Annotated in this window: 46 protein-coding genes and 2 pseudogenes (2 of these 48 cut by a window edge); 37 read left to right on the forward strand and 11 right to left on the reverse strand. The window is 40.3% G+C overall.

What is annotated here, in order from left to right:
• On the reverse strand, positions 1-587 hold the start of the coding sequence (locus AC1DOK_RS10480; protein WP_477554216.1) for a glycoside hydrolase family 65 protein. The gene continues 1,702 nt to the left of window position 1, outside the view; 587 of the gene's 2,289 nt are visible here — the first part of the coding sequence; its start codon is at positions 585-587; its stop codon lies beyond the left edge, outside the window.
• A gap of 109 nt (positions 588-696) precedes the next feature.
• Here AC1DOK_RS10480 and AC1DOK_RS10485 point away from each other — a divergent pair, with 109 nt between their 5' ends.
• Positions 697-1,440 carry a helix-turn-helix domain-containing protein gene (locus AC1DOK_RS10485; RefSeq protein ID WP_477554217.1) on the forward strand — a complete coding sequence of 248 codons (744 nt, stop codon included), beginning with the start codon at positions 697-699 and terminating at the stop codon, positions 1,438-1,440.
• A gap of 107 nt (positions 1,441-1,547) precedes the next feature.
• Here AC1DOK_RS10485 and AC1DOK_RS10490 read toward each other — a convergent pair whose 3' ends face one another.
• Together AC1DOK_RS10490 and AC1DOK_RS10495 are read right to left on the reverse strand one after the other, a co-directional pair.
• Positions 1,548-2,420 carry a carbohydrate ABC transporter permease gene (locus tag AC1DOK_RS10490; RefSeq protein ID WP_477554218.1) on the reverse strand — a complete coding sequence of 291 codons (873 nt, stop codon included), beginning with the start codon at positions 2,418-2,420 and terminating at the stop codon, positions 1,548-1,550.
• Positions 2,421-2,447: 27 nt separating this feature from the next.
• On the reverse strand, positions 2,448-3,398 hold the full coding sequence (locus tag AC1DOK_RS10495; protein ID WP_477554219.1) for an ABC transporter permease: 951 nt from the start codon (positions 3,396-3,398) through the stop codon (positions 2,448-2,450).
• A 143-nt stretch (positions 3,399-3,541) separates the two neighbouring features.
• On the opposite strand from AC1DOK_RS10495, the gene AC1DOK_RS10500 reads away from it, so the two are divergent.
• The 4 genes from AC1DOK_RS10500 (at position 3,542) to AC1DOK_RS10515 (ending at position 10,296) form a co-directional block, all read left to right on the forward strand.
• The gene (locus tag AC1DOK_RS10500; RefSeq protein ID WP_477554220.1) at positions 3,542-5,326 is read left to right on the forward strand and encodes a sensor histidine kinase; all 1,785 of its coding nucleotides are present in this window, start codon (positions 3,542-3,544) and stop codon (positions 5,324-5,326) included.
• 31 nt (positions 5,327-5,357) lie between these two features.
• Positions 5,358-6,965 carry a response regulator transcription factor gene (locus tag AC1DOK_RS10505; protein ID WP_477554221.1) on the forward strand — a complete coding sequence of 536 codons (1,608 nt, stop codon included), beginning with the start codon at positions 5,358-5,360 and terminating at the stop codon, positions 6,963-6,965.
• Positions 6,966-7,072: 107 nt separating this feature from the next.
• Positions 7,073-8,767 carry a type 2 periplasmic-binding domain-containing protein gene (locus AC1DOK_RS10510; protein WP_477554222.1) on the forward strand — a complete coding sequence of 565 codons (1,695 nt, stop codon included), beginning with the start codon at positions 7,073-7,075 and terminating at the stop codon, positions 8,765-8,767.
• A gap of 254 nt (positions 8,768-9,021) precedes the next feature.
• A complete protein-coding gene (locus tag AC1DOK_RS10515) occupies positions 9,022-10,296 on the forward strand; it encodes an MFS transporter (RefSeq protein ID WP_477554223.1) in 1,275 nt (424 codons plus the stop codon).
• 206 nt (positions 10,297-10,502) lie between these two features.
• Here the strand turns inward: AC1DOK_RS10515 and AC1DOK_RS10520 are convergent, their stop codons facing one another.
• Positions 10,503-11,285: a DUF262 domain-containing protein gene (locus AC1DOK_RS10520; protein ID WP_477554224.1), complete on the reverse strand. Its 783-nt coding sequence runs from the start codon at positions 11,283-11,285 to the stop codon at positions 10,503-10,505.
• Between the two features lie 287 nt (positions 11,286-11,572).
• On the opposite strand from AC1DOK_RS10520, the gene AC1DOK_RS10525 reads away from it, so the two are divergent.
• The gene (locus AC1DOK_RS10525) at positions 11,573-11,839 is read left to right on the forward strand and encodes a hypothetical protein (protein WP_477554225.1); all 267 of its coding nucleotides are present in this window, start codon (positions 11,573-11,575) and stop codon (positions 11,837-11,839) included.
• 73 nt (positions 11,840-11,912) lie between these two features.
• Here the strand turns inward: AC1DOK_RS10525 and AC1DOK_RS10530 are convergent, their stop codons facing one another.
• Positions 11,913-13,580, reverse strand: coding sequence for a histidine kinase N-terminal 7TM domain-containing diguanylate cyclase (locus tag AC1DOK_RS10530; RefSeq protein WP_477554226.1), 1,668 nt, complete (start codon positions 13,578-13,580; stop codon positions 11,913-11,915).
• Positions 13,581-13,821: 241 nt separating this feature from the next.
• Between AC1DOK_RS10530 and AC1DOK_RS10535 the strand changes: the two genes are divergently transcribed.
• The 11 genes and pseudogenes from AC1DOK_RS10535 to AC1DOK_RS10585 all read left to right on the forward strand — a co-directional run bounded on the left by AC1DOK_RS10535 (position 13,822) and on the right by AC1DOK_RS10585 (position 25,316).
• Positions 13,822-14,502: a response regulator transcription factor gene (locus AC1DOK_RS10535; RefSeq protein WP_477554227.1), complete on the forward strand. Its 681-nt coding sequence runs from the start codon at positions 13,822-13,824 to the stop codon at positions 14,500-14,502.
• Complete coding sequence (locus AC1DOK_RS10540; protein WP_477554228.1) at positions 14,503-15,495, forward strand: sensor histidine kinase; 993 nt, start codon at positions 14,503-14,505, stop codon at positions 15,493-15,495.
• A gap of 134 nt (positions 15,496-15,629) precedes the next feature.
• The gene (locus tag AC1DOK_RS10545; RefSeq protein WP_477554229.1) at positions 15,630-16,313 is read left to right on the forward strand and encodes an ABC transporter ATP-binding protein; all 684 of its coding nucleotides are present in this window, start codon (positions 15,630-15,632) and stop codon (positions 16,311-16,313) included.
• Positions 16,310-18,919 (forward strand): ABC transporter permease, encoded by a 2,610-nt coding sequence (locus tag AC1DOK_RS10550; RefSeq protein ID WP_477554230.1) that lies wholly within the window; start codon positions 16,310-16,312, stop codon positions 18,917-18,919. Before AC1DOK_RS10545 ends, AC1DOK_RS10550 begins: the two co-directional genes overlap by 4 nt.
• A gap of 248 nt (positions 18,920-19,167) precedes the next feature.
• On the forward strand, positions 19,168-20,457 hold the full coding sequence (locus AC1DOK_RS10555) for a DEAD/DEAH box helicase (RefSeq protein ID WP_477554231.1): 1,290 nt from the start codon (positions 19,168-19,170) through the stop codon (positions 20,455-20,457).
• A gap of 56 nt (positions 20,458-20,513) precedes the next feature.
• The gene (locus AC1DOK_RS10560; protein ID WP_477554350.1) at positions 20,514-21,173 is read left to right on the forward strand and encodes a M48 family metallopeptidase; all 660 of its coding nucleotides are present in this window, start codon (positions 20,514-20,516) and stop codon (positions 21,171-21,173) included.
• A gap of 261 nt (positions 21,174-21,434) precedes the next feature.
• A pseudogene (locus AC1DOK_RS10565) lies at positions 21,435-21,572 on the forward strand (YiaA/YiaB family inner membrane protein); the annotation flags it as partial.
• A gap of 84 nt (positions 21,573-21,656) precedes the next feature.
• On the forward strand, positions 21,657-21,848 hold the full coding sequence (locus AC1DOK_RS10570; RefSeq protein ID WP_477554351.1) for a YiaA/YiaB family inner membrane protein: 192 nt from the start codon (positions 21,657-21,659) through the stop codon (positions 21,846-21,848).
• A 344-nt stretch (positions 21,849-22,192) separates the two neighbouring features.
• A complete protein-coding gene (locus AC1DOK_RS10575; RefSeq protein ID WP_477554232.1) occupies positions 22,193-23,521 on the forward strand; it encodes an FAD-dependent oxidoreductase in 1,329 nt (442 codons plus the stop codon).
• Positions 23,522-23,680: 159 nt separating this feature from the next.
• Positions 23,681-24,283 (forward strand): DUF2087 domain-containing protein, encoded by a 603-nt coding sequence (locus AC1DOK_RS10580; RefSeq protein WP_477554233.1) that lies wholly within the window; start codon positions 23,681-23,683, stop codon positions 24,281-24,283.
• An 82-nt stretch (positions 24,284-24,365) separates the two neighbouring features.
• The gene (locus AC1DOK_RS10585; protein ID WP_477554234.1) at positions 24,366-25,316 is read left to right on the forward strand and encodes an acetylxylan esterase; all 951 of its coding nucleotides are present in this window, start codon (positions 24,366-24,368) and stop codon (positions 25,314-25,316) included.
• Between the two features lie 93 nt (positions 25,317-25,409).
• Here AC1DOK_RS10585 and gnd read toward each other — a convergent pair whose 3' ends face one another.
• The 5 genes and pseudogenes from gnd to tlp form a co-directional block, all read right to left on the reverse strand.
• Positions 25,410-26,813 (reverse strand): decarboxylating NADP(+)-dependent phosphogluconate dehydrogenase, encoded by a 1,404-nt coding sequence (gnd, locus tag AC1DOK_RS10590; RefSeq protein WP_477554235.1) that lies wholly within the window; start codon positions 26,811-26,813, stop codon positions 25,410-25,412.
• Positions 26,814-26,887: 74 nt separating this feature from the next.
• A pseudogene (locus AC1DOK_RS10595) lies at positions 26,888-28,235 on the reverse strand (GntP family permease).
• A gap of 29 nt (positions 28,236-28,264) precedes the next feature.
• Complete coding sequence (gntK, locus tag AC1DOK_RS10600; RefSeq protein WP_477554236.1) at positions 28,265-29,806, reverse strand: gluconokinase; 1,542 nt, start codon at positions 29,804-29,806, stop codon at positions 28,265-28,267.
• Entirely contained in the window at positions 29,803-30,531 is a 729-nt protein-coding gene (locus tag AC1DOK_RS10605) for a GntR family transcriptional regulator (RefSeq protein ID WP_477554237.1), read from the reverse strand. The genes gntK and AC1DOK_RS10605 overlap by 4 nt, the downstream gene beginning before the upstream one ends.
• A 226-nt stretch (positions 30,532-30,757) precedes the next feature.
• Positions 30,758-30,973: a small acid-soluble spore protein Tlp gene (gene tlp, locus AC1DOK_RS10610; protein WP_477554238.1), complete on the reverse strand. Its 216-nt coding sequence runs from the start codon at positions 30,971-30,973 to the stop codon at positions 30,758-30,760.
• Positions 30,974-31,040: 67 nt separating this feature from the next.
• On the opposite strand from tlp, the gene AC1DOK_RS10615 reads away from it, so the two are divergent.
• The 5 genes from AC1DOK_RS10615 to AC1DOK_RS10635 all read left to right on the forward strand — a co-directional run bounded on the left by AC1DOK_RS10615 (position 31,041) and on the right by AC1DOK_RS10635 (position 37,734).
• Positions 31,041-31,616: a hypothetical protein gene (locus tag AC1DOK_RS10615; RefSeq protein WP_477554239.1), complete on the forward strand. Its 576-nt coding sequence runs from the start codon at positions 31,041-31,043 to the stop codon at positions 31,614-31,616.
• A 10-nt stretch (positions 31,617-31,626) separates the two neighbouring features.
• Positions 31,627-32,559, forward strand: coding sequence for a serine hydrolase domain-containing protein (locus AC1DOK_RS10620; RefSeq protein WP_477554240.1), 933 nt, complete (start codon positions 31,627-31,629; stop codon positions 32,557-32,559).
• Between the two features lie 109 nt (positions 32,560-32,668).
• On the forward strand, positions 32,669-33,760 hold the full coding sequence (locus AC1DOK_RS10625; RefSeq protein ID WP_477554241.1) for a threonine aldolase family protein: 1,092 nt from the start codon (positions 32,669-32,671) through the stop codon (positions 33,758-33,760).
• A gap of 365 nt (positions 33,761-34,125) precedes the next feature.
• Complete coding sequence (gene htpG, locus AC1DOK_RS10630) at positions 34,126-36,006, forward strand: molecular chaperone HtpG (RefSeq protein ID WP_477554352.1); 1,881 nt, start codon at positions 34,126-34,128, stop codon at positions 36,004-36,006.
• A 231-nt stretch (positions 36,007-36,237) separates the two neighbouring features.
• Positions 36,238-37,734, forward strand: a complete 1,497-nt coding sequence (locus AC1DOK_RS10635; protein WP_477554242.1) for an arylsulfatase — start codon at positions 36,238-36,240, stop codon at positions 37,732-37,734.
• Between the two features lie 114 nt (positions 37,735-37,848).
• Here AC1DOK_RS10635 and AC1DOK_RS10640 read toward each other — a convergent pair whose 3' ends face one another.
• Positions 37,849-40,173: a helix-turn-helix domain-containing protein gene (locus AC1DOK_RS10640; protein WP_477554243.1), complete on the reverse strand. Its 2,325-nt coding sequence runs from the start codon at positions 40,171-40,173 to the stop codon at positions 37,849-37,851.
• A 294-nt stretch (positions 40,174-40,467) separates the two neighbouring features.
• Between AC1DOK_RS10640 and AC1DOK_RS10645 the strand changes: the two genes are divergently transcribed.
• The 15 genes from AC1DOK_RS10645 to AC1DOK_RS10715 form a co-directional block, all read left to right on the forward strand.
• Entirely contained in the window at positions 40,468-41,394 is a 927-nt protein-coding gene (locus AC1DOK_RS10645; RefSeq protein WP_477554244.1) for an ABC transporter permease, read from the forward strand.
• A gap of 24 nt (positions 41,395-41,418) precedes the next feature.
• Positions 41,419-42,309: a carbohydrate ABC transporter permease gene (locus AC1DOK_RS10650; protein WP_477554245.1), complete on the forward strand. Its 891-nt coding sequence runs from the start codon at positions 41,419-41,421 to the stop codon at positions 42,307-42,309.
• An 83-nt stretch (positions 42,310-42,392) separates the two neighbouring features.
• On the forward strand, positions 42,393-43,922 hold the full coding sequence (locus tag AC1DOK_RS10655) for an extracellular solute-binding protein (RefSeq protein ID WP_477554246.1): 1,530 nt from the start codon (positions 42,393-42,395) through the stop codon (positions 43,920-43,922).
• A 90-nt stretch (positions 43,923-44,012) separates the two neighbouring features.
• Positions 44,013-45,293 (forward strand): Gfo/Idh/MocA family protein, encoded by a 1,281-nt coding sequence (locus AC1DOK_RS10660; protein WP_477554247.1) that lies wholly within the window; start codon positions 44,013-44,015, stop codon positions 45,291-45,293.
• Positions 45,294-45,313: 20 nt separating this feature from the next.
• Positions 45,314-47,071, forward strand: a complete 1,758-nt coding sequence (locus AC1DOK_RS10665; protein ID WP_477554248.1) for a glycoside hydrolase family 35 protein — start codon at positions 45,314-45,316, stop codon at positions 47,069-47,071.
• Positions 47,072-47,280: 209 nt separating this feature from the next.
• A complete protein-coding gene (locus AC1DOK_RS10670; RefSeq protein ID WP_477554249.1) occupies positions 47,281-47,793 on the forward strand; it encodes a flavodoxin family protein in 513 nt (170 codons plus the stop codon).
• A complete protein-coding gene (locus AC1DOK_RS10675; RefSeq protein ID WP_477554250.1) occupies positions 47,793-48,341 on the forward strand; it encodes a hypothetical protein in 549 nt (182 codons plus the stop codon). The genes AC1DOK_RS10670 and AC1DOK_RS10675 overlap by 1 nt, the downstream gene beginning before the upstream one ends.
• 199 nt (positions 48,342-48,540) lie before the next feature.
• The gene (gene rbsK, locus AC1DOK_RS10680; protein WP_477554251.1) at positions 48,541-50,496 is read left to right on the forward strand and encodes a ribokinase; all 1,956 of its coding nucleotides are present in this window, start codon (positions 48,541-48,543) and stop codon (positions 50,494-50,496) included.
• Between the two features lie 15 nt (positions 50,497-50,511).
• Complete coding sequence (locus AC1DOK_RS10685; protein ID WP_477554252.1) at positions 50,512-51,879, forward strand: acyclic terpene utilization AtuA family protein; 1,368 nt, start codon at positions 50,512-50,514, stop codon at positions 51,877-51,879.
• Positions 51,880-51,881: 2 nt separating this feature from the next.
• Positions 51,882-52,193, forward strand: coding sequence for a DUF4387 domain-containing protein (locus tag AC1DOK_RS10690; protein ID WP_477554253.1), 312 nt, complete (start codon positions 51,882-51,884; stop codon positions 52,191-52,193).
• Positions 52,190-53,116, forward strand: coding sequence for an ABC transporter permease (locus AC1DOK_RS10695; protein WP_477554254.1), 927 nt, complete (start codon positions 52,190-52,192; stop codon positions 53,114-53,116). The genes AC1DOK_RS10690 and AC1DOK_RS10695 overlap by 4 nt, the downstream gene beginning before the upstream one ends.
• Positions 53,117-53,128: 12 nt before the next feature.
• Positions 53,129-54,013 (forward strand): carbohydrate ABC transporter permease, encoded by an 885-nt coding sequence (locus AC1DOK_RS10700; protein ID WP_477554255.1) that lies wholly within the window; start codon positions 53,129-53,131, stop codon positions 54,011-54,013.
• A gap of 33 nt (positions 54,014-54,046) precedes the next feature.
• A complete protein-coding gene (locus AC1DOK_RS10705) occupies positions 54,047-55,534 on the forward strand; it encodes an extracellular solute-binding protein (protein ID WP_477554256.1) in 1,488 nt (495 codons plus the stop codon).
• A gap of 60 nt (positions 55,535-55,594) precedes the next feature.
• Positions 55,595-56,755, forward strand: a complete 1,161-nt coding sequence (locus AC1DOK_RS10710) for an ADP-ribosylglycohydrolase family protein (RefSeq protein WP_477554257.1) — start codon at positions 55,595-55,597, stop codon at positions 56,753-56,755.
• A 14-nt stretch (positions 56,756-56,769) separates the two neighbouring features.
• Positions 56,770-57,671, forward strand: partial view of an ADP-ribosylglycohydrolase family protein gene (locus AC1DOK_RS10715; RefSeq protein WP_477554258.1) — the 5' portion only. It continues 1,204 nt past the right edge of the window; only the first 902 of its 2,106 coding nucleotides appear in the window; its start codon is at positions 56,770-56,772; its stop codon lies off the right edge, out of view.

Consider the following 57,671-nt stretch of genomic DNA (forward strand, 5'->3'; position numbering starts at 1 on the left):
CATTCCTTAACGGATAATAAAGTAGCGTGTCCCGAAGCAACCCGGGGATCGTTCACTGCTGTATAGTTGCTGACATTTCCATCCACCGTAGAGACAATCTTAATTGGACCTATCCAGTGAAGGGCTTCGATCCGAACGTCAATGACGAATAATTCTCGAACGTCGAAGGATACTAGTCGTCGGTACGTGACCTTGATTTCTCGGCCTAATGGCGAGCGCCAATGAATCATTCGTTCGGCATATCCTTTATCCATGTGTAGATGGCGATCATAGGCGATCACTTCACCTTCAAATAACTGGAAGAGCTCTTCTTCCTCCCCCAAATAAAGTCGAATACTTTGAGCATCTATACCATTAACAAGCTTTTGTTGTGTACTTGGAAATCCATATAATTTTTCCCCATAAGGAATTTGAATGACATCGTGAAAAGCATTTAAGTAGGTGCCGCGAATACTATTCATTCCATCTGCGTAGCCTTCTTCAAAATTACCTCTTACTCCTAAGTAACCGTTACCAAGTGCAAAAATGCTTTCAAAATTTAATAGCTCTTCTTCAGATAATGCATGATTCGTGAGCGTCCAATTCATCCTAAGATCCCCCTCTAAATGTGGTATGGTTGAATTTTAGCGGGATTGAGTTTAGAATTATATTAAATATTTTCGTTTTTTGTTAAAATTTTTAGGTGAGGTGAGCTGAATGAATACACTTGTTCCGAAGAGTACACAACAACAGTATCTATCGTCCCGGTTACAATATTTGGAGCAAAGCTTTCTGCATCCTTCATTTGACTATGAAACGGAATTAATGGAAGCCATTCGATTTGGGAATGATGCCAAAGCGATGGCCATGATGCAAAAGATTAATGAAATGGAAGGCGCGACGCTTGCAAAGCATCCTTTGCGCTCCAAGAAGAATGCCCTAATTGCTTCTTGTACGTTATTCACTCGAGCAATTATTAAAGGGAATGTAGATCCAGAAACCGCATTTCAATTAAGTGACGCCTGCATTCTAGAAATTGAAAAAATCGGGGAGGTAGAGCGGTTAGCCTCTTTTGAATTTGAAATGCTCTTGCAATTTATTGGCATGGTTAAGCGAAAAACCGAGGTTTTGCATTACAGTCATATTGTGAACCTGGCGATCTATTATATTGTGGAACATATCTCTTATGATCTTACACTCAAGCAGATTGCCGAGCATGTACAGGTCCATCCAAGCTATATGTCAGACCGGTTCAAGAAGGAAACGGGAGTTGGCATTACCGCATTTATCAATCGGAAGAGAATCGAAGAATCTCAGCATTTTCTTATCCATACCAATATGCCGATCTCGGAGATCGCTGTCCTATTCAAGTTCTGCAATCAGAGCTACTATACGCATCTATTCAAGCAAATAAATGGCAAAACGCCGAAGGAGTTCCGTAGAGACGGTGCTAAGGATTGATCTTGATCCGTCTTTAAATAAGGCATCCTCTCGGGTTGTGAGAGGATGCCTTTGGTCATTGAATGAGGATAAACGGAAATTATGTAATCATTACTGATGAATTCAAGCTATTCCTTGACGGCGCCAATGACGATTCCTTTCACGAAGAAACGCTGCAGGAACGGATAAATGATTAAGATTGGCAGAGCACCAATGAAAATTTGAGAAGCTCGGAATGTCCGTTGTGACATGTTCGCGAGAACAGCAGGATCAAAACTAGTTGTGTTATTTTGTACGATGATGGTTTGCATGAAGCTCGCAAGCGGAAGTTTTTCCGCCCCTTTCATATAAATAAGTCCGTCGAAATACGCATTCCAGTGTCCCACCATTGTAAACAAAGCGATCGTTGCGATGGCTGGCAAAGACATAGGTAGATAGATCGATATGAAGCTTCGAAGATGCCCTGCGCCATCGATAAATGTGGCTTCCTCTAGTTCCTTTGGAATGGAACGGAAGAAATTCAAGAGCAGAATAACGTTGTAAACAGTAACAAGGGTAGGCAGAATTAAAGCGAATAGACTATTCAAAAGGCCTAGTTTCAAAACGAGTAAGTAGCCTGGAATAAGGCCGACAGTGAACAGCATTGTAATGACAAAATACCATAAGTAGAAGTTTCTACCTCGAAAAACACGAGATTCTTTGGAAAGTGCATATGCGGCGAGCGTGTTTACAGTTAAGGCTAGCGCTGTTCCAAAAACCGTACGTTTAATGGATACCCAAAGCGACGTAAGAAAGTTAACATTACCGAAAGTCTCTGCATAAGCTTCAACCGTAAATCCAATAGGCCAGAATGTAACGAGCCCAGCATTAGCGGGAGCGGTCGAACTTAGGGAAACCATTAGCATATGGACTAGTGGCAGCAGGCAAGTGATGGAGATTGTTATGAGCAATATATAGTTGAATACACTAAAAATACGATAAGGCAGTGTTTTGTGATACATGAGCGGTCATCCTTTCAAGTAAACAGGCTAGAAAATGCGATATCCGGCGAATCGATATGCAAGTCGGTAGGAAATTACGATTAAGATCAAGCTGATCACTGATTTGAATAGGCTGACAGCTGTTGCGAAGCTGAATTGACCGCTTAGTAATCCTTGCCTATAGACGAACGTGTCGATGATATCGCCTTGCTCATAAATCATCGGGCTGTATAAGTTAAATACTTGATCGAAGTTGGCATTAAGCACATTGCCGAGTGCAAGCGTCGCGACTACGATAAGAATCGGTATGAGCGAAGGAATAGTAATATGGAATGTTTGCTTGAGCCGGCTTGCTCCGTCGACTTCAGCGGCTTCGTATAGTGCCGGGTTAATCCCCGCAAGTGCGGCGAGGAAGATGATCGTATTAAAGCCAAATTCCTTCCAGACATCACTGAAAATAATTGATATTCGGAACCAGGTGCCATCTCCCAAGAAGAAAATGGGTTTCATTCCAAATACGTTCGACAATAACTGGTTTATCATGCCGGTCTGAGAGAGTAGGTCGATCACTATGCCTCCAAGAGTGACCCAGGAAAGAAAGTGAGGCAGGTAGACAAGCGTCTGGATGGACCTTTTGACCCCCATATTCCGTACCTCGTTGAGTAACAAGGCGAAGGTAAAAGGGATGATTAAATTCAAGATAATCTTGGAAAGAGCAAATATGAGCGTATTCATAGTTATTTTCATAAAGTAATCGTTTTCGAACATGTATCGAAAATGCTTCAGGCCGACGAACGGAGAGCCTGTTATTCCGAGTGACGCCTTATAATCCTGGAATGCCATAATAATACCTGTCATTGGTAGATAGGAAAATACGAAAACCGACAATGCAGCTGGCAGTACCATAAGATGCAGCATCCACGGAACTCTGTAACCCCTGCGCTTTTTCGGTATACGGGTGGCCTTGAGTTTGACATCTGTTAGTGTAATTTGGTCCATGGTTATCTCCCGTTCTTTAAAAATTCATTTGTATATGAGGTGAAGCCCTGTTATATATAATATCAACAGGTTCGATCATCGAACTATAAGACATTGTTAGGATCGATAGGGTTTTGTTAGGGACATTGTCTGGAGGAGGGTTTATGAAGCTAGGCACAGGCATAAGCAAGGTAAGAAATAAGATAGCTTCAAAATATAGCTTGTTTGCCAAACTGAACGGATTGATCATCGTATTGTTCATTCCAATTATCGCATTTTTTACATACTCCAACGGAGTTTCATCTAATGTGATCGATAAGGAGCTTAAGGCTTCGAATATTAAGCAACTCTCATTTTTATCTAGTCAAATAGACTCGCGTATCAATCAGACGATGGATTTTGTGGTCACTTTCTCAAGAGATCCCAACGTTCGTAAATTGAATGGATTAAATATATGGGATGATCGCTACGACCGGATGCAGACGAGATACGTCATTCAAGAGAAGATGATGCTACAGTCCGGGGTAATGAACATTTGGCCTGTCACGTTCACGGTTTATTCGCAGCTGAACAAAGAGGCGATTTCCAATGCAAGCAGTATGGTGAAGTATGACGAGGGATATTTAAAAAGGAACGTCATGGGCAAATGGTCTTATGGAGAAGGACAAGCAATTACGCCGAATGAGCCGAGCGCGTTCCATTGGTTTTATTCCGATACAGTCGGGCAGATGGATGCTCTTAGAGGCAGTGATTTGGTTGTACAGGCAAGCTTTTATCAAGAAAATATTCAGAATATGCTGGACGCTTATAAAGCAGGTGGACAAGGTGATCCCATGTTCTATCATAAGGGAGATATGCCAATTCTGAACCGCAGCGCGAGTGAGCAGCTGTCGAATGAACTGATTCGGTTTTTGAATGGGAAAGATTTAGAAGATACGATGCAGGAAGTTATCAAACTTGGCAACAAGCGATATTTGGTCAGCTCTGTGAAAACACTTTCCTTGGGATGGTATTTGGTGGATATTGTACCGCTGGATCAAATTCTAGGACCGATATCATTCGGCCGGAACTTGTTCTATTTGGCGATGGCGCTGCTCTTCGGGGTCGGAATATCCGCATCTGTGCTGTTGTATCGGAATGTTCAACGTCCTATCCGTAGGCTGATTCGTGGTCTGCAAAGGGTACAGCAGGGTGATTTCTCAGTGCAGGTCGATTCTAATGTGAATAACGAGTTTTCGTTTTTGTTCTATCGGTTCAACGATATGTCACAGCAAATCCAAAGCCTGATCGAGAACGTGCTGAACGAGAAGCTAAGGGCCCAGGAAGCGACTTTAAAGCAATTACAGGCCCAGATCAATCCTCATTTTTTATACAACTGCATAGGTTATATGATCAATATGGCTCAAATGAAGGATGAAGAGGCTGTCGTTACGATGGGCCACAACCTCAGCACCTATTATCGGTACATGACCCGCATGGAGCGGCCGACGGCGTCGCTACACGAGGAAGTCCAGTTGATCATCAATTATTTGGATATTCAGAAGCTTCGCAATGGTAGAATTCATTATCATATCGCTATTCCAGAGGAGATGCTTAAGCTACACGTTCCGAGGCTCATGCTACAGCCAATCGTGGAGAATGCCGTTATTCACGGGGTGGGTAAGACCTATTCCTCAGGGGAAATTCGAATTACTGGTGAAATATCGGGCGGCTTCTGCAAGCTCTATGTCGACGATGACGGTCCCGGTATGTCAGAGAATCAATTGGAAATGCTGAATGGGAAAATGGGAGAGCGACTGCAGGAAGACATGGGCTATGGCTTATGGAATACGAACCAGCGGATCATTCATCAATTTGGGGACAAGTCACACATTGTTTTCAAAAACTCGGATATCGGAGGATTCCGAACGGAGATTGTTTGGGAACTGAGTCGGGTCGAAGTACAGTAGCATCATTCCATTCATGAAGGAGAACGACCACATGCAAATGATCATCGTCGATGACGAAGCCCACTGGGTAGATAATCTATCTACAACTAAACCATGGCACACACTTGGTATTGAACAAGTCCATAAGGCGTATTCCGCACAAGAAGCACTGCGAATAATTGAAACCTATCCGATTGATATCGTCATCTCTGACGTACTCATGCCAGAGATGACGGGGATTGAGTTGATCCAGCAAATTCGAGAGAGCGACAAGAAGATCAAATGCATCATACTCTCAGGATATTCCGATTTCGAATACACCAAGGAAGCGCTCCGGTACCAAGCGGTGGACTATCTGCTTAAACCGCCGACTGATAGCGAACTACTAGGAGCGGTGAAGCTGGCCGTTGATCAGCTGAAGGCGGAATGGGAAAACGTAAGCTCCTATGAGCGAACCGAATTTACGCTTAGGGAAAATCTGCCGCTTATGCGAGGACAATTGCTGCTGAACGCATTACGAGGAGAGCTGCTTTCCACCGCTGAATGGAGACGGAAGCTCGAAAATTACGACTTGCCTATTCAATTTGGGGAATGTGCGCTGCTACTCGTCCGCTTGGAGGAAGATTTCGGACAGTATCGTAACAACGGACAGCATCTAATGGAGTATGCCATTATTAATATTGCCGAGGAAATTTTCGGCGAATTCGCATTTGTATGGGGAGCTCGTGAGGAGCACGGTTATCTTGCATTTCTCCTTCAGTTTAAAGATGAAATTCATAGCGCTGGCAAAGAAACGAAGCTTGAGAAGTCCGCTATGCAGCTCCAATCGAAGGTCAAGCAGTTCCTACGAGGATCCCTGTCTATCGTCATGACGGAGTCGTTCGAATTTCCGGATAGGCTTGCAGACCGTTATCGTCACGCGCTGGCTTATTTTCGTCAAATCGTTGGAGACGAGCGAGAGTTCGTCATTCGAGCTGGAGACTTAGAGAGTCAGGTGTCCCATGGAGCTTTGGACGTGATTCACGCGCCGCCAATTCTGAAGAATCTGCTCGAGGCTGGACGCTGGGAGTCGGCAGAACAGAAGCTGTGTGAGGTATTCGCAGAGCTCGACCAGAAGGGGTCTGATTCCTGGGAACATTGTCTAGAAGCGGGGTATATCATCGCTTCTTCCTATACTCATTATGCACATCGCAATGGACATACACTTGCCAAATTGCTCGGACAAGATATGGAGTTGATGCAAAGCGGAGAGGCTTTCGCCTCAATCGGCAAACTCCGGAGCTGGGCGCTCGGAGCGCTAGGCAAGCTGAAGGAAGGAACATCAAGCGATGTTAAAGATATTCGCTCCGTGTACGTCAAGAAAATTCAAGGGTTTGTTGAAACGAACCTACACCTTGACGTATCGTTACGAGCGCTTGCGGATCATGTGAACCTGCATCCGACGCATCTCTCTAAGCTGTATAAGATCGAAACCGGTGAAGGAGTAAGTGATTTTGTGTCTCGTCTGCGGATGGAGACAGCCTGTCATAAGCTGAAGACGACCGATAAGAAGGTTTACGAAATCAGTGCGGAGATCGGTTATTTGGATCCGGCTTACTTCATCAAGGTATTTAAGAGGCAGTTCGGGACTACACCACAAGAATTTAGGGAGGAAAATTAACAACATGACAGAGTCCTATGGAAACTAAAAAAATCATATAGATGACCTCCGGGGGCGTTGGTAAAGTAAAAAGTATAACAAACTTACACCGTAGGGGGAAAATCGAAATGAGAAAATTAACAAAGTTATTGTTACCTCTTGTTGGAACAATACTTGTCGTTTCGGCTTGTAGCAGCAATTCCGACAACAAAGGAGCAGCTGCTGATACGAGCACGAAAAGTCCGGCTGCAACGGCTGCAGCAACGAAATCGGAAGCAGAACTTGTATTTGAAAAAGGTAAGTACGATCCACCGATTGGCATTAGCACGGTGATCATGCCCAAGGAATATACCAAGGGTGAAACAAAGGATAATAACGTTCACGACCGCTGGATGCTTGAGACGTTAGGTATGAAACATGAGAACACTTGGTATCCAGCTGGTGGCGATCAATATAAGCAGCAACTTCAGCTCGCACTTACTTCTGGCGAGAAGCTACCAGACTTCGTCATGGTGCCAACTGATCCAGTATTAACGAACCAACTGATTGATTCCAAGCAGTTCATTCCGATTGACGAACTATTCGAGAAGTACGCGAGCAAAGTTTGGAAGGACCATGCTGCAAAGAATCCTGAACTGTGGTATCCGTTCACTAAGGATGGAAAGAAGTGGAATCTCCCGATCATGGAGTATACGGATAACGATGATACACTTCTATGGCTCCGTGAAGATTGGATGGAGAAGCTAAAGCTTGAAGCGCCTAAAACTATTGCGGATCTTGAGAACATCATGGACAAATTCAAGAACCAAAATCCGGACGGGCTAGCTGCAAAAGATATTTATCCACTTGCAATTTCCTTGAAGAACAATACGAATACGTGGATGGGCGGCCTTGACTGGTTATTCGGCGCATATGGCACTGTTCAAGAGCAATGGAATAAAGACAGCAACGGTAACCTAGAATTCGGCTCTGTTAATCCGGGAGCTAAGAAGGCACTTGCTAAGCTGCAGGAATGGATGGAGAAAGGTTATATTCATCCCGACTCCGCTCTTTGGGACGAAGGAAAATCAGCAGAAATTTGGACCAAAGGAAAAGCGGGCGTATTGCCAGGCGCAAACTGGGTTCCAGACTGGCCAGCTCCAGACTTGCTGAAGAACGTGGCAGGCTCCAAGTACAAAGCGTATCCTGTTCCTGCGGGACCAGATGGCTTGATCGGTACGAAATGGCAGAACTCAGGTGTCAACAGCAGCTTCATGATCAACAAAGATGCTAAACATCCAGAAGCAATTATTCTCTATTATAACTACCTGCTTGATAACCTGGCTAACCCAGCCGCAGGCAGCAAGTACGAAAATGGCTTTGCTCAAGGCTATGACTGGGATATCGTAGATGGTAAACCAACAAGCGACAAAGAAAAAATCAAAGATTTCTTTGACAAGTTCCCGTACATCACTGGCCCTGCACGTATTCCAAACCTGTATATGTCATCACTTGTTAAGCTAGCGAACGGTGAAAAAGCACAGACACCTTACGAGAAGCAACAAGCTGAATTCCGTAAACCGGAAAACTGGTATGCTGCAAAAGTCGTTATGTCACAAATAGATATTCGTAAGCAAAACTACTTTACAGGCGCAGCAACGCCTACAATGATCGAGAAATGGAATCTGCTTCGTCAGTCCGAGCTTGAAACCTTTAACAAAATCATTTACGGTAAATTGCCTGTAGATGCGTTCGACGAATTCGTTACTAATTGGAAGTCAAATGGCGGAGATCAAGTGACGAAAGAAGTTAATGAGTGGTTCAAGTCTGTTACGCAAAAATAGGCTTGTACCATTTAGTACGTAACATAAATGAATCTCTATAGAAAAAGGGCTGCCACATAGTGGTAGCCCTTTATCGTTAATACATGAGATTAACTGGTAAACCTCTCTCCATTCAAAGACTGATTGAAGATCCATCTATAGGAGGAGGTGATAACTCACTTTTCCTGTCATACTAAATATTAACTTTACTCACACTGTCTACATATATTGGGGGATTCAGTCGGGCCAAGCTATTCAGTAATGGAGGAAACAGGTTGAAGAATCGCAACTTCTGGTACTTATTTAGTGCACAAGCTTTCAGTACTTTAGGTGATTTTTTTGGACTTATGGCCATCGAGTGGGTACTTTATGATCTGACTGGTTCGAAGTTAGCAATGGGAGCATTAGGGTTAGCATTTGGACTTTCAGAAATTATTGTTCGTTTTCTTGGAGCGCCATTGATTGATCGAGTAAACCGATTACGATTAATGGCATTACTTGATTTGATCAGATTCGGTTCGATGGGGCTTTTATTCCTGTTAGGACATTTTCATTTACTACAAATATGGCATATATATGTAACGGCTGTCATTGTCGGGAGCTGTTCAGCATTGTTTAGCCCTTCGAGTATGGCTGTACTTCCTTCTGTGGTTGGGGAAAAGAACTTAGTAAGAAGTTTATCTATCATGGACGGTTCGGGTACGGTATCTATGCTAACAGGACCTATCCTAGCTAGCCTAATGATTGTTTATGTAGGTCCATTCGTCAGCATTGGTGTTGATTCACTTTCTTTTTTAATATCAGCCATACTAATCTACCTATTATCAAATAAACAAGCAGGAAAAGAGCATGTTAAATCCAGTCCAGCCGTTTCTAATATTAGAAAGTACTTACGAGAGAGCTTGGATGGTCTTAATTTTTATAGATTCGCACCGGCCCTCTTGTACATTCAATTATTCGTTTCTATCAAAAACATGTGTACTGTTGGAGCTTGGTCAATGATTGTTCCCTACGGAATTGAACATCTTCACGTTGGCGCGCAAGGAATTGGAATGTTATCAACAGCCAGTTCGGTCGGTTTAGTCCTCGGATTCTTTATTGTTGGACTACTAGGTGATATCAAGAAAAGAAGGATTTTTATGCTAGGAAGCTTACTATTGCAAGGATGTTTTCTGATTGTTCTTGGATTTATTGGAGAACTATGGCTTGCTATGATTGTTATTGCTGGACTCGGAGTATGCGGACCGTTCTACAGCACAATTAGTTCCTCTCTATATGCACGTATGGTTCCAGATAGGCTTAGGGGACGCGTCATGTCAGCTCGATTGTTGGTTGGTGGGAGTTTACAACCTGTTGGTTCTTACGGAGCAGGAGGAATTGCACAAGTATTAGGAGTGCCGGTTATGTTTATGATTGCAGGGGCAATTACGCTTATCTCTTCAACTATTGGTTTTATGATTCCTGCTTTAAGGCAAATTGATAGTGAAGTTACTGAAGTTCAAGTTGTAGAACATGCTGCAGCCCCTTTATTTGGTGATACTGTCCTATAAAAGCACTTGGTCTAAAACTGCTAGTATAATTCAGAGATTGCTTCAAAAGGCTGGGTTAATCTAAGAAATGTATAAGGAGCTGTCCCCAAAGTAGAATTTTCTACTTAAGGGGCAAGCTCCTTTTTCACGCAAGAAGACCAAACACAATTTCAGTTTTGGTTATTCGAAAATCCTGTTCGCATATCACATTAGCAATGTGTACGAGTTTATTTAGTATACTCAATCTCATCTAACAGTTCTTTAACCTTATTCAAATACTCTGTTCTCATCACCTTGCCACCTGTATTTAACAGCAGGAAGTATTTCAATATCTTTGCTCTTGTAAGTCCCTTAACTCCTGCTAATGGAACGTGGTAGTTAACAAAATGATTCTGATCCCTTGAGGATAAATCACTAAATTTTCTACCATTCCATTCAAAGCGGTCCTCATAATATTCGGTAATTGCTGTAAGTCTTTGTTTACCATCTAGGATTTCAAATCCAAAGCCTGTTTTCGCCCATGTTTTGGTGTCATTTTGAATACATACGAACCTTCCGATATTTACATTACTGAAGATGGAATCGATTAGAGAAATTTTGTCATCCAATTCCCAGGTATATTCTTGCTGATAATCGCGATCGAATTTCATTCCAAAATCGTAAATTTTATTTAAAATATCAGTCAACCTTGTATAAGTGAAAAGTGGATTAAAATCTGTATTGCTAATGAAGCTTTCTTTTTGTTCTTCTATGTGCTTTCTTACTTGGAGCCAATTATAATAATTTTTCTGACGCTCGGTTGTAATTGGTTTGTCATAATGCTTAGTAACCTTTGTATAGTCAATTAAATAAATCTTCCCATCATGCAAAACTTCTTCAACGACCGCATCTTCAAAATTACCTACTCTTACCTTGTCACCTATCGCAAAAGTGTAAGCAGGTTCAGGAGTATGCTTCATTCTTTCTTCTAGTTCGCCTAATCTACGCGTTAGATTTATGCCATTGATCATCTAGTTGTACCTCCACTTGATTAGTCATTTTAATCAGTTATGAAATTGAGAAATCCTAGTGTTATTTTAACAGTATTATAACTGGAATGGACTGGTAAATAGAGGAGGGCTGCAGCAGCAAGACTTTTTGATGATCATATCGATAAGGGGATCTTGAATTTCGAACGAAAATTTTTTTAAAAAAATATTCAGTTTTGTAGTCGTGGTTACAGAAATGAAGAGCGAATTGTAGCAAGATGTATTAAGAATTTAGATTTAATTATTAGAGCGACAAGGAGGACGAACATATGAACGACCTTATGATTGCGGAAATCAAGAAGCTGCAAGCTGATGTACAGGAAATTAAAGAGCTTCTTTCTGGTCCTGTTCCACCATGGGCTAAGGATGCTATCGATAAAGCTGTTGAACTCAGAATTGTGACTGAACCGGGAGGAGGAAGCAGGGACTTTTATCGTTTTGTAACGATCATGAACCGATTGGGCCTATTAACAAGAGAAGAAGATAAGCAACAAATGAAAAAGATAGGAGATGGATATCTTGCCTCGATTGATTAAAAAAAGTCCGAACTTGAACAAGATGGCATCTATACGTTTGTTGTAAGGGATGCAGCAGGAAACGACGATTGGCTTAGTTTACGATACTCACAATTCGATTGCGGCCTTCTCTTTTTGCCTGATATAAGGCTTTGTCCACTGATTGAAACATTTCACTCAAAATATTTTGTGAATTTTTAGATTCTTCAATTGTGAAATTACTAATAGATAGCAATCCCATACTAATGGTAATCGATACAGAATTGTTGACATTAGGGAAGATCATCTTATTCGATTCGACTGCAGATATGACTCGTTCAGCCAAGATGTGTGCCTGAGATGGAATCGTATTTGGTAGGTAAATAATAAACTCTTCACCACCAAAGCGAGCCAAAATGTCAGTTTGCCGCAGAGTTTGTTTGATTATTTCCACAGTGCTGCATATCACTTCATCACCGACTATATGTCCATAAGTGTCATTGATGAGTTTAAAGAAGTCGATATCTAATAGAAGTAACGAAAACGGCATTTGATCCTTCATATTTCTTATCACTTCATTCTGTAACTGTTGTGCCAAGTAATTTCGATTATAACAACCTGTCAAGCTGTCGGTTATCGCTATTTGCTCGAGTTTTTGGTTTGTTTGATAAAGCTCCTGCTGAATCGCAATTAACGATTGGTTACGGTCTTGTAGGATTTCGTTCTGAAGTTTGGTCTCATCAATGAGACGACGCAGCTCGCTCATGTCCTGAAATGTAATAATTCGCCCAACCATTGTATCGCGAACCATGATAGGCGAAACTTGAATTTTGACATGGCATCGGTCAATTTTATTGTAGATTATTTCAATTTCTCCTCTCTCCAGAGGACATTCTTGGTAAGTTTTAATAAACAAATCAGCTGTGCAAACAAGCTCTTCTTGTGGGAAGATGGCTGATATATCGAAGCGGTCACCTATATGCAAGTCAATGTAGGGAGGCAGCGACTGATTCATTTCTACAATTATTTCATTATCATCAACCACCAGAATCCCAAGTGTTATCGTGTTAGTAATATCTTGATGAGCTATGGTAACAATATCAAATACTTTATTACGGTGAATGGCAATGACAAAAAAGATAGCAGAAAGTAGAATGCCGAGAGATGTCAATCCAGGAACTATCGCTTGGGTTTGGGGGAATGCAACATTGAGGAATATATCCGACAATATGAACGCAGTCATCACCAAGATCCCTTTGAGCACTTGCTTAACCTGTTTTTTGATTCGAGATGCGTTGTCTGAGACTAAAGCCAGATACATGATATAAAGTGAAACTAAGATATAGCCTATCAAAATAATAATAGTAAACCAAAAAAGAGATCCATAAGATCTTTGGATGTAACTGCCGTGTATAGGTTGGACGAACATAGCATTTGGATTGAATATTACGGCGAGCGCTACTAATAGAGCAGGAACAGAAATCGCTAAGGATATTTTTCTTCGAGGAAACGGAGACTGACCAGTAAGGAAAAGTGTGAAGAATAGCCATCCAATGGCTAGCAGAGACAAATCAACAAAAGCGAGTTTTATAAGATATAATTGAATCGCGGAGTTATCCGTTGCTTTTATAGCAAACTGGCAGAAAGGCCATAACATCATAGCAAAATGGAATGCTAAATAAGCCTTGTGCAGGTTAGTTATTGTAACAGAGGCAAATACATAAACAAATAAAGCAAACAAAAGGAAAAAAATGATTAAGTCAATCCATGCAATAACATCCAAAACAACACCCCATAAGTGAAAGTAGTCAGTCTCAATTGGGTTAAACTTCCTAAATCATAATACTAATATATATGTAAGGTGAAAATAACACAATCAAGTTTGATTAGACCTCTCTCCTGCCGGAGAGGTTTTTACTTGTTTTTGCAACATAACTGGAAATATGATGTAATAAGTTGGCGAGTTGCGTAAGTCAACTTCATAAGGCTTATCTAGAGTAAAACAAAGTAAGGATGATCATCAGATGAAAATTTTGCTTGTGGAAGATGATAGAACGATCGCATCTGGACTTGAATATTCGTTGCAGCAAGATCATTATTCTACGGTGCTTTGCTATGATGCTGCCTCTGCGAAAATGGTGTTAGAGGAAGGGTTAGAGCAATTCACTTTATGTTTATTCGATTTATCACTTCCAGATGGAAGTGGTTACGAATTGTGTAAGATTGTGAAAGAGCGTAGCGATATTCCTGTTATTTTTCTAACAGCGATTGATGATGAGGTTAATGTCGTGATGGGGCTTGATATGGGGGCAGATGATTATATTACAAAGCCATTTCGTATTCGGGAGCTTCTATCAAGGATCAAATCAGTTTTGCGAAGATATCATAAACAGACTCAAACACATACCGTCGAGATCGATAATATTCGAATTAATATGCTCGAAGGAAAGGTTTATAAAAAAGGCAATGAAATTACGCTAACTGCTTTAGAGTACCGCTTATTACTAATTTTTGCTAACCATGTCGGACAGGTGCTCTCAAGAAATCAGCTTTTGGAACAAATTTGGGATGTGGCGGGAGACTTCGTGAATGATAATACATTAACCGTTTATATCAAAAGGCTGCGAGAAAAATTGGAGGATCATCCGCAAAACCCAACCATAATAAAAACGGTGCGCGGACTAGGCTATAAGGTAGGTGATTAGATGCTGCGTAACCGAGAAATTAAAATTATATTATTTGTGATGTGCTCGATCAGTTTATCCGGAATTGTTGTAGCGTCCTTTTTTTCGTCCGTTGCCACGGTGCTCATTGTCATCATTTCTGCTTTGTTAATTGGTAGCAGTCTATTATTTACGAGGTGGAGATATCACGAAATAGAAAAGCTTTCTGGCTATTTACGCCAAATTAGTGGTGGCGATTATTCTCTTGATGTTCGCGATAATCAAGAAGGCGAGCTTAGTATTTTGAAGAATGATATTTATAAAGTGACGCTCATGCTATTAGAGCAGAGCTCCATTTTGCAGCAAGATAAAATTCAGCTTACAGATGCCATTTCGGATATATCACATCAACTCAAAACTCCGATTACCTCAATGATGGTGATGGCTGATTTATTAAGTGATGCTGAGCTGCCAGTAGAGAAAAGAACGGAATTCACACACAATATTCACGTTCAGCTGGAACGGATCAAGTGGCTTGTTTCTTCTTTATTAAAGCTTTCCAAAATCGATGCGGGAACGGTACTTTTCAAAAAAGAACATGTCGTGGTGGAAAAGCTTTGTCAAAAAGCGTTAGAGCCAGTGCTGATTCCAATGGACATTAAAGAACAAACGGTTTCGATAAACGGGGATCATACCGTATCTTTTCATGGTGATCTTAATTGGACAGCTGAAGCAGTGATCAATATTTTGAAAAACTGTGTGGAGCATACGCATGAAGGCGGTGTGATCGACATTACTTTTTCAGAAAATGCGCTGTTTACGGAAATTGTCATTTCAGATAACGGTAAAGGAATTCCAAAGGAAGATTTACCCTATATTTTCAAACGTTTTTATAAAGGCAAGAATGCAAGCGAAGATAGCATCGGTATTGGTCTTGCTATGGCTCACAGTATTATAACAAGCCAGAATGGACATATCGTTGTTAAGAGTGAGAAGGGAAAGGGCGCACAGTTTCGGATAAAGTTTTATAAGTAAGTCGAATCAATTTCTGAAATTGATTCGTGATTTCAGAATAAACGTTAAGTGACTATATTGTCATTTAACAGTCACTTGATAGTCATTTTAGGCAGATATACTAAACCCATTACGAGAATCGTGGAGGTTTAACAATGGAAATCTTAAAAATAGAACATCTGTCTAAAATGTATGGCAAAGGCGAAACAGCCGTAAAGGCACTTGATGACGTTTCTTTTTCAGTAAAAAAAGGTGAATTTGTCGCCATTATTGGCCCGTCTGGCTCTGGGAAATCGACGCTTCTACATATGCTTGGAGGTGTGGATAGACCAACAGACGGCAAAGTATTCGTTGATAACACAGACATTTATAGCCTGAATGAAACGCAGCTTGCGATCTTTAGGCGTAGGCAGATTGGCCTGATTTATCAGTTTTATAATCTGATTCCAGTCCTGACGGTTGAAGAGAATATCACGCTGCCCTTGCTGCTTGATGAACATAAGGTGGATCAGAGGCAGCTTGGCGATATAGTGAAAGCATTAAATCTGCAAAACCGTTTAAATCATTTGCCCAATCAGCTTTCCGGCGGACAACAGCAGAGGGTCTCAATAGGCAGAGCACTGATTAGCAATCCTGCTATTATGCTGGCAGACGAGCCAACAGGCAACCTCGATAGCAAGAATAGCGGTGAAATCATTGATTTATTGAAAATGTTTAATCGAACCTATAATCAGACGTTGATCATCATTACCCATGATGAACGGATTGCTCTGCAAGCTGATAGAGTCATTGCGATTGAAGACGGGAGGATCGCCAAGGATGAGGTGATCCGTCCATGAATATTGTCAATAAACTAACGATAAGGCATTTAAAGCAGAACAAAAGACGGACGCTTGTCACCATTATTGGTGTCATTATATCCGTTGCGATGGTGACGGCTGTTGCAACTCTTGGCGTCTCTTTCATGAATTTAATGCAAAGGCAGACGATCGCAGACAGCGGAGAATGGCATGTCCTGTACAAAGATGTGAACAAAGCGCAGCTTGAAGCGGTTAAAGACGATGAGGCAACTCAGAAGATGGTGATCTCAAGAGATCGTGGCTATGCCCCTTTAGAAGGGGGACGCAATCAAAGTAAGCCCTATTTATTTATCAGGGAATATAATACACAGGGCTTTGAGCAGTTTCCGATTGAACTAAGTCAGGGAAGACTTCCACAAGCAAGCAATGAAGTTGTTATTTCTGAGGAAATTGCATCGGGAGCTAAAGTGGAATACAAGATTGGTGATACGTTAACACTCGAGGTTGGAGAAAGATTCGCAGAAGACGGTGAGGATTCGGAGCGAGCGCTCACACAGAATGACCCCTTACGACTGGTGGATGATAAGAATACGGAAATCTTAAATAATAAAAGTGCGGCAAGCTATACAGTAGTAGGTGTCATCAAGCGTCCGACATGGGAACAGACCTGGGCTCCTGGTTATACCATCCTATCTTATGTTGATGAAAGTCTAATTGATGCTGTTGACAAGGTGAATGCTACGGTTGTCTTAAATAAGATCAACAGCACCTTATATACGCATGCTGAAGATTTAGCTAAGGCAAATGCAATCGATAAAGAATCTATTATATTTAACAATGATTTATTGCACTATTACGGCTTAACAAATAATGATGGCTTGCGCAGCACGCTTTATTCATTGTCTGCGATCATTATGGGGGTCATTATTATTGGGTCAGTTTCGTTAATCTACAATGCATTCGCTATTTCCGTCTCAGAACGTTCACGTCATTTAGGGATGCTTGCAAGTGTGGGAGCGACCAGAAGACAGAAGCGAAACTCGGTATTTTTTGAAGGAATGATCATAGGCTTGATCTCGATCCCCATTGGCATTATTTGCGGTCTTGTGGGAATTGGCATAACCTTTATGTTCATTAACTCCATGATTCAGGGAGCATTAGGATTAACAGAGAAATTTATAATGATCGTTACACCTTTATCAATAGTAGTTGCTTGTGCGGTTTCGATCCTGACCATTTTCATATCCACGTATCTGCCAGCCATGAAGGCTTCCAAGATCTCTGCTATTGATGCAATCAGGCAAACAACTGATGTTAAACTAACTGGCAAAGCTGTCAAAACGTCCAAGCTCATTCGGAGGCTTTTTGGAATTGAAGCGGAAATCGGCTTGAAAAACTTAAAGAGAAATAAACGTAGATACAAGGCAACCGTGTTTTCACTTATCATCAGCATTGTTCTGTTTTTAGCAGTATCCTTCTTCACCTCCAGTTTGACCAAATCGCTTGCACTCTCACAGGATGGTGTGAATTATGACATTCAAATCTATATGGGTAGTAGAGACACAGCAACCAATGATCAATTGATCCAAGCCATAGCAACCCTGAAGGATGTAACAGAAGCTAGTGTTATACATAAACTGGGTGTAACCTCTTGGATAGAAGAAGCATCAATTGCACAAGAGTTGCAAGAGCGGGTGAAGATGGATAATAGAATGCTTGAGAATGGAAAATATCCTTACCATATTCAGGTTAATGCACTTAACGAAGAGAGTTTGCGAGCCTATGCTAGAGCAATTGGTGCAGATTACGAACAGCTAGTTGACCCCGAACAATTAGCCGCGGTTGTAATTGATACGACAATTTACGAAGATATGATGGCAGGGAAATATGTTGAAACAAAAGCCATAAATACGAAGGTTGGCAATAGTATTGATTTAATTTATACAGGTGGAGAAACAGAAAAATGGATAGATTTAAATAAAGTGAAGATTGCTGCTTTGACAGATCAACTCCCTATGGGTATTCATTCTGAAGGAGTAGGTGGGTTAAACATCATTGTTTCGGAACAGGTCATGAATCAACTGATTGACGATAAAATAATGAGCGAAATTCAAACCTATATCTACCTCAAAAGTACGGATCCAATGAATACACAACGGCAAATTGAGGAGATAAAAGAAGGTCATATGTCTGTTTATAATGTGTACCAAAGCAGACAGCAGGAAGAACAGATGATTATGCTCATGTCCGTATTTACTTACGGTTTTATCGTATTAATTACGTTAATATCGATTGCGAATATATTTAATACGATTTCTACGAGCATTTCACTTCGTAAACGAGAATTTGCGATGCTCAAATCGGTTGGTATGACACCACAAGGCTTTAATAAAATGATGAATTACGAAAGTATCTTTTATGGCATAAAATCGCTGCTTTATGGGCTGCCAATCAGTGTAATCATCATGTATTTGATCTACAGAGCATCGATGAACAGCTTTAACTATAAATTCATACTTCCATGGACAAGTATGCTATATGCCATTGCTGCTGTATTCGTCATTGTTAGTTCAGCCATGCTATATTCCAGTTCAAAAGTAAAAAGAGAAAACATTATTGATGCATTAAAGCAGGAGAGTATATAGGTTAATATTTGTACAGAGGCTTCCTTTGAGGGAAGCCTTTTTTCTGCAGAACTGACGGAACCAATCGTGGATTTCCAGATCGATGAAGATGGCTATCCGAATACCAAGCTTGTATTTTTTTTTGCTTATTTGTGTTATCCTTATTTGTTACGACATAAAGGGATGGCTTATAGAGACACAACAAGACAATAAGAATAGCTTGTAGTTACGTGATTAAGAATATATGTAGTTCATATTAAGGAGACACAATGACATTTAATGAATTGAATATAATACCCGCGATTTTAAAAGCTTTAAGTAAAGAGAACTATACTTCGCCAACACCGATACAGGAGCAGGCAATCCCTGCTGTGTTAGCTGGCAAAGATTTATTAGGAGTCGCTCAAACTGGAACAGGCAAGACTGCTGCATTTGCTGTACCTATTATCCAATTATTAAGCGCTGAGCAAAGTAAAACGACTGTGCGACGTGTTCGCTCATTAATTTTAACACCAACAAGAGAACTTGCTTTGCAAATATTTGATAACATCGAGGCGTATGGACAATACACTGGTTTGCGTTCAACAGCCATCGTTGGTGGTGTTTCGCAAAGAGCGCAGGAGCGTTCGCTCAAGCAGGGTGTGGATATTGTAATCGCTACACCAGGTAGACTCATCGATCTTGTGAATCAGAAGAGTATTGATTTACAATATGTCAAAATACTCGTACTCGATGAAGCTGATCGCATGTTAGATATGGGCTTTATTCATGATGTGAAAAGAATCATCAGTAGACTGCCCAAGCAAAAACAAACGCTTTTCTTCTCGGCAACGATGCCGTCAGAAATCTCGAAACTGGTCAAATCACTACTGGTTAATCCAGTTAAGGTAGAAATTACGCCAGTATCTTCTACTGTAGATCGGATTACGCAATCGGTTTATTTGGTTGATAAGGGAAACAAGCAAAATCTATTGAATAAGCTTTTGCAGGATAAATCCATTGTTTCGGCACTTGTCTTTACTCGTACTAAGCATGGTGCTGATCGTGTTGTAAAGGAACTGACCAAAGAGAAAATTTCTGCTCAGGCCATTCATGGGAACAAATCTCAGAATGCACGCCAGAATGCACTCAGTAACTTCAAAAGTGGTGCAACTAGGGTGCTCGTAGCGACGGATATCGCAGCAAGAGGAATTGATATTGATGAACTATCACATGTGATCAACTTCAACCTTCCTAATATCCCAGAAACCTACGTTCATCGAATTGGTCGTACGGGTAGAGCTGGACTCAGTGGAAAGGCGATTTCCTTCTGCGAAGTAGAAGAAATTCCGTATCTCAAGGATATTGAGAAATTAATTCGCAAGACAATTCCAGAGGTAACAGATCACCCTTACCCAATGATGGGGGCAGCTCAGCCTATAAAGGTGGAGGTATCATCAAAGCCAGCAGCCAAAAAGCCTGCTAAACCCAGGACAAATCCAGCACGTAAGCCTAGATCTGAGTGGTTCACCAAAGGAAGAAAAACAGGCTCAGCAAACGGAAAACAATTTAACAAATAGTCATACCATTTGGAGGTATGATAGATAGAAATTATGGTATAGAAACGACGGGTGTTATGAAATTTGAATTTGACAATCATACAATAGAATTTAATGTTCAATATGGAAAGAGAAAGAAAATATCAATTCATATCGATTCGATAGGTTTCATAACGGTTAAAGTTCCTAATGGTACAAATGAAGAGAGCATTATAAGCGCTATGGAACATCAAGGTAAATGGATACTTGAGAAATTACAACATATTGCAGCTGCCCGTGAATCGATAACCCTTAAGATCAAAGAGTATCATGATACAGGGAAGTTCCTTCATCTTGGCAAAGAGTATTCTCTTCATGAATTAATAGAGACGAATGAGTTAGAGGAAGAGGAGCTCAAAAAAAATCTCAAGAAGTTCTATATCGCAAGCTGTAAGAAAGTTATAGGAGAACGAATCAAAATATATCAGACGCAGCTAGGGGTAAGACCCAAAAGCATTGAGATTGTAGAGTCTAGAACCAAATGGGGGAGCTGTAGCTCGGATAGGAATCTAACCTTTAACTATCGTCTAGCAATGGCTCCAATAGAAGTTATAGATTATGTGATCATCCATGAACTATGTCATCTTCTTCATATGAATCATGATAGATCATTTTGGAGACGTGTTGGAAGTGTTATGCCAGATTATAAAGTAAAGGAAGAATATTTAGCTCGTTATGGGCGTTCAATGACACTGTAAAAATGACGGTTACGTAATATACATTCAAAGGGTACATTGATTAAGACTGACTTCGAAAGGAGTCAGTTTTTTTGCGTATCACTAATATCTACTCTTAGTATCAGGTTCTAGTACAAAATAGTACTTTTAGTACTGTCATTTTAAGGGAAATGTTGTAAAATGATATTATAACCAATTATGGGAGGCTCATACATGGAAATTATACCAACTCGCAAGAAGCCAGACTTTTATCGTCGTCGTAATACCCCTACGTTTTCATTTATGGCTTGGGCGTCATTTGTCTTGGCTTGTGGGTTTGAGTTCGTAGGCATTTACACGCTGAAACAGCCCTTATCTGTACAGGGTTACTACGCAGTTACTGGAGTTCTTCTAATCATTACGTCGTTCCTCTTGCAGAAGGTAGCTAGGGATAATGACGAGGATAAGTTCTTAAAGGAACAATCTCCGAACCACAGATATAGAAATACTTCAGCGTTCTCCTTTATGGCTTGGGCTGGTTTTATTCTCGCGGTTTTGGCTCAATACATCGGATTGTATACGTTAGAAGAACCTTTTTATGTAAAGGGTTACTATGGCATCGCTGGCGCATTTCTCATTGTTTCCTGTATAGTGTTGCAAAAGACGATACGCGATAACGAAGAAGATGATGTGTACCTTAACCCGACAGAAGAATAAAGATTTTATGTTTCGTTAATAGAGCCGCCCTTCCTCCCTAAGAGGTAAGGGCGGTTTGTGTATGTAACAAAGAAATAGCTTATCGAATCGTTTAAGTCTGCTTTTAGTTAAATTATACCAATCTATTTAACGTGTTTGTGTTTTTTTTCACAATGATTTATAATCAGTATTATTAGCGATACAAAATTGTCAATGAAATATGTCACGGGCATTTCTTCCAGTAGGATTGGCGTTCCGTCTTCTGAAGACGAGGCATACGGTACTTTTTGTTCTTTTGATTGTGAATCATTTCACAAGATTGTTTGCTAGTTATACTAACTTGCACATACTAGGAGGGCTTATTCATGAAAGTAGTAGTAATCGGGTGTACACACGCAGGAACATCAGCCATTGTAAATACAGCCAAGCTTTACCCAGAAGCAGAGATCACGGTATATGAGCGTAATGATAACATTTCTTTCTTGTCCTGCGGAATCGCACTATATGTAGGTGGAGTAGTTAAAGACCCACAAGGCTTGTTCTATTCATCTCCGGAGCAGTTAAGGGAACTTGGCGTAACTATGAATATGCAGCACGAAGTCATTTCTGTGGATACAGCTAACCAAACATTGCGTGTTCGGAATCTTTTAAAGAACGAGGAAATGGAAGAAACCTATGATAAGTTAATCGTAACGACAGGGTCATGGCCAATTATGCCAGGCATTGAAGGCATTGAGTTGGACAATATTCTACTCTGCAAAAATTTCAATCACTCCAATACGATTATCGACAAAGCCAAAACAGCGCAAAATATCGTTGTCGTCGGCGCAGGATATATTGGTATTGAGCTCGTTGAGGCTTTTCAAATGAATGGCAAAAAGGTTACGCTGATCGATAGCTTTGACCGTGCTTTGAATAAATACCTGGACCCAGAATTTACTGAGGTTGCTGAGAAAGCTTTGACTGATCACTCTATACGCCTTGCTTTGGGGCAGACTGTAACTAAATTTGAAGGTGTTGACGGCAAAATATCGAAGGTCATTACTACCAAAGGAGAATACGAAGCTGATCTGGTTATTCTTTGCATCGGATTTAGGCCCAATACTGAACTGCTCAAAGATCAAGTAGATCGATTGGATAACGGCGCAATAATCGTCGATGAATATATGCGTACTAGTAAGGCGGGTGTGTATGCCGCTGGCGATAGTTGTGCAATTAAATACAACCCGACAGGCGAGCATGCTTACATCCCTCTTGCTACTAACGCAGTGCGAATGGGTGCTTTAGTGGCGCACAACTTAGTAAATCCAACTATTAAATATATGGGTACGCAAGGCACCTCAGGCATTAAAATATATGACTACAACATCGCATCGACTGGTTTGACAGAAACTGCGGCTATTTCCTTGGGTATGAATGTGAAAAACGTTACAATAGCAGATAGCTATCGTCCTGAATTTATGCCAACTGCTGAATTAGTTACTTTCAAAGTCGTTTATGATGAAGCAACTCGAATCATAGTCGGAGCACAAGTGATGTCCAAAGTCGATTTGACGCAATCTATCAATACTATCTCGGTTTGCATCCAGAATCGGATGACTATCGATGCGCTGGGATTCGTTGACTTCTTCTTCCAGCCCAATTACAACAAACCATGGAACTTCCTGAACGCCGCAGGACTTCAGGCGATTTAACAAAAAATAAATACTAAGACACGGAGTTCAAATTCCGTGTCTTTTTGCTGTTCCAACGCAAATCTTTGAGTTGACAGATTATTACGATTATAATATCATCTAATTTAGCGATTATTAAATTAGATGATTATCAAATCAGATAGGGGGGTTGATTGACTTATGCAATTGGAAAAGGTGGTCAGCTATCATAAGGCGCTTGCAGACCCTACAAGAATAAAGATTTTAATTCTGCTCGCTGACGGGGAACTTAATGGTCAAGTGTTGGCAGAAAAGCTGTATGTTACACCTGCAACAATAACGCATCATGCGACGAAACTGCGAGAAGCTAGTCTGATTAACGAGCGAAGAGATAAAAATACGATTTATTTTTCATTAAATCATTACTTCATCAAGAATAACGCCACCGCCACCGAAAATTTGATTTACAAAAAAAATAATTCCAAAGGAGATGCGGACACTGTGAATGATGACCATAAACGAATGAAAGACTCTGTCATTAGAAACTTCTTCACATCCGAAGGGGAATTGAAAAGTGTACCTGCTCAGCTAAAGAAGAAACTTATTGTGCTAGAGCATCTAGTGTTGAAGTTGAATAAAGGACAGAAGTATACCGAGAAGGAAATCAATCAATTTATTAAAAGTTTCCATGAAGATTTTGCAACGATCCGGAGGGAATTTATCATGCACCAATTTATGTTTAGGGAGAATGAAATTTACGAGCTGAATCCACAAGAAATGTGGGCAAAATGGAAGGATCTATAATGACGACTGTAATACGAAATGGTTTTATCATTTAAAATATTTAGAATAATAATTCATAGGTTATAAGGAGTCGACTAACGAAATGAGTCATGCGATATCTAGAAAGATTAAAGACCTTGAGAAAATATCTCCACCATTAACGTCTCAATCAGATCTCGATGAATATTGGGATATAACGTTGAAGCAATTTGCTTCCAAACCTCTGAATTCAAAGAGGACTCTTGTGGAAACGCCATTTACTTATATGGAAGTTTATAAGATAGAGTATGAAGGCTTCGATGCAACACCAATTCATGGCTGGTATTTACTTCCAAAGTTTTCGCGTGATGAGAAGCTACCTTGTATTGTGTATTATCATGGATATTCGGGAAGCAAAGGATATCCAGAGGAATACGCTCCCTATATTCTGATGGGAATGGCGGTATTCGCAATCGATATTCGGGGCCAAGCTGGGGAAACGGGCAATTTGATTCCGCAGGATTATGGGATGACCAAGGGCTGGATTACGCAAGGAATTTTACACCCCGATACCTGTTACTACAAAGCGATCACGATTGATGCTATTAAAGCATTAGACCTAGTTAGTGAACAACCAGAGGTTGATCATACTCGCATCTGCGTATCAGGCGTGAGCCAAGGGGGCGGATTGGCAATGATTGCAGCAGCCTTGTCGGACAAACCGGCGATCGCGGTGGCCCATATCCCGAATATGTGTCAAATGGATTATGGAATAATGAATTCAAGCAGTTCCTTAACGGAGGTGGCATCGTTCATCGAACGGTTTCCCGAACAACTGAACAAGGTGATTGAGACGCTTAGTTATTACGACAACATGAACTTGGCTCATCGAATACACATCCCCCTATTCGTGACAGTCGGTCTGAAGGATCTAATCACGATGCCGGAGACGATCTATGCTGCCTATAATCGTGTCAAATCGGAGAAAACGATCATTCCATATCCATTCTCTGGACATACCGTTACAGGAGATCATAATCGTAAAGCCATAGAGTTCATCAGTAAGCACTTCTAAGGGCTCATGTATTTTCAGCAAAAACTGGCTGGTGTCAGGCACCAGCCAGTTTTCTTATAGGTATCTGATACCAAGTGATTTTGTCACAATTGATTATTGCCAGTCTGTGTGAAAGAATCCTTCTGAATCATTTCGTTCATACGTATGGGCACCAAAATAATCGCGTTGTGCTTGCAAAAGGTTGGCATTTGAAATGCTTGTCCGATAACTATCGTAATAGGTAAGCGAGGTACTTAAACACGGAAACGAGATACCTGCATTGATACCCTCACATGCAACTTTTCGCAATCCGACTTGGTACTTTTTGATTTTTTCCGCAAAATAGGGTGCGATTAATAAATTTTTCAGATTCGGTTGTGCTAGATAGGTTTCACTTATTACGTTTAAAAATTCCGCACGAATGATACAGCCACCACGGAAAATTAGCGCAATATCTTTTAAAGGCAAATTCCAGTCATAAAGTTCTGAAGTCATTTTATATTGGGTAAATCCTTGCGCGTAAATGCACACTTTACTCATATATAATGCTTGTCTTATATACTCAATCCACAAATCTTTTTCTAAAATCCGATGATCATGCTCTGGGGCCGCTAGTATATTTTCTGCATAGACCCGTTCTTCTTTTAAGGTAGACAGGTAACGGGCAAACAATGACTCTGTAATGATTGATAATGGTATACCATTATCAATTGCTTGAATGCTTGTCCATTTCCCAGTGCCTTTTTGGCCTACTTTATCAAGAATTGCGTCTATAAGTGGCAAGCCCGTATTTTCATCTTTTTTTCTTAAAATCTTGGCTGTGATTTCGATCAAATAACTTTTTAGTTCTCCTTGATTCCATGTTTCAAAGATGTCAGCAATTTCACTAACAGGCAAGCATAACCTTTCCCTTAAAAAAGTAAAGGCTTCGGCAATCAGCTGCATATCTGCATACTCAATCCCGTTATGGACCATTTTTACAAAGTGACCTGCACCTTTAGGACCCATATAAACACAGCATGGATCATCTTCAACTTGGGCTGCTATTTTTGTGAGGATAGGCGCTACTTTGTCATATACATCTCTATCTCCCCCAGGCATGATTGATGGTCCATTTAAAGCCCCAACTTCACCACCAGAAATACCAATTCCTAAATAACCGATTCCTTTAGACTTCAAATCATCATACCTACGTGCAGTATCCTTGTAATGGGAGTTCCCACCGTCCATGATAATATCGCCTGACTCAAGAAAAGGAAGGAATGAACGAATCACAGAATCTATCGCTTCGCCAGCTGTGACCATAAGAAAAATCTTCCTTGGGGTTTTTAAGGACTGAACAAAATGTTGAATTTCGTAGTACGGGTAGATATGTTGTTCATTATTCTTTTGTATAAGTTGATCGGTTAAATCCCTTGTGTAATTATAAACAGCTACTTTTTCATCTTTACTAGCCATATTTAATGCTAGATTGCTGCCCATTACTCCTAAACCAATGACACCAATTGTATTACGCATTTATTTCCCTTCTCCTTTAATCATTTATAACCTATCATGGGTGATGAACAATCAGCTCGACTAGATCATTCACCTTATACGAATAAACTTAGTAATAGGATAAACCCTAATCCAGTCACAGAAATGATTGTCTCAAGTAATGTCCATGTTGAAAATGTTTCTTTCATAGTCAAACCAAAATATTCTTTAAACATCCAGAAACCAGCATCATTCACGTGTGAGGCAATTAAGCTCCCTGCTCCAGTTGCAAGTACGACTAAGCTTAAGTTAACGTCGGATTGACCTAACATCGGAATAACTAAACCAGCAGTTGTTAAAGATGCAACGGTAGCAGATCCTAAGGAAATCCGTAAAATTGCTGCGATGATCCATGCAAGTAAAATTGGTGATAATGAAGTTCCTTTGAATAACTCGGCTACAAAGTCACCTACCCCGCCATTAATTAATACTTGTTTGAAAGCACCGCCGCCTCCAATGATTAAGAGCATCATACCAATATGTGTAATCGCTGTTGTACAAGAATCCATGATAGTTTTTATCGGAATCTTTCTTGCTAGTCCCATTGTATAGACGGCAACCAATAAGGATATTAACATGGCAGTCGATGCATCACCAATAAAACGGATAATTTCGAGTACACGATTATCTTCAAATCCCATCGTTTTTTGAAGCAAAGTAACAACTGTAGCTATCGACATTAAAATAACCGGAAGCATTGCTGTAAACACACTGATACCAAAACTAGGTGTGTCTTCAAGTTTAAATACTTTTTGTTCACCTAAAGAGGCAATATTACCAGTTTTCGTAAATGATTCAGGTACGAGTTTTCTCGCAAGCTTTGTAAATAAAGGCCCAGCAATAATGACAGTTGGAATGGCGATAATAAAACCGTAAAGTAATACTTCGCCAATGTTTGCACCATATTCACCAGCAATTACTGTTGGTCCTGGATGTGGTGGCAAGAAACCGTGTGTCACGGATAAAGCAGCTGCCATCGGAATGCCGAGATGTAAAATAGAAACTTTTAATTGTTTGGAAATGGCAAATACAATTGGAATTAATAACACTAAACCTACTTCAAAGAATAAGGCGATACCTATAATAAATGAAGCAGCAACTACAGCCCACTGAATATTTTTTTCTCCAAATTTGTGGACTAGCGTCATCGCAATTCGTTGAGCGCCCCCTGAATCTGCGATTAACTTGCCTAGCATCGCACCAAGTCCAAAGATTAATGCTAAATGACCAAGTGTTCCGCCTAATCCGGCTTCAATCGGTTTTGACAATTTCACCTAGTGGCATCCCAAGTGATAAAGCAACGCCGAACGAAACAATGATTAATGAAATAAATGTGTTTAATTTGAATCCCATGATTAATACTAGTAATGCTAATATCCCAACCGCTACAATAACCAATGGCATAGAGATTCCTCCAAAAATTATAGTTTTATTTATGATTTATTTATTAAGCTTCTTTGATAATTTGCAATCCGTGTATATTCTTCTTCTAATATTCTAGATAAATTAATAAAGATCGGTAATAATTGCCTATATTCCCTTGCAACTTCTTCTTTAGGTACATGCTTGTGGGTACTGCCAATCATTTCAGAAACGATATCAAATGATTCGATTTTCCCTGTGGCGTATAGACCTAAAATACAAGCACCTAGACACGAGCTTTCGTAGCTTTCAGGGACGACTACTTCCAGATCGAATATGTCGGACATCATTTGCCGCCAAACATCCGACCTTGCAAAGCCCCCTGTTGCCTGAATTCGGGTTACAGGCCCTTCCATGCATTCCATTAATGCTAGAAATACTGTGTATAAATTGTAAATGACTCCTTCTAAGGCTGCTCGAATCATATGTTCCTTCTTATGTGACAGCGTTAATCCAAAAAATGAGCCACGTACATCTGGATTCCATAAGGGCGCACGTTCACCTGCTAGGTATGGATGGAATAACAATCCATCAGCACCTGGTCTGACACGTTCAGCAATCTTTGTTAATACTTCGTATGGATCAATGCCCAGTCTTTTAGCGGTTTCTACTTCTGAGGATGCAAATTCATCCCTAATCCAGCGAAGGACCACCCCGCCATTGTTAACAGGACCGCCAATGACCCAATGATTTTCAGTTAATGCGTAGCAAAATATTCGCCCTTTTTCGTCTGTTTGCGGCTGATCAATAATAGTTCGAATGGCACCGCTTGTACCGATTGTGACCGCAATCTCGCCTTTTCCAATCGCATTTACACCTAGATTAGAAAGTACTCCATCACTTGCGCCAATGACAAAGGGAGTTTGTGGATCGATGCCAATCTGTTTAGCTAATTCTGGATGACAGTTGGTAAAAATCTTAGTTGTTGGTACGAGATCCGATAATTGTTCTCGTGTTACTCCCGCAATTTTTAAGGCTTCTTCGTCCCAATCCAAGTTTTTGAGATTCATCATACCCATTGATGAGGCCAGGGAATGATCGACAATGTATTGATCAAAAAATTTTTTAAAAATATATTCTTTAATTCCAATATATTTTTTAGCTTTGGCTGCAACTTCAGGATGTTCATTCACAATCCAACAAATTTTACTTAATGGTGACATGGGGTGAATTGGTGTTCCCGTTCGTTTGTAGATTTCATGCCCATTTAGCTCATCTTTTATTTTATGTGCCCATGCTTCACTTCGATTATCTGCCCAGGTGATGCAAGCTGTCAGGGGTTGGTCATTTTCATCAATGGCAATGACACTATGCATCGCACTACTAAATGAAATAAACGATAACTTTTTTTGAGAATGCTGGATCATTATCTTTGAAATGGCGTGTAATACTGCCTGAAAAATCTCTTCAGGATCTTGTTCAGCTGTCGAAATATCAGGTGTGTAAAGTGGGTAACCGATATTCTCTTGCCCAATGACTTCGCCTTTTTCAGTAAATAAAACAGCTTTAGTACTTGTCGTACCAATGTCGATACCTAACATATAGCTAGTCATTTTTCTTTCTCTACTCCTTTAGATAGCATTTGTTGTGACATCCAAAGATCTTCTACTTTACCTTGAACATCATCAAAGTTTTGATGTAATGATTGAACCATGAGGTCTCTATTCTTTGTATCTATCGCTTCAATATACAGCTGATGATTTTTCACAATCCGTGCAAAGTCATCGTACTTTTCCTCGCAACGGACGCGCATCGATAAAAGAATGAAACCCTCCATAACGGGTTTTGCATTATTCCATATCATCAAAATATATGAATGATTAATCGCCCGAATAATCGTTTCATGGAATAGGACATCCTGGTATGAAAATTCATCAGGGTCGCGATATTTTATGGCGATTTTCATCATTTCAAGTATTTTACTAAGTTCCCTTACTAGCGCTTTTGTGTCTATTTTTACAAGTCGTTCAAATACAAATGTTTCAATGAGTAAACGGACATCGTAAATTTCTTCAATTTCTTTCTCTGTTAAACCAAGGACAACTGCACCCATTCTTTCTAAGCGAATCAAATTTTCAGATGCAAGTGTTTTTAGTGCTTCACGAATCGGTGAACGACTCACCTCAAAATCTGCAGCTAATTTATTTTCCGATAATATGGAACCGCTTTCAATCAAGCCGGAAATAATCCGCATTCTAAGCTCGCATGTTACACGATCACCAGTGGAGGCTTTTGAAAGCCATTTTGCAGGATAAAGAAATTCCTTTGATTCGGTCATATATTCACCTTCTTTTTAGAATGAAGTATACTTGTATACAAGTATTATAAAACAGATTTTTGAAAATGCAAGCGCTTTTTTAGAGACCAAAGAGTGATACTTTTAGACAGATTAGCTGTAATTGTTATCGATTGGGTCATCGTTGCAAACTGGACGGCAGAGCTTTTAAAAAAATAAGCAGTTTCATCCGATATCGGAATAACTGCTTATTGTTTGCATGAAATTGTTATTGCCCTAGTTCGTCTTGCTTCTCAGCCTCAAAGGAATCGATGCTTTCTTGGCGACGCTCGTTCTTGGCTTCAATTGCTTGTCTTTCCTGAGGTGCTATTTCACTCGCATGCTCATCAAGGTAATCTTGTGCTTCTTGTAGATTAGCTTCTGTGTTTTCGATATGCGCTTGCAGGTGTTCCGCATTGTCTGCACGATTATCTGGTTTGGCCATAGAAATCCCTCCTGTAGATCTTGATAACTTTCTTAAGGTGGCCTTCTGGATACGATTCTATACATTGATGATCAAGGAGACTACTGCTATCATAGAACTGATGTTAGTAAAAATTTACAGATACATGCATCCTGCAGAAAGTGAGAGATTAAATATGAGTGGTTATCCAGATGATATTAACAACTTTCATTCTACAATTATGCGTTTAACAGGAGTTAATGAGATTGAAAGCGGGATCGATAATTTAGAGCCAATAGATAGTGAATTGTTAAAGCTCTCACAATATGCACATTTACCACATGGCACATTATATCGTACGAATGGTGGACTTGTTAATGAGGTATTAATTCAGTTTGAATTTAGGATTGATCGAACGATAGATGGGTTAAATGCACTAGAATTCATTGCTTGGTTTATCAGGGATCGTGGAAGAGGTGGCAACCAAGTCCAACTGCGTCCTTTTGCACTTCCACCAGAATCGCCATACGGAAGACAGCTTGGAACGACTTTAAAATTCCATATTGATTTATTTGTGGATATTCCAGAGGATACGTTAGAACCAGCATTCCTCGCAATTAGAGATATGGATAACGCATTAAAGCTGGCAATGAATTTGTATCAAATTCCAGTGAAATATAAGTAGGTGAATCTATTTGAATATTGAGTCTGAAAGATTAAATCAACTGGAACAGGCAATTAAGAAAGAGAAGATCGCTTCTTGTCTTATTTACCATAGGGGTGAGACTGTCTACCAATACTACAAAAATAAGAAAATGGAACATAAATTGTTTCAAATAAATTCCGTTACGAAGAGTGTACTTTCGGTTCTGATTGGGATTGCGATTGATAAAGGATTAATTGAAGGTATACATACGCCAATTTCACATTACTTCTCTGATGTTGAGGATGAGAAGAAACAGATCACAATCGAGCATTTACTTACGATGGCCCCTGGATGGGAATGGGGTGAGTTTGGAGCATGGGGTGGACGGCCGTTCCCGATGATCAACAGTAAGAATTGGGTTAAATTTATTCTTGAGACGAAGATGGAAACTGATCCAGGTCTTCATATGGCTTATAATTCCGGATGTTCCCATTTATTGAGTGCTATATTGCAAAAGGCGACAAATGGAAAAACAGCTGCTTATGCGGAGAAGGTGCTTTTTCGACCTTTAGGAATCACGGACTATCGTTGGTACGAGGATTCCAAGGGTATTTCAATCGGCGGCTTCGGTTTATGTCTACAAACAGCTGATATGCTAAAAATTGGGCTTATGATGATGGAAGGCGGGGTATGGCTCAATAAGCCTATTGTCTCTGATTCATGGATATCCAGTTCAACATCAGCTAAGTATCATACTTATGATTCCATCGGTTCATATGGCTACCACTGGTGGGTACTGGTGGACGAAAATAGACAGGCCTATGATCCAAATCTGTTTTTTGCAATGGGATACGGCGGTCAATATATCATCGTGTCACCTGAGCATCAATTTGTAGTTGTGTTTACGAGTGAATTATATAATGATACCTTTCTTCCTCTACGTATTTTCAAAAAATACATTCTAGAGGCTATGATTTCATAGGTTTAATCGAATCGTAGTTGGATCCCTAAGTAGATTCTTAATTGGATTCTTAATGATATACTTGTATTAGTATATGTGTATTAACATACATAGAAGGAGCTGTATAAAGATGAGCGGAAGCAATCCTTTGTTAGAATCATTTAATAGCACGACTTATCAAATTTCGGGGCATGGCAAGCGAAATATTCAAGTATTGAAAGAGGCATTAGATCATGTGGATGGAAGCTTGGAAAGTGATATGTATGGTGCAGGTGGGCTGATTGAGAGCTTTCAAGAGAAAATGGCGAACAATTTAGGTAAGGAAGCAGCAGTATTCTTCCCTAGTGGCACGATGGCACAGCAAATTGCCTTACGTATATGGTGTGATCGGAAGGGGCTTAAGAAGGTTGCCTATCATCCGTTATGTCATCTAGAGATTCATGAGCAGGATGGACTGAAGGAGCTGCATCATATCGAGCCTGTTCTGCTTGCAGAACCAAGCCGGTGTATTCAATTGGAAGATGTGCTGAACATGACGGAGGATATTTCATGCTTATTGCTCGAGTTACCTCAACGTGAGATTGGTGGACAGCTACCAGATTATAAGGAACTAGAGGCTATTTCTGCCCATTGCCGTCAGAAGGGGATTAAACTTCATCTTGATGGGGCAAGATTGTATGAGATTCTGCCTTACTATCAGAAGTCTGCCGCTGAAATCTGTTCACTTTTTGATAGCGTGTATATTTCCTTCTACAAAGGAATAGGTGGGATTGCAGGAGCAATTCTAGCAGGGGATTCCGATTTCACGAACGAGTCCAAGGTGTGGAAAAGACGTCATGGTGGAGATCTCATTAGCCTGTACCCCTATATTATCAGCGCGGATTATTATTTCGAACAGAGACAGCATAAGATGGCGCAGTATTACGAGAATGCCAAAGAATTGGCAGGATTGTTCAATCAGTGTCAGGCAATTTCTACAATACCAATCGAACCTGTGTCTAACATGTTCCATGTCCATTTCGATGTACCCAAAGAACAGATGGAAGAGGTTCTTGTGTCTATTTATAAGGAAACAGGAATTGGTTTAGCACATTATTTAAGAGAAACGAGCGAGACAGCTTGTTCTTACGAAGTAAGTATCGGTGATCGTTATGCCAACATACCTAAGGAAGCTTTGAAGCGGGTGTTTGAACTATTGGATCAACGAATGAAGGAAGCTTAAACTAGTCGAGATGCAGCAGAGCGAACAGCTGGTGAAATATGCGTTAGAAACGATTGATAAGGCGTATGCTGTATTTGGTAATAATCCGCTTATAAAATGAAAGAAAATTCCGAGTATTTATCTGATTTGTATGATGTAAACCTTTTAGGTGATCAGTTATTAAATGCAAAAGAGTAGATATGGCGTTATATGTTTCAAAGGGAAATAGTAAAAATCAATACCAGTTTTATATTGACACTAAAAATTAATTTATGTTATATAAAAATAAGAGTTAGCACTCGGGAGGAATGAGTGCTAAAATAGAGCTTGATTCAGTTTATCAAATTGTCCATTACAGTATGTTTATATCGAGAGGAGATCTATTCATGGCCAAGAAGCAATTTAAAGCAGAATCCAAAAGATTATTAGAAATGATGATTAACTCCATCTATACGCACAAAGAAATCTTCCTAAGAGAGCTTATTTCAAATGCAAGTGATGCCATTGATAAAAACTATTACAAAGTTCTAGCTGATAATCAATTGGTGTTCAATCAAGAAGATTATTACATCAAAGTAATGATTGATAAAGCTAATAGAACTTTGACAATCTCCGATACAGGTATTGGGATGTCCAAAGAGGATCTTGAGAATAACCTAGGGGTTATCGCTCAAAGCGGGTCATTAGCATTCAAGAAAGAAAATGAACTGAAGGATGGTTACAATATCATTGGTCAATTTGGGGTTGGATTCTATTCAGCTTTCATGGTGGCAGATGTAGTTACTGTAATCAGTAAAGCTTTCGGTAGTAATGAGGCTTTCAAGTGGGAATCAAAGGGTGCAGATGGATACACCATTGAGCCATGTGAGAAGGATTCAGTAGGTACTGAAATTATTATGGCAATTAAAGATAATACAGAAGATGATCAGTATGATGAGTATCTTGAAGAGTATCGTTTAAGAGCCATCATTAAGAAATACTCGGACTTCATTCGCTATCCAATCAAGATGGATATGAAGGGTCAAAGACCTAAAGAAGGTAGCGACAATGAATTCGAGGAATATCAAGAAGAGCAAACGATTAACAGTATGGTACCGATCTGGCGTAAGAACAAGAGTGAGCTTACACCAGAAGATTATGAGAATTTCTATCTAGAGAAGCGTTATGGTTTTGATAAGCCGCTTACGCATGTGCATATTAAGGCAGATGGAGCGGCAGTATATAACGCGATTTTATTCATTCCGGAGAATACGCCGTATGATTATTACACGAAGGAATTTGAGAAGGGTCTAGAGCTATACTCCAATGGTGTGCTCATAATGGACAAGTGTTCAGACCTGCTTCCTGATTACTTTAGCTTCGTTAAGGGCTTAGTAGACTCCGAAGATCTATCCCTGAACATCTCAAGAGAGATGCTACAGCATGATCGCCAATTAACGCTAATCGCCAAGAATATTAAGAACAAGATCAAGAGTCAGCTGCAAAGCTTGTTGAAGGATGAAAGAGAGAAGTATGTTCAATTCTATAATGCCTTCGGCAGACAGTTGAAATTTGGTGTCTATAATGATTACGGAACGCATAAGGATGTCTTGCAAGATCTGCTTATGTTCTATTCTTCCACAGAGAAGAAGTTAGTTACGCTAGATGAATATGTATCGAGAATGCCTGAGGATCAGAAGTACATCTATTATGCTTCTGGTGAGTCGGTTGAAAGAATTGAGAAGCTTCCACAAACAGAGATGGTATCGGATAAAGGGTATGAGATTCTATACTTCACCGATGATGTGGATGAGTTCGCAATCAAGATGATCGGTACTTATAAAGAGAAAGAATTTAAATCCGTATCAAGTGGCGACCTTGGAATTGAGCCTGATGCAGATGATGCACAATCAGATGAAGAAGTGAACGATAACAAAGAGCTGTTCGAAGCAATGAAGAATGTTCTAGCTGACAAAGTGACGAATGTTAGAGCCTCTAAGCGATTGAAAACTCACCCTGTATGCTTATCTACGGAAGGTGAAGTTACGATTGAAATGGAGAAAATCTTGAAAGCAATGCCTAATAACCAAGGTATTAAAGCTGACAAGGTATTGGAAATTAACGTTAATCATGAAGTGTTTAAGTCACTAAAAGATGCTTATAGTGCAGATAAAGAGAAGCTTAATCTGTATACGAATTTATTATACAATCAGGCCCTTCTAATTGAAGGCTTGCCAATTCAAGATCCTGTACAATTCACGAATGATATGTGCAAAATTATGCTTTAATATATCGCTTAGACGATTCATTATTATGATCGGCTACTAGCTATGTGAGGTACACCCCTTAGAATAATCATTGGATGAACTTTAAGTTATCCGATGATTATTCTAAGGGGTATTTTTATGTTTAAAAGAAGAGTGGAGTCGAATCTATCATTGCACTCCATTCGGGAATGAGCTATCCTTTTGGTATAAATCAGACTTTTTAAAATTTTGCATCAAGAGGAGACGATCGAAATGAAACCAGATACTGAGTCTAAGCAACCCAACATTCTATTAATTACAGTAGATCAAATGCGGTTTGATTGTCTTAGTATATTAGGACATCCAATAGTGGAAACACCTAACCTGGATGAATTAGCTCGAACTGGCGTGCGATTTGATCATGCTTATTCTGCTACGCCAACATGTGTCCCAGCTCGTGCAGCCATTTTCACAGGTCTTAAGCAAGCTAGTCACGGACGTGTCGGCTATCAGGAAAGAGTACCGTGGAATTATAAAACTACGTTACCAGGAGAATTGGCTAAATCCGGCTATCATACACAATGTGTTGGTAAAATGCATGTATATCCTGCGCGTAATCTGCTCGGATTTCATAATGTTGTCTTGCATGATGGTTATCTACACTATAATCGCAATAAACATGATATCGCGGTTCAAGAGCATTATGATGAGGTTGATGATTACTTGCAATGGCTTCGTGGACAAGTTCCAGGAGCAGATCTGCTTGATCTAGGGCTAGACTGCAATGCTTCCACAGTTGCACGACCTTGGACGCTGCCAGAACACCTGCATCCTACGAATTGGACTGTCAGTCAGTCGATAGATTTCTTACGACGTAGAGATCCAAGTAAACCTTTCTTCCTGTGGATGTCATTCGTACGTCCTCATTCTCCACTTGATCCGCCGCAAACGTATTTTGATTTATATAAAGATGCAGATTTTCCTGAACCTGTTGTCGGAGAATGGGCGAAGAAGGAAGATCCGCAATTGAATGGACTCAATCCAATTACTTCTCAAGGCATTGTTCCAAAGCGCCGATTAAAAATGGCAATGGCCGCATACTATGCTTTAATTACACATATTGATCATCAAATTGGTCGTTTTCTGCAGGTGCTTAGTGAATATGGTGAGCGAAATAATACGGTTATTATGTTTACATCCGATCACGGTGAATTACTAGGGGATCATAATTTATTCAGAAAGTCCTTACCTTATGAAGGAAGCGCTCATATTCCTTTTATTGTGAATGATTTGGGAGGCCACATGGACCTAGACAAAGGTTCTGTAGTTTCCGAAGTGATTGAATTACGCGATATTATGCCTTCACTACTAGATGCTGCTTCAACAGAGATTCCAAGCTCAGTAGAAGGGGAAAGCATATGGAAGTTAGCACGAGCTAACAAGGATTCGCTAGCAAGTCCATGGCGTGAATATTTACATGGTGAGCATGTTCAAGGAATTGTATCTAATCAATGGGTAACGAATGGCGAGGAAAAGTATATTTGGTACTCTCAAACAGGTGAGGAACAGTTCTTCGATTTAATACATGATCCTAGTGAACAACAAAATTTAATACATAATCCTAAGTTGCAAGAACGTATTCAATATTGGCGTTCGGCACTCATTCACGAGCTTAAGAATCGTGAAGAAGGTTATGTACAAGATAACAGCCTTGTTGTTGGCCGCAAACCAGTTGCAATCTTATCTCATCTCAGAGCTGAAATCGACTAACCCTAACTGAAAGTGTGTTGGGAGTGTCGCTAGAGTTTGTTTGGTCTACTTATGTACAAAAGGAGCTTGCCTCTTAAGTAGTAAATTCTACTTTAGGCATAGCTCCTTTTCTGCTTATTTCTCCGATTGGAATTGATTACGATACTGTCCAGGTGTAATGCCTTCTATCTTCTTGAAAGCTCGATTGAAGTAGGGAGGCTGATAACCGACTGATTCAGCTATTTCATTGATTTTCATATCAGTCGTAATGAGTAGTTCTTTGCATTTATTCATTTTGACAGCTGTTAAGTAATCCATGTAATTGGAGCCTGTCATTTGTTTAAATGCTTTACTTAGTTGTGAGACGCTTATATTAGCTTCTAATGCAAGGGTTTCAAGTGAAACATGATCCATATAATTGTGTTCGATCTCTGTGATGACCTGATCTACAATTTGTTTCATGGAGTGATGATAACTTTTCTTGAGTAAATCGATATAGGGTCTAATGATTTTGATACGGAACCATTGTATACATTCCTGAGCATCCCGCAGAGCATAAAGCTCCTCTTGTAGTTTCACGCCATCATAAAGGGTATATGGATTGTATCCAGCTTGAAGCATGGATCGATACAAACTGCTCTTTAGACGCATTAATCCTTGATGCACAATCCACTCCGGAGCTGCATCATCTTGTAATACACCAACGAACCTCGTTAACATATCGATGGCTTCCTCTTCCAGACCAAGGTTAAGAGTATGGGTGAATTCTTGTTCAAGCTCAAATGGAAACTCAAAATGCGAATGGACCTGCTCAAGAACTACACTTGCTTCCAGCAGCTGACTGTTCGAATTAAACTTACGATAGTTAAGGGCTCTTCGTGCTTGTTCGAGCACATGAGGAACGTCTGTCCAATGATAAGTAGGACCATTAAGAACGAGTGTTGCAGGAACTCGCAGTAGCTGATCCATCATATTCATCATCTGCGTACATAATTGCATAAGGCTCTGTTTTTCCTCGTCAACTGAATGTGTTGATGGTGGCAAAATCAAAATGAGTGCAATGGAATCATCAATAAAATCAATGGTATGTACGTATGAAGCCGACTCGGCTGCCATTTCATTCATAATATTGCGTGCAGAGTAGGTGAGTAGCTGTTGATCGTAAGGTGTAAGACTCTGGTGTTCTTCACGATGCATGTGCTGCTGATAGACGACAACTGCAAAATGTTTATTCGCAATATCAAGCTGAACGGTATCTAGCTTCTTATGAATTTCCTGCTCGGTTAAATGCACAGTATGTCCCAAAACAAACTGATTAATAAAGGCTTCGCGAACCTTTGGCATGGAAAGATTGAGATGATTCTGTAGCTGCTCACTATTAATTTGGAATTGCTCCCATTTCTTCTCGATAAATTCAATCTCATTATGCATAGAGGATGACTCTGTCTTACCTACCCCAAATAAGTCCATTATTTTACGGATTGGTCGGGACATACGCCTCGACGCGTACCAGCTAAGCGCTAATGCGGCAATAATGATTATACCCCAGTAAATAAACATCATTTGGGTAAAAGGCGCGATAGGCGCCGTAATAGCAGAAGTAGGTGTTCCGGACACGACGGTCCATATTCCACTCATTTTCTCGAATGATACAGTATTAACAATTAGTTTATCGCTTGGCATCGGCACTTGAAATTGTGACTCGCTATCGTATGTCGGCTTACTTGCTGCAAGCTGCTCCGAAATGAGGGGCAATGTATCTTGATATTGTTCACCTTTTGCGGATTGACCGACAATATGACCTTCTCCATCTAGTAGAAATGTCGCTTGATCTGAGCTTTCAATAGAATGTAGTTTATTCGGATTAATATAAAGAACGATAGCGCCATATGGAGTTTGTCCATTAAAGGGGAGTTTCATCACGATTGCGTGTCCTGTGCCTGCTGTAATAAAGGGGCGATCGAGAGTATGCTCCCAGAATATATCGTTATTCCCTTGTAATAGCTTTTGCCACAATGCTGTCTGAGCAGGATCATCTAGAGATCGCAGACCAAGAGATGGTTCTAGTATTTTATTCTGACCTGCTATATATAAGTACGCCTGATCAATCGCCGGATTGGCGTTTTCTATTAACCTTAATGTGTCTAGTAATTGCTGTGTCTCTTCATAGCTGTTCACAAAATCTGCATTTGCGATGTCAGGTTTAAATAACGGCTTAACGACCATGCTAAGAGCAAATCTAGTTAAATGATTGAGTTGTTCGTCTATTTCTTTCGTCGACTGCTGTAAGATGTTTTTATTTTCTTGCTGAAACTGATTGATTAAATATTGATTACCTACGTACAAATATATGCCACTTAGTATGGTCATGGGCAGACAAGTAAGAAGAGTAGCTAACGCAATGTTCCGCCAATAGATGACTCTTCTGGGTGCAATTCTCGCGATCCATTCGTTTATCATAGGAATCTCCTCTCATCCATCTGATATAGATCAGATTAGATAAGCTTAATTATTTCATTCATCATAACGAATAAATCGTCAGAATAAAAGTGCAACTACAGGAAATCTGAAAATATTAAGCTAGTAATCTGAATGGTTTACACCTATTTATCCTTGAAATATAAGGGGGGAAACGTATTCTGAGTCATTTATCAAAAAAGTCTCATAGCCGAAAATTATGAATGCGTTTACATTTGGTACATGAAGTTCAAGCGAATGCATCAATAATTTGAAGAAAGAGAGAGGGCAATCTTCATGAAGAATACTAAAGCGAGAAGGCGCCCCATATGGCCAGATGTAAAAAGGGATAAATACTTGTACCTATTAGCATTACCGGGCTTGCTGTTTTTTATCATCTTTAAGTATGTACCGATTACGAATTTAGTTATTGCCTTTCAGGATTATACTCCATACTTAGGTGTTTGGAACAGTCCATGGGTAGGTTTTGAACATTTTATTCGGTTTTTCTCAAATGATGATTTTTGGATCTTGCTTAGAAATACGTTAGGTATTTCCTTTCTAAATTTAATTTTCTTTTTTCCGGCACCGATTATTTTATCTCTAATGATGAATGAGGTACGGAATTCGATTTTGAAGCGTACCGTACAGTCTTTGATTTACATCCCGCATTTCTTGTCATGGGTGCTAATCTATGGTCTTACGTTCCTCATGTTCTCGCAATCAGAAGGGTTGTTTAACAAGCTGCTCGTGGCGATGAATAAAGATACAGTGGATATTTTGTCTAATCCGAATTACTTCTGGGCCATGCTTACAGCTCAGTCAATCTGGAAAGAGATTGGTTGGGGAACGATTATTTTTCTTGCAGCGATAGCAGGCGTTGATCCTCAGCAATACGAGGCTGCTGTTATGGATGGTGCAGGAAGATTCCGCAGAATGTGGCATATTACCCTCCCAGCAATGAAGAACGTCATTATAATTTTGTTCATTCTTCGATTAGGAACCATTATGGATACAGGTTTTGAACAAATTTACTTGATGACGAATGCTTCTGTCGCCCATGTCGGCGAGGTGTTCGATACGTATGTATACCGAGTTGGTATTAGGCAAGGTGAATTTAGTTATAGTACCTCAATTGGACTATTCAAGTCGATTGTAGGCGTGATATTGGTTGTGGGTTCGAATAAGCTAGCTAAGCGTTATGGAGAAGAAAGCTTATATTAAGACAGAAGAAAGGAGATGCATCAGATGCTCGAATTAAACTTGACCTGGAAGAATCGGTTATTTAGTTACGTGAATGGTGGCTTGCTTATTCTAATAAGCCTCGCAATGATATTTCCGATCTATTATACGGTAGTGTTATCGTTTACCGATCCGACTGAATATTACGCTAGAGACCTTATTCTTTGGCCGCAAAATTGGTCGCTTGATGCTTATAAATATTTGCTGGGCAATGGATTGTTCACGACTTCTCTCGGGGTTAGCTTATTCCTAGCAACAGTAGGAACAGCATTAAGCCTTTTGGTCACAGGAGGCTTGTCCTACGCGATTTCTCGTAAACGTCTTCGATTCCGTAAGGGCATCATGTTTATGATCATGCTTACATTCTTGTTCTCACCGGGTCTTGTTCCTCTCTATATGGTTGTTCGCAATGTAGGGTTGATCGACAGTCTATGGTCACTTATTCTTCCGAGCTTGACGAGTGGTTGGTATGTGCTGCTCATGAAGGGCTTCTTCGATAGTATTCCAGAAAGCCTAGAGGAAGCTGCAAGGATTGATGGTTGTACGGAAATCGGCGTATTCTTCCGAATTATTATTCCGCTATCTTTGCCAGCGATTGTTGCATTTGGGCTGTTCTTTGCTGTAGCTTACTGGAACACCTACTTCAATGGATTGATGTTTATTAATCAACAAACCAAGTGGCCACTTCAAGTATTGCTCCAAAATATGCTTATAGACCCAACGACGATGGGTGGAGGCTCTGGGGGAATATCGATGTCTAGCATGAGTGCGCAGATGCCGAGCGAAACATTGAAGATGGCGGCAGTTGTTATTGCAACTGTTCCGATTATGCTGGTTTATCCTTTTTTACAGAAACATTTCGCTAAAGGAGCTATGGTTGGTTCTGTAAAAGAATGAGTTTTTATAAAAGAAAAGGATAAAAGAGGCAAGAAGAAACGGTTTTCTATAATACTAAAAAAATGATCAGGAGGGTTCAGTTTATGAAGAAAACTTTACAACCAGTAGGAAAACGATGGATCAAGACAACTACCGTGGCAGTTATCGCATCAAGTATGTTATTAACCGCATGTAGCAGTGGGAAAGAAGGAGCAGGCGAGGAAGGTGCACCTACAACGATACAGATTCAGGCACTCAATTATGCTCCCGAATTTATAGACAATACGAATTCAATTTGGAAAGAGATGGAGAAGCGGACGAATACAAAGCTAGATATCACGTGGCTGTCACCTTCTACAGCAGAAGAGAAAGTGAATGTGATGCTGGCGTCGGGTGACTTGCCAGAAGTTACATTTGTTGAAACGCTATTGAATCCGCAGCTTCAAAAAATGATTACGCAAGAAGTATTCTGGGATTTAACCCCGTTTATCAAAGACTATTCGAATTTAAGTGATCCAAGGTTAGCCGAATCGTGGTCTAGCTCTAAGATTAATGGCAAAAACTATTCAATTCCTAGATACTATCCGAGTACTGGCGGTGGTGTGTTTCCGATGCTGCGTAAAGATTGGCTTGATAAGCTAGGGCTTGAAGTTCCCAAGACGATGGACGAGCTGTTCGATGTGTTGAAAGCATTCAAAGAGAAGGATCCGAATGGCAATGGCGAACAGGATGAGTTGGCGTATTCTGCTGATCCAGCTTCACTTAACTTCATTTACAACGTATTCAATGGAACGCAAGGGGAGTGGAAGCTGAAGGATAATAAACTGGTTCCACTTATTACAGAGGATGCTTCACGTGATGCGCTGCTGTGGAATAAGAAAGCTTTTGATGCAGGTCTGTTACCGAAAGATTTTGCTATTTATAAATTCTCACAAGTGAAGGATTCCCTACGTGGTGGTAAAGTAGGCGGTGCTGGTTTATCGATGAATCATGCTTGGGTTACTGGCTCCAAAATTCGTGACGTGGTACCTACAGCAGATTTAGTGCCAGTTACTTACCTGGAAAATCCACAGGGAGTGAAGTATACGCCATCTGGTGTTTCTTACTATGGTGTGTATTTGATTCCGAAAAAAGTGTCTGAAGCGAAAGTGAAGAAAATACTCGAATTCTTTGATTATGCATATGGCAAAGAAGGCAATGATCTTGCTTTCTATGGTATAGAGGGTGTTCATTACAACGTAGTGGATGGACGCAAGGTGCCAACGCCTCAAAGTGTAACGGATAAAGCTGGTGACGGGAATATGGGGAATATGATTCATCTTATCAGTGATGATATGTCGATTGGTGCCGTTGGTATGTCAGATGAAGTGTATAAGCGTAATGTTGAGATTGTTGGCGAGCGCAAGAAGGTGAAAACGCCTTACCCAGGCTTAGAATTGTATTCAGAAGCTTATAATAAATATTTCCCAGAAATTTTGAAAAAAGTAAATGATATGCGTACAAAGGTTATTACGGGTAAGGAATCAATTGAAGCGTATGACAAGTTCATTAACCAGCTTCGTAAAGACCCTACTTTACAACAAGTAGCTGACGATATGACGACTGTTTATAACAAAAAAATGAGCGCTAACTAAAAGAAGAAGTGTTGGAGTGTCTAGCTACGTAACTGCTAGGCACTCCTTCATGCTACCAAAGCGACGATACAGTCAGAAGGAGATAAAGTAATGAAAACTAGACCTATTACCGCCATTGTGATTGGAGCAGGAGATCGTGGTTCACGCGCTTATGCACCCTATGCGTTTGAGAATAAAGAAGATCTAGTAATTGTTGGGGTTGCTGACCCTAACAGAGACCGACGTCAATCGTTTGCAACTGACCACTCCTTATCACCAGAGCAGGAGTATACTTCTTGGGAAAGTATCTTGGCTGGTGAAAAGCTCGCAGATGTTGCGATTATTTGTACAATGGATACCATGCATCTAGAGCCGACCTTACGTGCCTTGGAACTAGGCTATCACATTCTACTGGAGAAACCTATGTCACCTGTGCCAAGTGAATGTGTGCAGATGGAACAAGCAGCGAAGAAACATAATCGCTTGCTGACGATTTGCCATGTTCTGCGTTACACACCGTTCTGGCAAACGATCAAGCATGAAATTGAACAAGGAGCAATTGGAGAAATTGTTTCCGTCCAGCTCAATGAGAATGTAGGAAATATGCACATGTCCCACAGCTTTGTACGTGGTAATTGGCGTAATAGTGATACAACAAGTCCGATGATTCTGCAAAAGTCTTGTCACGATATGGATATTCTTACTTACATTATGAATGAGCCCTGTTTACGCATCAGTTCGTATGGATCGTTGATGCATTTTCATGAAGGTAATAAGCCGGAGGGCGCTCCTCTTCGCTGTGTGGATGGTTGTCCTGCTGAGAAGGATTGCCAGTATCACGCGGTGAATTATTATATGGGTGATGGACGAGGCTGGGCTCGTAAAATTACAGATAATCATACAGATGAAGGAATTATGGAAGCACTTCAGACGGGTCCATATGGGCGATGTGTATATCAAACCGACAATAATGTAGTTGATCATCAAGTTGTAAATATGGAATTTGCTAGTGGAGCTACAGCAACATTCAGCATGTGTGGATTCACCAAAGATAACACTCGAATTGTACAAATTATGGGGACCAAAGGCGACATTCGGGGGAATATGGAAGATGACGAGATTACGGTTAATGAGTTTGTTACACAACAATCGCGCAAAGTGAAAATAGATACACCTAAATCGGGTCATGGTGGCGGTGATTTCGGCATTGTTCGCTCATTTATTGATGAAGTTCGTCACTATGGTATTCGTAACGGAGAGAGTTTATCTTCAGCAGAAGAGTCTATGCGTAGTCACTTAATGGCTTTTGTCGCAGAAGAATCCAGATTACACAAAGGGAAGTCTATTGAAATATCCGAGTTTATGAATCAATTCCTTCCGTCAACCAATTGATAATGAGAGAGGTATCTATTATGAGTGTACTAGAGGTTAAAGGAAATCAATTTATGTTAAATGATCAACCTATTCAGATCATTTCGGGTGCAATTCATTATTTTCGCGTTGTTCCTGAATACTGGAGAGACCGTTTACTGAAGCTTAAAGCATGCGGCTTTAATACGGTTGAAACTTATGTTGCATGGAATATTCATGAACCTAAACCTGGACAATTCGTATTTGACGGGATTGCTGATCTCGTAAAGTTTATTGGAATTGCGGATGAACTAGGCTTATTCGTGATCGTTAGACCGAGTCCGTATATTTGTGCCGAATGGGAATTCGGTGGATTGCCAGCATGGTTATTGCGTGAACCTGGTATGAGGCTTCGCTGTTACGATGAGCGCTTCCTTAAGCATGTAGACGATTACTATGATGTCTTATTATCCAAATTGGCACCACTTCAAAGTACGAATGGCGGACCGATTATTGCGATGCAAATTGAGAACGAATACGGCAGCTACGGAAATGATAAGCTGTATTTAAACTATTTACGAGAAGCCATGATCAAACGTGGAATTGATGTACTTCTATTCACATCCGATGGCCCACTCAATTTTATGCTCGAAGGCGGTATGGTGCCAGGCGTACTTGAGACCGTTAACTTTGGATCACGTGCTGAAGAGGCTTTCAATAAATTAGAAGAATATCAGCAGAATCATCCCTATATGTGTATGGAATTTTGGAACGGCTGGTTTGATCACTGGGGCAACCCGCATCATACACGTGATACAGCAGATGCAGCCAAAGTATTTGAGGATATGCTTGAATTGAAGGCTTCGGTAAACTTCTATATGTTCCATGGGGGCACGAATTTTGGCTTCTATAATGGTGCGAACTGTGGGGAAGAAGGCTATAATCCGACTACAACAAGCTATGATTATGATTCTGCTGTTAGCGAATGTGGAGATGTTACAGATAAATTCTATGCTTTCCGGGAAGTGCTTGCAAAGTATATCGATTTGCCACCTCTACAATTACCAGAGCCTATCCAAAAGCGTAGTTACGGTCAAGTTCAACTGACTCAGCAAGCTGGGTTGTTCGAATCCTTGGAGGAATTATCGAGTCCGGTACAGAGAACATGCCCCGAGACGATGGAGCAGCTCGGTCAAGACTATGGATTTATTCTATACACGACACAAGTACAAGGTCCACGTGAGGAGTGCGCGTTAAACTTACAGGAGGTTCATGATCGCGCGCTCGTGTTTGTGAATGGTGAATATGTAGGTGTGAGAAGTAGATGGAAGACGGAAGAGCCTATTAAGATCACGATCCCGCAGGATGGTATCCTACTACAAATTCTTGTGGAAAATACAGGTCGTATTAATTATGGTCCATACATGAATGACCCTAAAGGGATCACGGAAGGCATTCGATTGGGCAATCAGTTCTTATATGGATGGACGATACATACATTGCCGCTTGCTTCATTAGAAAACCTTTCTTTCAGTGAAAAAGGCTCTAAACAAGCTGAACATGGAACACCAGCCTTCTATAAAGGTACGTTCCACGTTAATCAAACTGCGGATACATTCCTCGAGTTCAAAGGTTGGACCAAAGGTGTTGCTTATCTCAATGGTTTCAATCTTGGACGCTACTGGGAAATTGGACCGCAACAGACGCTTTATATTCCTGCTCCACTATTACGTGAAGGTGAGAATGAGCTAATTCTCTTCGAGCTACATGGATGTGAGGCACCTATTGTGACGCTTGGTGATAAACCAATTCTGGGCTAACCGAATATAACAATCAGAAAATCGAAAAAAATCACTGTATATAAATAACGACAATAACCCGCTCTGGCTGTATTCAGGGCGGGTTATTTGCTGTTAGCACACTTAGCCTCGTTGATTCGTGGTTTTGTTAATTGAGCAAAAGATGTAAGTCTTATATAATGGATTGAATTACATATTGAAATACTTGTACAATCTGTTGGAGGGCATACATGCAAACTTTATTATTGACCGATGTACAATTAATGTATAGTGAACTACCACTACATCTGCAGGAGGCTAAAATTGTTGATGTACAATCGGCAAATGTAAGCCCCTGTATTGGATGTTACACTTGCTGGATTAAGACACCAGGAAAATGTGTGTTTAAAGATGATGCCGTACAAATTAATCGAGATATTATACAATGTGAAACGGTTATTTATATATCCAGAGTCAAATACGGTTGTTATGATACGCCACTTAAACGAATATTGGATCGTACTAATCCTATTCAACAGCAACTCTTAAGGCTACACGAAAATGAAATTCATCAGGTTCAAAGAGATGTTAAACAAAAGGATGTCATTATAATCGGATATGGGGATATTTCTGATGAAGAAAAACATATTTTTGAGAATTTGGTAGCCCGAAATGCACTTCATATGAGCTATAGAAATTATCAAGTGATCTTCTGTAAGAAGGAAGGAATCGCTGAAGTATTGAAAGGAATAAGTGACTCGTAATGGAGCAAGTTCTTTTACTTAACGCTAGTCCTAGAAGTACGGAATCCAGTTCAGCTATTTATTTGTCTCATCTTGAAACAGCCTTAAAGAAGCAAGAAGTAAGTTGTAGCAGTGTAACATTAAGTTCCGATAATCATCATGAATTAGGTGATCAATTATTTCATAGTGATAAGGTTGTTATGGCTTTTCCGCTCTATGCTGATTGCATTCCATCCACCTTACTGTCCTTTTGGAATTACATTGAGCAGCAGGCTAGTGAGTATAACACGCGACCTAAAATATATGTTGTCATCAATTGTGGTTATCTTGAACATACAGATAATGACATAGCGATCTCAATTGTTAAACAGTTCTGTATACAAGTTGGTTTTGAATATGGCTTTGCATTAAAAATCGGCTCTGGAGAAATGATTATGACAATACCATTCAAGTTCATGGTGATTGCGAAGCTAAAAAAAATGTCGAAGCTCATTTGCAGTGAGGCAAGCACTGAGGATTTGTACGTACAAATGCCCCTTGGTAAGAAGATGTTTGTAAAAAAAGAATGATTAGGAAAGTGACCACAATTCAGTAATTAATCTGATGAGTGGTCTTTTTTATGATTAAATATGTGAATTATTTTACTTAAATGATAATTTTAATAATTCAATTGACTCAGACTTTTAAGTGTGCTATTTTTAGCTTAAGAAAACACTTTCCTAAACTATTTTCGTAAGATTATGTCTCATAACATGAGGTACTTCAATAATGACGATTTATAAATCAGGTCAAGGTCCTTCGGAATCTATTTCTATGACAATCAAAGATATCGCTAGGCTTGCTGGGGTTTCTATTGCAACAGTTTCCAAAGTACTGAACCATAAAGATCAGGACATTGGAGAAGAGACTAAGAATAAGATTGCTAGAATCATAAGTGAACATAATTACATCCCCTATCAGAAGGTCATGAGAAGAATGGCAGCAAAAACTGCAACGATTGGTCTTGTGATTGCTGACGTTGCCGATTCTTTCTATAAGCAGTTTGCTCGTGGTGTAGAAGATGCGGCCTATCAAGAGAATATGAGTGTTATCATTTGCAACACGGATGGAGAAGAACTTAGAGAAAAGAAATATATGGAGATTCTTAAAGAGCGTAATGTGGAAGGGATTCTATTCGCCCCATCATCAAGCGTGAATGGACGGGACATTGCTGAATATATCGATGATCAGATACCTGTTGTTTTGGTCGATCGGAGAGATGACAATGATGTAAACCAAGTCTATTTTAATTATTCTCAGGGTACCTATATCGCTACTCAGCAATTGATAGACAAGAAGCATGAGCTGATTGGTTATATCAGTAGTCCTTTATCCAATCAAGATGCATCAGATAAACTCGAAGGTTATAAGAAGGCGCTTTACGACAACAATATAAGTTTTGATAAAAGTCTGTTTGTTGAAAGCGCTATCAGTAATCATAAGCAGGTTGGATATGATGGGGCTAGAACACTTTTATCCAAGGGTGTGACTGCGATAATGACTAGTAATGACGTTATTGCATGTGGTGCCTACATCGCTGCTAATGAATTGATGATGAAGATTCCACAGGATATTTCGGTAATTGGCTTTGGTGATACCTATATTTGCGAGCTGGTAACACCGACACTTACCTCAGTGACTTATCCACTTTATGATATGGGCTTTGCTGCATGTTTGTCTCTGATTAAACAAATTAAGCCGGAAGTTGAAGCAAAGCAGCTTGTTTACGAACCATCTATTGCTAGTAGACAAAGTGTAGCTACACCTCGAAATGCAGATGAATCTCCCAATGAGAAGATCGTAATTGTAGGTAGCTTAAATATGGATATCATCTTGAGAGTTTCCCATATCCCTAAGGTTGGTGAAACGATCCTGACGAATGATATTAAGAATGCTGCTGGAGGTAAAGGCGCGAACCAAGCTGTAGGCGCAGGTAAATTAGGCGGTAAAGTGTGCATGATTGGTCGAGTAGGGAATGATCTCTATGGTCGTGAGCTATATAACGGTCTAATCAAGAATGGTGTCGATGCAAGCGGAATTGTATTCGACGAAATGCTCCCGACAGGTAATGCGTATATTTATGTTTCGGATAACGGTGATAACAATATTGTTGTTAACCCGGGTGCTAACTCACGACTGAGTGTGGAGCAAGTGAGCTCTTTTGAATCGATTTTTGAAAATGCGAGCTATTGCTTAATTCAAATGGAAATACCTATGAACACGATCGAATATGTGGCGGCTATATGCCGGAAGAATAACATCAAGCTAATCTTAAATCCTGCACCAGCGCAGAAAATTAATTATAAATGTTTTGAAGATTGTTTCCTGGTTGTGCCGAATGAGACGGAAATTGATTTGATTATTCCTGGTGATTTTACAATGGAAGAGAAAGCTTACAAGTTGCTCGATAAAAGCTTTCAGAACGTAATCGTAACACTTGGCGAGAAGGGCTGTTTACTCATTAACAAGCATACGAAGCAATATTTTTCAGCAGCAGCCTTCAAGGCAGTAGATACAACTGGTGCAGGGGATTCATTCATTAGTGGTCTTGCAGTAGCACTCGCTGAAGGCAAGGATTTGGCAGATGCGATAAGATTCGCAAGTTTAGCTGCTGGAATAACGGTTAGTAGGGAAGGCGCACAGCCATCTCTGCCTGATAAAGAAGCAATGAGAATGTATTTGTAACTAGTGGAGGGTCTAATGACAAAGGAAGAATTTAGAATTTTGGCACCATGTGGGATGTTAGGCTACGGCTTTCCGAAGTCATCATTTATGAAAGGCATGGAATCCTGCCCAGATGCGATTGTAGTTGATGCTGGTTCTACGGATGCTGGACCTCATAAATTAGGTGCAGGTACAGCGATTGTTAGCAAGCAAGCATGTAAGAAGGATTTAGAACTCATGATAGTCGCAGGAGCTAAAGCTAAGATTCCAGTGATTATCGGATCTGCTGGTGGAAGCGGAGCTAAGGTTCATGTGGAGTGGACACGTTCGATTATCATGGAGATTTTGCAAGAACGAGGGATTAATCACGTTAAGGTTGCAACCATCTGGGCGGACATTCCGCACGAAGCTGTAGAAGCTAAGCTAGCATCAAATCAATGTGAACCATTAGGCGTAAGTGTTAAACCGTTAACGAAAGACAGATTGCAAGCTACTCAAAGTATTGTTGCCCAAATGGGTCATGAGCCTATTATGGAGGCCTTGCAAGAAGGTGCAGACATCATCATCTGCGGAAGAGCCTATGATCCATCACCATTTGCAGCAGTTGCTATGCATCATGGCTTTGATCCTGCACTTGCTTATCACTTAGGCAAAATATTAGAGTGTGCAGCGCTTTGCGCCGATCCAGGTACAACAAAGGATTGCATGATGGGCATTCTAAAAAAGGATTCATTTATCGTCAAACCGCTTAATGAGTTTCGTAAATGCACAACGATATCCGTTGGTGCACACACGTTCTATGAGAAGGATCATCCCTACATTCTACACGGACCGGGAACAGTGTTAAATCTTGAACATTGTGTCTTCGCTGAAGTAGGTGACGGCAGTGTAGAAGTTCGGGGTAGCCAAATTACGAATACGCCTGTATACAAGATTAAGCTTGAAGGTGCTATGAGGGTAGCATATCGCACATTCGTCATTGCAGGTGTTAGAGATCCTCTACTGATTGCGCAGATTGAAGAAGTTGAAGATCTAGTGAAGAAACAGGTCTATGAATATTACAGTGAGATTCCGTCAGAGGATTACCAAATTAATTTCATTAATTATGGTTTGAATGGTGTAATGGGAGAATTGGAACCAACACCAAATGCAGGGCATGAGCTTGGCATTATGTTCGAAGTTATTGCATCCACACAAGAGCTTGCTAATACGATTTGCAGCTCCGTCAGATCAACATTCTTGCATTATGGTTATAAAGGAAGAAAATCTACAGCTGGTAATCTTGCTTTCCCGTTTGCTCCTAGCGATGTACCTTTTGGTGCTGTATATGAGTTCTCGGTATATCATTTGATGGAAGTCGCAGACGGACATGAGATGTTCCACTGCGAATATACAGAGGTGTAAGTATGAAATTATATGATGCTGCAGCAGTTTTACGGAGTAAGAATAGCGGACCTTTTGAAATAACGGTGGATGCGCTTTTTACTGACCCTGCGATCTATTACAAAATTAAGGACTCTGGGGTCATTAATAAAGAAGTGGTATCAAGACTATACAATATTGAACAAGAAAGTATTATGCATATCGTATTTTTTGATCAGGCGTTAGGTTTCAAAATCACGTTTGCACGAAAGGTTTCCTCAGGTACTTTCTTGGACAGGGACGTGTATGGTGCTCAACAGCATGCACCACTCATGGAGTTGGAGGTGGACTTATGAACAAACAAGGAATGATGAGAGTTAGCAAAGGCTCTAAGCTGAAGCAGGTTTGGTCGGATAAGGTACTCTATATTATGCTACTACCGGCTTTTGCCTACTTTATCATCTTCCATATATGGCCGATTATTGAGATGAAGCTGGCGTTCTATGATTATCGTATTATTGGCGATGATATCTTCGTCGGAATGAAGTACTTCAAGGAATTATTCAGTACGCCTGTGTTTGCACAGGTACTATCTAATACACTCATTATTAGTGCGATGAAAATGTTAATTGTATTTCCAGTTCCAATCCTTTTTGCACTTATGCTTAATGAGTTTATCAATGGCAAGTTTCGCAAGTCGATTCAAGTAATCTCCTATTTGCCTCACTTCTTGTCATGGGTTGTTATTGCAGGTATTTGGTTCGAGTTCTTGTCCCCTTCGACAGGAGCAATTAATGAACTGATTAAGCTGTTCGGATTCTCTGCACAGGATTTCTTAACGGATAAGGATAGTATTAGGTGGGTTCTGGTATTTAGTGAAGCATGGCGAAGTACTGGTTGGGATTCCATTATTTATCTGGCAGCAATTATCGGTATTAGTCCGAGCCTATACGAAGCGGCCTATGTAGATGGAGCAACACGCTGGCATATTGTATCACGTATTGTTATTCCGAATTTATATATCCCTATGGTCACAATATTTATTCTGAATATTGGATTTATTATGAACGCCGGTCTTGATCAGGTGCTCAATTTCACGAATGATTCAGTGGGCAGCCATATCGATATTATTGATACTTATGTTTATCGAATGGGCTTACTGAACGGCCAATATTCCTTTGCTACTGCAGCTAACTTGTTCAAGAGCGCGATTGGCGTTGTTCTCGTGCTGTCGACACATTTTGTATCCAAAAAATTGACCTCAAAAGGTGCATGGTAAGGAGGCTTATGTATGGTAGGGAGAAAATTAACTGTCTCTAAATTCTTGATCGGAATCATTCTAACGCTCATGACTCTGACAATGTTCGTACCGATCGTGAATTTGTTCGCCAAAGCCTTCTCGAACCCTGACAAGGTCCATTTACTTAAAGGCTATGACATTATTCCCAAAGGCTTATCGCTTATTAACTTTCAGGTTGTACTGAGCAACCCGATTGTCGGCAAAGCACTTGTTAATTCATTGTTTATTACGATTGTAGGAACATGCTTAAGTGTATTCTTCACAACGATTACTGCGTATGTCTTAACCCGCAAGAACTTGGTCGGCAAAACACCGATGATGATATTCCTAATCATCATTATGATCTTTGAACCTGGCTATATCCAAGAATATCTAGTCATGAAAGATCTTGCGTTGCTTGATAATTTGTGGTCAATGGTCATTTATAGAACGATTAATGTCTACTATCTGATCATTATGATGCGATTTATGGAAGAAATTCCGGATTCCTTGATTGAAGCAGCGAAGATTGATGGTGCAGGTCATATGAAATTATTCATGCGAATCGTCTTCCCACTTGCGCGAATACCTGTCTTAACAATCGGTATGTTCTATGCCATTGCAAGATGGAATGAATTCTTTAAATCGAGTATTTTCCTGTCAAGTCGTGAGAATACCGTTCTCCAAGTGCTACTTAGGCAGTTCATTGTCGAGCGAGATACATCAGCATTAGTCGGTACAGCTGAACTACTGAAGAATAGTAATATTGCGCAACTTGATTTCTCTGCACTTAAAGCAGCAACTATCGTGGTTGCTATGATTCCGATTCTTATGCTCTATCCCATTATTCTAAGGCATTATACAAGTGGCGTAATGGAAGGCGGCATTAAAGAATAAATAGCAAGAAACATATAAGGGAGGAAATAGAAAATGAAGAAAATACTTTTCACGTTGGTTGCGATGATGATGCTAGTAACCACAGCTTGTAGTAGTGGTGGAGATAAGGCGGCTAGTGAAACTCCTGCAGCTACAACTACAGGGACAGCAACACCAGCACCAAAAGCAAATGCAGACCCTGTGACAATCAAGATTGTCGATAAAGACTTCCTACCAGATGATCCTCTTATTAAAGGTATTGAAGAAGGTATGAAAGCTGAAGGCAAGAACGTGAAGATCGAGGTAGTACCCGTACAGAGTGGTACTTATTCAGAGAAGCTAGGCTTGCTGCTGCAAAGCGGTAATATTCCGGATCTGATTTATTTCCAAGGTGGAGATTATCAATTTGCGATGACACAAAAGATTCTTGAAGATTTGACACCATACATTGATAAATCAACACATGTGAAAGCAGCAATGAGTCCTTTTAACCAAGAAAGAACGAAGAACTATCCATACCTGGTATGGTTATCGCCAACAACAACTAAGATTCCAGTTGTTCGTCAGGATTGGTTCGATAAGACAGCTTCGGGTAAAGAATTATTAGCTAATCCATCAGCTGACAACTACTATAATTTCTTTAAAGAAGTGAAAGAAAAGGGCGGAGCTAAGTTCGCTTACACAGTACCTGGAGATTTAGAAGAAATTGATACTTTATTTGCACAATCCTTCGGTTTAACTTCGACTTGGATCAAGGGTGCGGACGGTAAATATGCATTCGGTAAAACAACAGAGTTCGAGAAGAATAAATTAGATTTCTACGCGAAGCTTTATAAAGATGGACTACTTGATCCAGAATTCTTAACGAAGAAGTGGGATACGAAAGAAAAAGCTTTCTATGATGGAGATGCAGCTGTAATTGCAGGTACACAAGGTAAAGTTATTGACCTGTACAATCAGAAGTCAACTAAACAAAATGGAGCAACAGCTGTAGTAATGCCATTACCAGCAGCTAAAGGTGTAGGCCAAGGTTACTCACCAATTGATGTTAGTAAAGAAGGCCGTGGATTTGCTATTGCGAGCACATCTAAGAACAAGGATATGGCATTTGCTGTACTAGAGTTCTTGGCGAGTCCAAAAGGTCAAATGCTTGATAAGCTTGGAGTTGAAGGTGTTCAATATCAGATCGCAGATGGCAAAATTAAGCTAACTGAGAAATCAGCTGAATGGTTTGCACGTTTTGTAGATTCCAACGTTAACTTTAAGCCAGACAAAGAGTTTGATCCATCAACACCATTCTTATCTGCACCAGCATATAAGTCTTTAGAAATGGTCGCTTCCATGTCAACGAAGGATAATACATTCATTATGCCTGCTGAACTTGCATCTAAATGGGATGCTTGTGTAGCCCTATATAAAGAATTTGCAGCTAACTATGTAACAGGTAAGAAGTCTGCTGCTGACTTCGATAAGTTCGTACAAGATTGGAATGCAGCAGGCGGTAAGGATATTACAGAACACGCGAATAAAACGATTAAATAAATGAACTGCACAGTGTGGGGCTTATGTTGCCCCACACTCCCTGTAGAGGGAGTGAAGTAGATGATATCTTTTGCTGATCGAGTTAAGGGTGTAATCTTTGGTACTGCATTTGGTGATGCGATGGGCGCTGTTGTTGAGAAACTGCCTTATAGCGAAATCAAAGAGAAGTATGGAAGAGTGGAAACAACAAGGACCAAATGGTGGAAAGCTGATTTTCCAGAAGCCTTAAGGTTAGGGAGAATGAGAGGTCAAGGGATTGTAACCGACGATACGCTCATGACGCTTGCCTTAATGAATGTCTATTGTACAGAGAGACGACATCTCGATGCTTATGATGTAGCGAATGAATTTGTAAAAGAGATTTCTTTTCGTCCAAGGTATATTCCCGAGTTTGGTAGAGAAGCTTTAATCATGGATAGATTGTTCTATCCTGAGAAGCATATTTTCAATCGTCATGTGCTCGCGAATTGTGAGCCTCGTGAAGGCGGATATGGCAACATGGTTAACTGTGGTGCAGCTATGTATATTGCCCCAATTGGGATCGTTAATGCTTGTAATCCCAAAGGTGCATATGATGAGGCGATTCTGTTTGCATCCGGACATCAACTTAGCTATGGCCTTGAAGCAGCAGGTGTAATGGCTTGCTGTGTCGCTAAGGCATTCGAGCCGGGAGTAACGGTAGACGATATTGTAAGCACGGCTTTACAGTATGCCAAGGATGGGACGAAGCAGGCGATACAGGCAATTTATGAAGTGGCATTAGAGCTAAGAAGTATCAAGGACAACAGAGATGAAGTCGTAAGACAATTTCATGAGATTATGAGCAAGTATTCACCAATGGGTGATGACGTCAATAGAAATGTGAACAAGGTGGGGCTACCTTCCAACTACTATACGCCTAGTCGTCTGTTTTCAATTGAAGAGCTACCATTAGCGCTAGCGTATATCGTACTGCATGAGGGTGATTTTTTAGAAGCTATTAAGGATGGAGTTAGTTCTGGTCGTGATACGGATTCAATCGGTGTAATGATCGGAGCTATATTAGGTGCGATGCAAGGCATTACAGTTATTCCAACTGACGAAGTCGAAACTTTGGAACAAGCTAATAAACAAAATATCGAGCAACATTGTGATCAGTTTATTGAAACAGCAGCATTTATTATTCAGCAAGATTTAGAAATGAACAATATGAGACAACAGCAGCTTCGCTCAATCAACTAAAGGCGGTGTACATAATGATACCTTCAAATTATTTAGAGAAAATTTATTCAGGTTACTTAGGGATGAACATTGGCATAAGACTCGGGGCGCCGGTTGAACCGACAATCTGGACTTATGAGAGAATACGCAATACGTACGGCGATATTACGGATTATGTGAAGGAATTCAAGAACTTTGCAGCAGATGACGATGCGAATGGTCCATTCTATTTCTTGCGTGCACTTTATGATGATGCTGTAGATCGTGATATTACGCCGAATGATGTAGCGCGTGCATGGCTTAACTATGCTCGTGAGGGTGTAGGTATGTTCTGGTGGGGCGGGTACGGTGTTAGTACGGAGCATACAACCTATATCAATTTGAAAAATGGTATTGAAGCGCCTAAATCCGGATCGATCGAGCAAAATGGCCATATTATTGCAGAACAAATCGGTGGACAGATTTTTATCGATACTTGGGGTCTTGTTAATCCATGCAACCCTAAGAAAGCTGCTGACTTCGGTGAAGCTGCAGCTAGGGTGTCTCATGATGGTGATGGCGTGAATGGAGCTAGATTCTTCTGTGCGGCAATTTCCAAAGCATTTGAAACGAGCGATATTAATGAAATCGTTGAAGCGGGCCTAGGCCAAATTCCTGCAGATTCTACGTATGTGAAAGTAGCGAGAGCGGTTATGGAGTTCCATAAGGCTCAGCCAGGCGATTTCAGAGCATGTCGAGACATGCTAGAAAGAGATTGGGGCTACGATAAATACAAAGGCGTCTGTCATATGATCCCGAATGCGGGTGTATGTATTTTGGCACTTATGTATGGAGAGGGCGACTTTAACCGTACTGTTGAAATCGCTACAATGTGCGGCTGGGATACAGATTGTAATGCGGGTAATGTAGGTACGGTGCTAGGCGTTGCTTGTGGTCT

The sequence above is a fragment of the Paenibacillus sp. P5_B5 genome (genome assembly GCF_056400365.1).

Coding starts and splice junctions, on each gene's coding strand:
- AC1DOK_RS10485 (WP_477554217.1), top strand. CDS start 697: ATGAATACACTTGTTCCGAAGAGTACACAACAACAGTATCTATCGTCC.
- AC1DOK_RS10490 (WP_477554218.1), bottom strand. CDS start 2,420: ATGTATCACAAAACACTGCCTTATCGTATTTTTAGTGTATTCAACTAT.
- AC1DOK_RS10495 (WP_477554219.1), bottom strand. CDS start 3,398: ATGGACCAAATTACACTAACAGATGTCAAACTCAAGGCCACCCGTATA.
- AC1DOK_RS10500 (WP_477554220.1), top strand. CDS start 3,542: ATGAAGCTAGGCACAGGCATAAGCAAGGTAAGAAATAAGATAGCTTCA.
- AC1DOK_RS10505 (WP_477554221.1), top strand. CDS start 5,358: ATGCAAATGATCATCGTCGATGACGAAGCCCACTGGGTAGATAATCTA.
- AC1DOK_RS10510 (WP_477554222.1), top strand. CDS start 7,073: ATGAGAAAATTAACAAAGTTATTGTTACCTCTTGTTGGAACAATACTT.
- AC1DOK_RS10520 (WP_477554224.1), bottom strand. CDS start 11,285: ATGATCAATGGCATAAATCTAACGCGTAGATTAGGCGAACTAGAAGAA.
- AC1DOK_RS10525 (WP_477554225.1), top strand. CDS start 11,573: ATGAACGACCTTATGATTGCGGAAATCAAGAAGCTGCAAGCTGATGTA.
- AC1DOK_RS10535 (WP_477554227.1), top strand. CDS start 13,822: ATGAAAATTTTGCTTGTGGAAGATGATAGAACGATCGCATCTGGACTT.
- AC1DOK_RS10540 (WP_477554228.1), top strand. CDS start 14,503: ATGCTGCGTAACCGAGAAATTAAAATTATATTATTTGTGATGTGCTCG.
- AC1DOK_RS10545 (WP_477554229.1), top strand. CDS start 15,630: ATGGAAATCTTAAAAATAGAACATCTGTCTAAAATGTATGGCAAAGGC.
- AC1DOK_RS10550 (WP_477554230.1), top strand. CDS start 16,310: ATGAATATTGTCAATAAACTAACGATAAGGCATTTAAAGCAGAACAAA.
- AC1DOK_RS10555 (WP_477554231.1), top strand. CDS start 19,168: ATGACATTTAATGAATTGAATATAATACCCGCGATTTTAAAAGCTTTA.
- AC1DOK_RS10560 (WP_477554350.1), top strand. CDS start 20,514: ATGAAATTTGAATTTGACAATCATACAATAGAATTTAATGTTCAATAT.
- AC1DOK_RS10570 (WP_477554351.1), top strand. CDS start 21,657: ATGGCTTGGGCTGGTTTTATTCTCGCGGTTTTGGCTCAATACATCGGA.
- AC1DOK_RS10575 (WP_477554232.1), top strand. CDS start 22,193: ATGAAAGTAGTAGTAATCGGGTGTACACACGCAGGAACATCAGCCATT.
- AC1DOK_RS10580 (WP_477554233.1), top strand. CDS start 23,681: ATGCAATTGGAAAAGGTGGTCAGCTATCATAAGGCGCTTGCAGACCCT.
- AC1DOK_RS10585 (WP_477554234.1), top strand. CDS start 24,366: ATGAGTCATGCGATATCTAGAAAGATTAAAGACCTTGAGAAAATATCT.
- gnd (WP_477554235.1), bottom strand. CDS start 26,813: ATGCGTAATACAATTGGTGTCATTGGTTTAGGAGTAATGGGCAGCAAT.
- gntK (WP_477554236.1), bottom strand. CDS start 29,806: ATGACTAGCTATATGTTAGGTATCGACATTGGTACGACAAGTACTAAA.
- AC1DOK_RS10605 (WP_477554237.1), bottom strand. CDS start 30,531: ATGACCGAATCAAAGGAATTTCTTTATCCTGCAAAATGGCTTTCAAAA.
- tlp (WP_477554238.1), bottom strand. CDS start 30,973: ATGGCCAAACCAGATAATCGTGCAGACAATGCGGAACACCTGCAAGCG.
- AC1DOK_RS10615 (WP_477554239.1), top strand. CDS start 31,041: ATGATCAAGGAGACTACTGCTATCATAGAACTGATGTTAGTAAAAATT.
- AC1DOK_RS10625 (WP_477554241.1), top strand. CDS start 32,669: ATGAGCGGAAGCAATCCTTTGTTAGAATCATTTAATAGCACGACTTAT.
- htpG (WP_477554352.1), top strand. CDS start 34,126: ATGGCCAAGAAGCAATTTAAAGCAGAATCCAAAAGATTATTAGAAATG.
- AC1DOK_RS10635 (WP_477554242.1), top strand. CDS start 36,238: ATGAAACCAGATACTGAGTCTAAGCAACCCAACATTCTATTAATTACA.
- AC1DOK_RS10640 (WP_477554243.1), bottom strand. CDS start 40,173: ATGATAAACGAATGGATCGCGAGAATTGCACCCAGAAGAGTCATCTAT.
- AC1DOK_RS10645 (WP_477554244.1), top strand. CDS start 40,468: ATGAAGAATACTAAAGCGAGAAGGCGCCCCATATGGCCAGATGTAAAA.
- AC1DOK_RS10650 (WP_477554245.1), top strand. CDS start 41,419: ATGCTCGAATTAAACTTGACCTGGAAGAATCGGTTATTTAGTTACGTG.
- AC1DOK_RS10655 (WP_477554246.1), top strand. CDS start 42,393: ATGAAGAAAACTTTACAACCAGTAGGAAAACGATGGATCAAGACAACT.
- AC1DOK_RS10660 (WP_477554247.1), top strand. CDS start 44,013: ATGAAAACTAGACCTATTACCGCCATTGTGATTGGAGCAGGAGATCGT.
- AC1DOK_RS10665 (WP_477554248.1), top strand. CDS start 45,314: ATGAGTGTACTAGAGGTTAAAGGAAATCAATTTATGTTAAATGATCAA.
- AC1DOK_RS10670 (WP_477554249.1), top strand. CDS start 47,281: ATGCAAACTTTATTATTGACCGATGTACAATTAATGTATAGTGAACTA.
- AC1DOK_RS10675 (WP_477554250.1), top strand. CDS start 47,793: ATGGAGCAAGTTCTTTTACTTAACGCTAGTCCTAGAAGTACGGAATCC.
- rbsK (WP_477554251.1), top strand. CDS start 48,541: ATGACGATTTATAAATCAGGTCAAGGTCCTTCGGAATCTATTTCTATG.
- AC1DOK_RS10685 (WP_477554252.1), top strand. CDS start 50,512: ATGACAAAGGAAGAATTTAGAATTTTGGCACCATGTGGGATGTTAGGC.
- AC1DOK_RS10690 (WP_477554253.1), top strand. CDS start 51,882: ATGAAATTATATGATGCTGCAGCAGTTTTACGGAGTAAGAATAGCGGA.
- AC1DOK_RS10695 (WP_477554254.1), top strand. CDS start 52,190: ATGAACAAACAAGGAATGATGAGAGTTAGCAAAGGCTCTAAGCTGAAG.
- AC1DOK_RS10700 (WP_477554255.1), top strand. CDS start 53,129: ATGGTAGGGAGAAAATTAACTGTCTCTAAATTCTTGATCGGAATCATT.
- AC1DOK_RS10705 (WP_477554256.1), top strand. CDS start 54,047: ATGAAGAAAATACTTTTCACGTTGGTTGCGATGATGATGCTAGTAACC.
- AC1DOK_RS10710 (WP_477554257.1), top strand. CDS start 55,595: ATGATATCTTTTGCTGATCGAGTTAAGGGTGTAATCTTTGGTACTGCA.